Source organism: Variovorax sp. 10L426 (assembly GCF_056395305.1).
In genome coordinates, this window is the sequence record NZ_JBFTJF010000005.1 from 1 (window position 1) to 55307 (window position 55307).

The window sequence follows — 55307 nt, forward strand, 5'->3', positions numbered from 1 at the left end:
GGCACGACAACCCGAAGGGAAGGTATGCCAGGACGGGCCACTCGGCGTTGCGCTCCTTGCATGTGCCAACGCACATGCGGCGTCGCGCGCCTTGATTGGCCCGTCCTGGCATACCTTCGCGACCCCGGAAGTAGTGTGAACAGGCCCTAGTCAACGAACGATCTTGTCGAGATTAGCCGCGCGGTCGAGTCCCTTGGCTTCGGCGAAACCCTTGACGTTGCGAAACACCGTCGCATCCAGATCGGCCTCGGTGAAATCGGCGCCGGTCACGTCGGCGTCCGTGAGGTCGGCGCCTCCGAGCTTGACGCGAAAGAAATTCGCGCCGCGGAGATTGCTGCCCTTGAGGTTGCAAAAAGTCATCAACGATCGGTTGAAGTCGGCGCCCGCCAGTGTCGCGCCGGCCAGGTTGGCGCTGGCGAGATCGGTTCGCATCTGTCCCATCCCCTGGTTCTTGATGTTGACGCCGACGACGGCATTGCTGAAGTTGGCCCCGGAGAGGTCCGCCCCAGGCAGGTCCGCGATCATCCGGACCCCGGTCATGTTGGCGCCCTTGAAGATCGGCATCTTCTTGACCTCGCCACCCAGGATGACCACCGAAAGCAGGCTCGCGCGGGTCAGGTTGGCCCCCGTGAAATCCGTGCCCATCAGCCAGGCACCGTTCAGGTTGGCGCCTTCCAATGCTGCGCCGCGGAAGTCGGACAGCACGAGCTTGCTGCCGAAGAAACTAGTGCCCCGCAAGTTGGCGTTGCGAAAGTCGAGCTTGCTCAGGTCGAGGTCCGAGAGGTCCTTGCCCGAAAGGTCCGCCGCCGTGGTTGGCGATGCGTTCTTCAGCGCGGCCCTGACTTGATCCACCGAAAGGTCCGCCGCCGCGGCGTTCATGGCGCCGGCCACAGCCAGCAACGTGGTCACGGTGGCGCTCGCGAAACCTGGGATGCGGCTCATTGGGACTCCTCTCTCGCCATCGCGGCTATCCACGGGTCAACGTACGCAGTGGTCCATGGCGCCATAGCATTCAATCATTGCCACTTTGAAAGAGACCGACATGACCAAATGGCGCAAGCAGTCCGCTTCCGAGGTGTTCACGCCCGAAGAAACCGTCGCACGGCTCGCCGAGGAGCTGCCGAAGTGGTACTTCGAGGACGGGTGGATTCGTCGCAAGTTCAAGACCAGCGGTTGGAAAGGCACGCTGATGGTGGTCAACACCGTGGGCCACCTCGCGGAAGCCGCCTGGCACCATCCGGATCTCACGGTGTCATACGCCTTCGTCACGGTGAAGCTGATGAACCATGCGGCCAAGGGCATCACCGAGAAGGACTTCGAACTCGCCAGGAAGATCGAGGAAGTCGTGATGTGGCAACCCGGCGCCGTGGAAGGCGCGGTGCTCGAGGGCACGCCGGACGATCCGCGTTTCAAGTACCTGAAGTACGACTGACCTGCGCGCGGGGACGTTGCGTGGTGACACAGTGTCCTCAACTCGATACAAGTCAGCGCGCGCTAGCGAAGACCGCGTATGAGGTCCCGCGAGAGAAGGTCAGCGGAACAGAGCTTGCTTTGCAAGCCTTGAACAACCATTGAACTTCATTACACCGAAAGCGCGATGGATCGCCCTCGAAACATTCCCGAAGCGAGCTTTGCCGACCGCCCGACGACCGTCGCGCTGCGTGCGCCCGGGCGTTTGCATCTCGGATTTCTCGACCCTGCCGCATCGCTGGGCCGGCGCTTTGGCAGCGTCGGGCTGATGATCAACGGCTTCGAAACAGAGGTCGAGATCAGCGCGTCGCCCCTCGACCAGATCACGGCGAGGGGGCCCGCGGAGCATGCCGAGATCGAGCGCGCGGCCGCGTGCCTGGGCCTGCTGCGAGCACACAGCGGTCGTGGCGAACCGCTGCACCTCCGCTTGCTGCAGGTCTTGCCCGCGCATGCTGGATTCGGCTCGGGGACGCAGTTGGCACTGGCGATCGGCCGGGCGTTCGCGCTGTGGCACGGCCTGAGCGTCCCCACGGCCGCGCTGGCGCAATGGCTGGGTCGTGGGCTGCGGTCGGGCATCGGCATTGCAGGATTCGACCATGGCGGGCTGATCGTCGACGGCGGCCCTGGTGCGAACGGCGCGCCTGCGGCTGTGTTGTCGCGTATTCCGCTGCCCGAAGCCTGGCGCGTGCTGATCGTGCAGGACAGCGCACAGAAGGGCTTGTCGGGCGACGACGAAAGACGGCGCATCGCCAGCTTGCCGCCATTGCCCCGAGCGCTCGCCGCCGACATCTGCCACCAGGTGCTGATGCGCGTGCTGCCGGGCGCCGCCACGGGCGACTTCGCGCCCTTCGCGGCAGGCGTCACGCGCGTCCAGCAGGTGCTGGGCGAGCATTTCGCGCCCGCGCAGGGTGGCCGTGTTTTCGCAAGTGAAGCAGTGGGTCGACTGCTCGGATGGGCGTTGCAGGCCGAGCACGTGGCCGCCATCGGCCAGAGCTCCTGGGGTCCGACCGGCTTCGCGATCCTCCCATCGCAGGCGCGCGCGGAAGCCGCGGTCGATGCCATGCTGTCGGCCAACCTCATCGCCCCATCGCTGACGCTGCGCGTTGTTTCCGGTCGCAACACCGGGGCCACGCTGCTCGATCGGCGTCTCGAAGTGCCCATGTCCTGAGTTCAACGCAGAGTCGTCTTCATGGAACGCCCCTACATCCTCCACATGTTCACACCGGGCCGGCAGATGAGCCCGTTCGACATCAACATGGCGGCCGACGCCGGCTACCAGATCGTCGTGCCGTACTGCGAGGTCGGCACCGACGGCGTTGCCGGGCTCACGCAGGACGCCATCTTCTCTCGCAGTCCGAAGGGCCTGCTGCGAACCGGCATCTTCATCGGCGGGCGCGACGTGCTGCAGGCCGCCGACATGCTCGATCGTGCGAAGGCGGCCATGTTCAAGCCCTTCGTCGTGTCGCTGATGGCGGACCCCAGCGGCGCCTACACGACCGCGGCTGCGATGGTGGCCTGCGTCGAGGCTGCGCTTGCCGGCCAGCATGCACAAGGCGCACAGGGCGCACAGGGCCTGGACGGCCGGCGCGTGGTCATCCTCGGTGGCACGGGGCCGGTGGGCCGCATTGCCGGTGTGATCGCGGCACAGTCGGGCGCGCAGGTATTTCTCTCCAGCCGCGGTGGCACCGATGCGGCCGAAGCGGCTGCGGGCGAGACCGGCAAGCGCTTCGGCGTCAGCCTGCGCGGCGTCGCGGGCGGCGATCAGGCCGCCGTGCGCGCATCGATCGCCGACGCCGACGTTCTGCTCGCCTGTGCGCCGGCAGGCGTCCAGGTTGTTTCGGCCGAGACGCTGACCTTCGCGAAGCAGCTCAAGGTCGCGGCCGATGTGAACGCGGTGCCGCCCGAGGGCATTGCCGGCGTCGGCGTGATGGACAACGCCAAGCCTTTGCCCGGCGCCGCGGCGGTGGGTGTCGGTGCATTGGCGATCGGCAACGTCAAATACCAGACGCAGCAACGGCTTCTGGTGCAGATGCATGAGGCCGAATCGCCCGTGGTGTTGAGTTTCAAGGAGGCATTTGCCACCGCTCGTGCCTTCATTGCCGAAAAGGCGGCTTGATTGATCCGACCGCCCGCCATGACAGCGCTGGCCGTGGTCTCCATCTCCGCGCGGATGCTGGCCGAAGCGGCCGTCGATGACGGCTTCGAGGTCGTGGCGCTCGATCTGTTCGGAGACGCGGACACCCGTCGTGCCTGCGCCGAGTGGCATTCGATCGGTGATCCGGCCAGCTTGAGCATCGATGGCGAACGGCTGCTGTCCGTGCTCGAAGGGCTCGCGCAGAGGGGTCGTGTCGCCGGCTGGATCGCCGGCTCAGGCTTCGAGGGCCGGCCCGATCTGCTGGAAACTGGCGCGGCGCTGTTGCCGCTGATCGGAACGCAGGCCGACGCCATGCGGCGCGTGCGGGACCCGCAGGCCTTCTTCGGATTCCTCGACGCGCGAGGGATCGCCCATCCGGCAGTGCGGGTGACTGCGCCCGAGGACGCAGTGGGCTGGCTCGTGAAGGATGCGCATGGCTGCGGCGGCTGGCACATTCGCCGGGCCACATCGCCCGACGTCTTGAGCGTCCATCAGTACTTCCAGCGCGAGAGCGCAGGCAGGCCCATGTCGGCGACATTCGTCGCGAATGGGCGCGATGCCTCGGTGCTCGGCTTCAATCAACTTATCGTGCGCCCCCTGGCGGGGCGGCCCTTCGTATATTGCGGTTCGGTGGGCCCGGTGCCATTGCCCCCAATCGCGGCGGACCAGGTCACCGCGGCGCTGCGCGCGCTGGTGTCGGCCTTCTCGCTGCGCGGTCTGGGCAGTGTGGACTTCATGCTCGATGGCGAAGCCGTCGACGTGCTCGAAGTCAATCCGCGTCCGCCGGCCAGCATGGCGCTCTACGGTCCTGGCATGGTGGCTGCGCATGTGCGTGCCTGTGTGCAGGGCGAGTTGCCGGAAAGTCCTGCGCAGGCGAACGGCCTCGTTCGCGGCACCGAAGTCGTCTTCGCACCGCGTCGGCTTTGGCTGGACGAGCCCGCCACGCAGCGTCTTGCGGCGCGCCCCGGCTGCCATGACCTGCCGATCGCCGCAACGGCCTTCGAAGCCGGCGATCCCTTGTGCAGCGTGAGTGCGAGCGGTGCGAACGCCGAGCACGTGCGCGAGTTGCTGCAGCGCGGCTGCGAGGCCGTGCATCAATCCCTGGAGATCTCCGCATGACGGACGCAACGGCGACACCACCCCTGGCCGCATGCAAGCTCAGCGTGAACGCGCTCGCCCGACCGCTCGTCGAGCGGCTGCTTGCCAATGCCGATGCGCTCGGCGTGCGAGTGCGCCGCGACGAGGGTGGTCCCTTCATCGTCGACGCGGGCATTGCAGCGGGCGGAAGCGTCGCGGCGGGCCTGCGGGTGGGCGAGATCTGCATGGGCGGCCTCGGCCAGATCGTCCTGCGCCCCGATGGACTGGAAGGCTGGCCCACCTGGATCGAAGTGCACAGCGCGCAACCGGTGCTGGCCTGCCTGGGCAGCCAGTACGCCGGGTGGAGCCTCGCGGCCAGCAAGGAGGAAACGGGGGGCAAGAAGTTCTTCTCGCTCGGTTCCGGCCCGGCGCGCGCGCTGGCGGCCAAGGAAACGCTCTTCGATGAACTCGGCTATCGCGATCATGCGGATGCGGGCGTGCTCGTGATGGAGGTCGACCGGCCGCCGCCGCAGGTGATCATCGACAAGCTGCTGCGCGACTGCCATTTGAGCGCGGAGCGGCTGACCCTGATCCTCACGCCGACGACCAGCCTCGCCGGCACCACGCAGGTGGTGACGCGCGTGCTGGAGGTCGCGCTGCACAAGGCGCACCAGCTGGGCTTCGACCTCGGCAGCATCGTGGGCGGCGCGGGCTCGGCGCCATTGCCGGCGCCCAGCCCCGACGGCGTCGAGGCCATGGGACGCACCAACGACGCGATCCTCTACGGGGGGCGCGTCCACCTCACCGTGCGTGGCGACGATGCAGCGGCGCGTGAGCTTGCCAGGCAGTTGCCCTCGCGCAACTCGAGCGACCACGGTCGTTCGTTCGCCGACATCTTCAAGGCAGCGGAATACGACTTCTACAAGATCGACGGCGCCTTGTTCGCGCCGGCCGAGGTGTGGGTCAGCAATCTCGACAGCGGCCACACCTGGCACGCCGGCGGCCTGGACATGCCGTTGCTGCTCGGCCTGTGGCGGCAGGAGGCGTGATGGCCTTCACGGTGGCCATCATGACGGACGAGACCGGCTGGCACACGCGCCGGCTCCAGGCGGCGCTGCGGGCGCGAGGCTGCGTCGGTCGCTGCGTCGATCTGGCGGACTGCCGGATCGACACGACGGCCGCCTGGCACGGCCTGGTCATCCCCGGCTTCGGTCGCGATCTGCCCGACGCGGCGCTCGTGCGCGGCATCGCGAGCGGAACCTTCGAGCAGGTCACGAAGCGGCTCGGCGTGCTGCATGCGCTGCGCGAACTCGGCGTGCCCGTCTACAACGACGCCCGGGCGATCGAACGCAGCGTCGACAAGTCGATGACCAGTCTGCTGCTGCACGCCGCGCGCATCGCATCGCCGCCGACCTGGGCGACCGAATCGCTCGCACACGCGCAGCGCATCGCGATCCGCGAAGGCGCGGCCGGCCACGCGCTGGTGCTCAAGCCGCTGTTCGGTTCGCAGGGCAAGGGCCTGCAGTTGGTGGGCCAGGTGGATGGCGTTCATCACCCGCTGCCGAATATCGAGGCCACGTACGGATCGCTTGCCTACTTGCAGCGCTTCATTCCGGCGCTGACGACGCCCGGCTTCGATTGGCGGGTGCTGGTGGTCGGAGGCAGGGCGGTCACCGCGATGCGGCGGGTGAGCAGTCACTGGATCCACAACGTCGCGCAGGGCGCGCGCTGCGAACCGGCTGAACTTTCGCCAGAACTCGCTGAACCGGCTGAAGGTGCTGCGCTGGCGCTGGGCATGGACTACGCCGGCGTGGACCTGATGCCGTCGAGGCGCGGCATCCAGGTGATCGAAGTCAACGGCGTCGCCGCCTGGCAGGGCCTGCAGCGCGTGACCCACTTCGACATCGCCCGCAGCATCGTCGACGACCTGCTCGATCGCAAGCTGGCCAGCGCCCGGGCCGGCGCGCGGTCGACGATGCCGCGCCAAGCATGAACACGATCGACCGAGCCAGGGCGTGCTTCCTGCGCGCCTGCGAGCTCGATGTGGCTGTGCGCAAGCCGGGCAACGTCAGCCGCGCATCTGCCGGGCATGGCATGACAGCCGAGAGCTTTATCGCCAGCGCGAAGGCCGCGGCCGGGCCGCTGTTCGAGCCCGGGGCATCGGTGGGCGAGCGGATCGAGGCTGCGGTGGATGCGACATGGGCGGTCGCCGGCTGCAACACCAACCTGGGCATCGTGCTGCTGTGCGCGCCCATCGCACGGGCTGTGGATCTGCGGCCCGACGCCACGGCGCCGACAGCCTTGCGAGAGGCCATCGAATCCGTGCTGGGCGCACTCGACTTGTCCGATGCACAGGCGGCCTTCCGCGCCATCGCCCGCGCCCGCCCGGGCGGCCTGGGCACGGCGCCGGACGAAGACGTCAGGCGCGCGCCCAGTGTCGACCTGCGCGCGGCCATGGCGCTCGCGGCACACCGGGACAGCATCGCGCGCCAGTACCGCGACGGCTACGGCATGCTGTTCGACCTGGGGTTGCCGACGCTCGGAACCGGGTTCTCGCTGATGGCGCCGTCGGCCAACGGCGCGCCGGATGCCGGCACCGTCGCTGCGGTCCAGCGGCTCTATCTGGCGCTGCTGGGCAGCGTTGCCGATTCACACATTGTTCGAATTCATGGCGAGGCGGTGGCACACATTGTCATGACTGCGGCGCAGGGATGGCGGGTGCGCGCGCGCTGCGAGGGGGGGCTCGATGGCGATCCTCAATTCGCAGCCTGGGACGCCTCGCTCAAGGCAGACGGGATCAACCCGGGAACCACGGCCGATTTGACGGTCGCCGCGTTGCTGATCGCGGGTCTGACAGGCTCGCAGTGACTTGCCGTCGCGCAGGCCGGGACGGGTGGCACGGAACGTGATATCTGATGGATTGCGCCGGCCGGCAGGCCGGCGTCCCTTTGGCCCAGAACGCAATCCAGGAGACTAAAAACCATGGCAAAAATTGATCGCATGATGGTCGGCGAGTCACTCGTCGGTGAGGGCAATGAAGTGGCTCACATCGATCTGATCATCGGGCCGCGCGGCAGCCCTGCCGAAACAGCGTTCGCGAATGCACTGACCAACCAGAAGGACGGTTTCACCTGTCTGCTGGCCGTCGTTGCACCGAACCTGCTGACCAAGCCCGCGACCGTGCTCTTCAACAAGGTCACGATCAAGGGCGCCAAGCAGGCCGTGCAGATGTTCGGTCCGGCCCAGCGTGCCGTGGCCATGGCCGTGGCCGACTGTGTCGAAGACGGCACCATCCCTGCCGCCGAAGCCGACAACCTGTTCATCTGCTGCGGCGTCTTCATCCACTGGCTGGCCGACGACGACACGAAGATCCAGGACTACAACTACCAGGCCGTGAAGGAATCGATCCAGCGCGCCGTCGCCGGTTCGCCCACGGCCGCCGAAGTCGTCGCCAAGAAGGGCAGCGTAGCCCACCCATTCGCAGCGCATACTTGACTCGCCCCCAGGTTGCCCGCACTTCGTGTCGGGCGCCCACCCCCTGCCGGGGGCAACACCAGCGGCCCGGCGGAGCCGGTTCCGCGGTGTTTCTGGCATGGCGGCGGGGTTGTCGGTGCTTTATCTAGGTACCATGCCGGCGCCGATCAAACGCAGGACTGCGCCTGCGCGGGAGGGGTGTTCCTTGGGTAGCGGCGCCCGGCGCTCGATCTGCACGCCGACGGCGGCCACATCGCTGAACTTCTTCGGCTTGACGACCTTGACGCGGACCCAGATCGCGCCGAATTCGTGGATCACGATGTCAGCGATCGCTTCGGCAAAGGCCTCGAGCAACTTCAGTTCGTGCTCGGCCAACAGGCGGCGCAGTCGCGCGCAGACGGCCGCGTAGTCGATGGTGTCCGCAATGCGGTCGGTGTCGCAGGCCCGCGAGCGGGCCAGTCCCGCATGCACGTCGATGACCAGAGGCTGTGTGCGGTGCAACTCGCTCTCATGAATGCCAATGACGGTATGGCCGACGAAGCCTTCGATGAAGATCACGTCCATGGCGCTCAGATCCGCCAATGGGGGCTGCGCAACCACGGGCGCGGAACTTGCCGGATGCTGCTCGGAAGTCAAAGTGCTCCTTCGCGTGTGGGGTCCATGCTGTCGCAAAAAGTATCTTTGCGCACTGTGAACTCACGCTGCAAAATGCGGGCCATACAGACAGTGCGTTTCAGGCACCGCGCATCCGGTGGGCCGGTCGCACATGGAGACAATCGATGGCGCTGACTCTTCGAAAGAGCGCGAAGCCGGCAGATCCCCACGCGGATCGTGTGCTGGGCATCGTGCGCGGCGGATTCCAGGACCAGACCACCGACGTGGTGATGCGCTCCTGGATCCGTTGTCTGGACCAGTACCACCTGCGGCCGGACAAGCCGCACGACCCGAACGTGATCGGGCGCGCGCCACTCGAGGAGCGGCGCACGCGTCACGCAGGCGTGATCGAGTGCGCGCGGTACGAGATGACCACGCTCTACCAGCAGCTGGCCGACAGCGAGATCGCAGTGTTGTTGACCGACACCGACGGCGTGATCCTGCACATGGTGGCGTCGCCCGAGTTCGCTGCCGAAGTCGGGCCGCTGGGCTTGCGTGCCGGTGGCGTCTGGAGCGAAACCGAGGCAGGCACCAATGGCATGGGAACCTGCCTGGCTGCGGCCGGCCCGGTGACCGTGTGCCGCGACGATCACTTCTTCACGCAGTTCACGCAGCTCACCTGTTCGGCCGTCCCGGTGTTCGACCCATTGGGCAACATCGTCGCGGCGCTCGACGTGACGAGCCGTTCCAGCCTGATGCAGCAGCATCTGCTGGTCCTGTTGTCCATGACGGCGCGGATGATCGAGAACCGGCTGATCGATCGAGAGTTCCGCAACGCCCATCCGCTGCATTTCCACAGCCGCCCGGAGTTTGTCTACACACTGCACGAAGGCAAGCTCGCGGTGGACGACGACGGGCGCATTCTTGCCGCCAATCGCAGCGCCATGTTCCAACTCGGCTTGCAGACGATGGACCAGATCCGATCGCGACGCATCGAAGACCTGTTCCAGACGTCCCTCGCCGACATGCTGCAGCGAAGCGCCTCGTCATCGTTCCACCCGGTCGTGACCTACGGGACCGACGCGGCGCTGCGTTTCTTCGCGGTGGCGCGACGCCCGGCCTCGGTCGCGGACGCGGTGGCGGCCTCGTTGCCATCTTCGTCATCGTCGTCATCGCCGTCACCGGGCGACTTGTCGATTCCAACGATCTCTCGCGTCAAGGCGCGGCCGACGCCGGTGCTGCGCAGCGTGTCGACCGAGTGCACCTTCGAAGACCCGCGCCTTGCCGAACAACTGGCCATCGGCCGGCGGGTGATCGCCCGCGGTACGCCGGTGCTGGTGTGCGGCGAAACCGGTTCGGGCAAGGAGGTCTTCGCCCACGCGCTGCATGACGGCAGCCCGCGGGCGGGAGGGCCGTTCGTGGCGATCAATTGCGCGAGCCTGCCCGAGGCGCTCATCGAATCCGAGCTCTTCGGCTATTGCGCCGGTGCGTTCACCGGCGCACAGCGCTCCGGGCGCCGCGGCAAGGTCCTGCAGGCGGACGGCGGCACGCTGTTCCTCGACGAAATCGCCGACATGCCGCTCGAACTGCAATCGCGGCTCCTGCGCGTGCTCGACGAGCGTCGTGTCACGCCGCTGGGCACCGAAGAAAGCCATGCGGTCGACTTCCAGTTGATCAGCGCCAGCCATCGTCACCTGCCGGGCATGGTGCGTGAAGGCCGGTTCCGGGAAGACCTCTACTACCGGCTCGCAGGCGTCGAAGTGCAATTGCCGGCGTTGCGCGAGCGCAGCGACAAGCTCGAACTGATTCGCGCGCTGCTGACTGCCGAAGGCGGTCCCGACGCATCGCTGAGTGCCGAGGCCGAGCGGCTGTTGATGGCGCACCAGTGGCCCGGCAACATCCGTCAGTTGAGGCACGTCCTGCGCACCGCGGCGGCGCTGGCCGATGGAAGGCCGGTCACCCGCATCCACCTTCCTGCGATGGCGGTCAACCTCCAATCGACACGTGACGGTGAGCCGTTGCTCGGGATGAATACCGAGCGGGTCGACATGTCGGTGCCTGCCGCGACATCAGCCGCCGTGCCGGGCTCGGCGCGCGAGGTGCACGGCGACAGCGCGCCCGGCAGCGCCAAGCTCAACCTCATCCAGGCCAACGAGCGGCAGTTGCTGCTGCAGATGCTCGAGCAGTACCGCTGGAATGTGAGCAACGTCGCCAAGGCGCTGGATGTCAGCCGGAACACGCTCTACCGCAAGATCCACAAGCTCCAGATCGAGGTCTCCCATCCCGAGCAAGAATCCTGATGCGCCCGACGACGCGGCGCCGGCCGAGCATGCCGAGCCGCGTTCCCGTTTCGCCTGGTGCGTGACCGGGTCCGGCCACTTTCTCGACGAGGCGATGGCGCTTGCTGCGCGACTGCCGAACGTCGACCTGTTTCTCTCCGCTGCCGGCGAGGAAGTCCTGGAGATCTACCGGCTGCACCTCGATGATCTGAAGTTGCGCTTTCGCATCTTTCGCGACAAGACGGCCAGCGGCGTGCCCGTGGGCATGCTGTACGAGGACATCTATCACACCGTTGTCGTCGCGCCGGCCACCAGCAACACCGTGGCCAAGTGCGCCTACGGCATCAGCGATTCGCTGCCGACCAACATGTTCGCGCAGGCCGGCAAGCGGGGCATACCGGGCATCGTGTTTGCATGCGACACCGAGCCGGTGGTCGTGACCCGCTCGCCGCACGATTGGGTCACGCTGCGGCCGAGGCGGATCGAACTGGACAACGTGGAGCGCCTGCGCGGGATCGATTTCTGCCGGGTCGTCACCTCGCCGGCCGAACTTGAAGCCGCTCTCGACGTCCGACTGAAGGAAATCTCTCGCGCATGGAACACATCCTCTTCCTGACCGGACACCTCGCGCAGCCGAGTCTGGAGCGGGTGCTGGCCGGCATCGATGCCGCCCCGTTCACGTGGGAAGTGCGAGACCTCGGTTTGCAGGTTGCCGGGCTGATGACGGCGGACATGATCCGCCGCCGGGTGCCGCTGCAGGAGGGCGTCGATCGCATCGTCGTGCCGGGGCGCTGTCGTGGCGACATGGAGGCGTTGTCTCGACACTTCGGCGTTCCGGTGCAGCGCGGTCCCGAGGAGGTGAAGGACCTGCCGCTTTTCTTCGATCGCGCCGCCAAGGCCATCATGGTGGACGAATACGAGGTCGCGATCTTTGCCGAGATCGTCGATGCGCCGCGACTGACCGTGCCGGAGATCGTCGCGCGCGCCGGGCGCCTGAGGGCCGATGGCGCCAACGTCATCGACCTGGGCTGCCTGCCTGAGACGCCATTCGATCGCCTTGAGGAAGCCGTCCAGGCGCTGAAAGCCGGGGGGTTCCAGGTCAGCGTCGATTCGGTCGACACCGCCGAGCTGCTGCGCGGCGGCCGCGCGGGCGCCGACTACCTGCTCAGCCTGACGCTGGACACCTTGTGGGTGGCAGAGGAGGTCGCATCCACCCCGATCCTGATCCCTCGCGTCCCCAGCGACGAGGCCTCGCTGCACGAGGCGGTCGAAGCCATGCAGCGGCGGGGCAGGGCGTTCCTCGCCGATTCGATCCTCGACCCGATCCCGTTCGGCCTGACGAAATCGATCGTGCGTTATCACCGGCTGCGCGAGCGCTTTCCCGAGGTGCCGATCATGATGGGCGTGGGCAACCTGACCGAATTGACGGAGGCGGACACCAGCGGCATCAACGCCTTGCTGTTCGGAATCTGCGCCGAGCTCGACGTCGCTGCCGTGTTGACCACGCAAGTCAGCAACCACGCCCGTCGCGCGGTGAAGGAGGCCGACTGGGCGCGCCGCATCATGTACGCGGCGCGCCACCACGGCACGCTGCCCAAGGGCTTGAGCGATGCGCTGATGACGGTGCATGCCAAACGCCCGTTTCTCGATACGCCCGAAGAGATCGCGGCCACTGCGGCGCAAGTGCGCGATCCGAACTTCCGCGTGCAGGTGTCTGCGAGCGGCCTGCATGTCTACAACCGCGACGGGTTGCGCAGGGGGCTGGGCGCGTTCGAGCTGTGGCCGCAACTCGGCCTCGAAGCCGACGCGGCGCACGCCTTCTACATGGGCGTGGAACTGGCACACGCCGAGATCGCCCACAAGCTCGGCAAGCGCTATGTGCAGGATCAGCCATTGGACTGGGGGTGCGCCGTGGATCGCAACGCCGAAGACCTCGATGCATGGTGCGCGCCGGGCACGACGAGGGCCCCTCGCAAGACGACCGAAGAGCCCTTCAAATGAACGACGTCATCTTCGAAACCGTCGTGACCACCGTTGCACCCAACGGAAAGCCGCATGTCGCGCCGATGGGCGTGCGCTACCGCGGCGAGCATGTGGTGCTGATGCCGTTCAAGCCTTCGACCACCTACGACAACATCTGCGCGACCGGTTGTGCGGTGCTCAACATCGTGACGGACACCCGCGTCTTCGCCGGCTGCGTGACCGGCCGCCGCGATTGGCCGACGCAGCCGGCAGAGAAGATCGCAGGTGTTCGCCTGGGCAGCGCCTTGAGCCACGTCGAATTGAGGTTGGCCGAACGGATCGACGACGTGGAGCGTCCGGTGCTGCACATGATGCGGGTGCACGAGGTCATCCATTCGAGCTTCGCCGGCTTCAACCGCGCGCAGGCGGCCGTGATCGAGGGGGCTGTGCTGGTGAGCCGTCTGCACATGCTGCCGCCGCAGAAGGTGGACAGTGAAATGGCCTATCTGAAGATTGCCATCGATAAGACGGCCGGCCCCAATGAGCGTGAAGCATGGCGCTGGCTGGTCGACGCAGTGCAAAGCCATCGCGCCCGGGCCGCCGATGTCATGCAGGGACCATCGTCATGAAACTGCTCGTCAGCGTTCGAAGCGTCGAAGAAGCCTTGCTGGCTGCGGAAGGGGGAGCCGACTTCATCGATCTCAAGGAACCAGGCCATGGTGCGTTGGGCGGCCTGCCGATCGCCACCATTCGCGAGATCGTGGGTGCACTGCGCGGGCACGCCAGCGGCCTGGCGATCAGCGCCACCATCGGCGACGTGGCGATGCACGAGGCTGAACGTATTGCCGCATGCGTCGATGCGGTCGGTGCGTGCGGCGTCGACTATGTGAAGGTTGGGATCGAGCGCGTGCCGCAGGCGCATACAGTACTCGGCGCGCTCGCCGCCAGCGACTGGCCCATCGTGCCGGTGTTCATCGCCGACAAGGGATTGGAGTTCGCCGATGTCGCACATTCCTGCGCCTTGGGGTTTCCGGGCGTGATGGCCGACACCTTCGACAAACGTGCCGGCAGCCTGTTCGACGCGGTGCCGATGGACGATTTGCGCCGCTTCATCGCCGCGGTGCGCGCGACCGGGACGATGGTCGGCCTGGCGGGCGCGCTGCGCGCGACGCATGAACCCTTGTTGCGCGCGCTCGCGCCCGACTTCGCAGGCTTCCGCACGGCCGTGTGCGCGGGCGACCGAAGCTCGGCGCTCGACCCTCAGCGCTTGCATTCATTGGTCGCACTGATGCACAACCGTGAGCCGCCGAAGCAGCCGGCCCATCCCATCATTCATCGTCGAACCTGACCTGACCCAGGAGCAATGCACGAACGCGCGCCACCTCGTTGCAGTGAACGACGTCGATCGGAAAGGCCGCACCGTCCGACAGTTCCCCGAAAGACCGATCGACCACGCCCGCCTCGCCCAACTGGATCAGGCTCAACCTCGGGTCGATCTCGCACGACTTGACCAGCACGAGGCGCTCCGCATTGAGGCGATGGGCGAGATCGAGCGCAATGCTGTCGGAGGTGAACTCCCAGTTCGTCTGGGCGGTCGACCGGCTGCGTTGCAGTTCGAGGGGCAGCCAGAGTGCCGTGTGTCCCTTGTGCAGCACACGGTGGATGTCCGACCGGGTGCGCGTGAGCTGCAATGCGGGATTCAGGCCGTGCATCAGGTAGGCGGTCTGCGCCATCGCGAGGATCGCCATGTTGTGCGCGCTGAGGTCGCTGAAGCGCCAATGCGCCTGGGCGCGCCTCACTTCGTCGCCGAAGGCGCCGCCACCGCAGACGACGATCACGCGACCCCCGCCGCATTCGGCCAGCAGGTCCAGCCATGCCGGCAGCAGCGGATTTGCGTTCAGGCTTCCGCCGATCTTCACGATCCACATACGGTGGGGTCCATGTCGAAGAGCGTTGCGACGGCGACGCACGGCGCGCACACCTGGGCCCACGCCTGCACTGCGGCGCGGCCGGTGCCGGTGTCCGCCCTTGCACGTGCGACGTCGCGACCGTACGCGACGTGACGGTGCGCGGGCCATGGCTCGGCCGTGCCCGCCCATGCGCTTGCCACCACATCGCTCACCAGGAAGTCGCCGCATCCGGCGCTGACGATCACCGCGTCCTGCGGCAGCTCGTGCGCTTCCATCACGCGGCGCATCTCACCGCCCAGAACGCCAACCTGCAGTGCTCGCCAGGACAGCGCAAAGTGCAGCCAATCGTCGGGCGAGGCATCTCGCCGATCGAGGCCGATCATCCGGGCCAGCCGCTGCCGGGTGGCGTCCAGGTCCTTGCTGGCGTTGTCGGCGCTCGGGTGCAGATCATGGGCAGGGTTCAGTTCACCGGTCAGGCGGTAGACGTCGGCGCTGGTCGCGAAAAACTCGTTCATCACGTTGTGCGGCGTCCCACGCCAATCGATGCGCTGCGCCACTGCGCAAAGCGGCGTGCGCACCACGCCGTGGTAGACCAGCTCGCCACTGGCCAGGCGCTGCGCGTCGGTGCGGTTGGCGGTGAGGATGCGGCTGTCCTTGAACGCGATCAGGTCGGATGTCGTGCTGCCGATGTCCACCAGCAAGCCGGTGCCGATGCTCAGTGCGGCGTGGCGTGCTGTCGCGAGCCAGTTGGCCGACGCGATGGCGTTCCAGAGGTCTGGCACCTCGGCATCGCGGCACCAGCCGGCGTCCCCGGCGAAGAATTGCGGCGCCGGCAGTGCACGCGCCAGCTCCGACGCGATCCTTCGCACGCCATCTTCACGGTCGGCGAACAGGTCGACCATCTCGCCGGTCATCGTCACGGCGTGCTGCGCCGCCGCCAGCCCATCCCATCGCTGGCGCGCCGAATGGAGCACGGCATCGAGCCGGTCCATGCCCAGCCACAGGGGGCAGGGCCATTGCGCCACGTCGAGCACTTCGCCGCCTTGCAGAAGGCAGGCCTTTGCGTGCGCACCGCCGATGTCCCAGCCGATCACGGTGCGTTCAGACATGCGCATGCACCGCCTTTGAAACCCGCTCGCCATTGCGGGTGGCGATCACCTCGGCAGCCAGGTTGCGCCCCAGCGCGCGCGACAGGTCAACGTAGGCGCTGGTCACGCGCGGGTTGATCTCGATCACCACGGGGCCGCGTCGTTCATGCCACACGAGGTCGATGCCGACGAAGCCGCGCAGACCAGGAACGGCCCGGTGCACGCGCGCGGCCAGGGCGCCGAGCTTCGCGGCGCGTGGATCGGTGAGCGGCATTGCATTCACGTCGACGCTGCGAAACGACAGGAGGCCCTGCGCATCGATGTCCAGGTGCTGGCGGTTGATGCTCAGCAGTTCGTATCCCTTCGGGCCGCACAGCAGCGACAGGCTGAGTGCGACGCCCTCGACCCACGGCTCGATCGCCATGGCGCGGCCGGCACGCGAGCGCGTCGACCAGTCTTCCATCGCCAATTCCTGATCGTGATGCAGGCGGGTTTCGACGGCCCCGGCACCGTCGTCCGGCTTGACCACCCAGCGCGTGGTTTCCGGCTCATGCTCGAAGGCCAAGGGCGTGGCAATGCCCGCTTCGGCCAGCGTCGTCAATGTCATGCGCTTGCGCGTCGCGAGTTCGATCGCCGGGGCATCGCAGCCCAGCCAGCGTTCCGGATCGACGCATTGCTGCAAGCGCGCCAGCAGTCCGTCGGTTTCGGGCGCGACCACCCACGAGAGATCGTGCGTGTTGGCTTGGCGCCGGACGAATTCGAAGGCTGGTTCGCCGTTGCGCGGCGTGACCGGCCGGGCGGGTTCCGGCACGCGCGACGCCGCCGTGCAGGTCGCGACCGACAGGTCAAGGTTTCCAAGGCGAAGCAAGTCGGCCATGATGGCATTGCGCATGGACTGGCCCATCGCCAGAAGTTCGCCGGGGGCCATCTCCCCGCCGCCGCTCAGGTACTCGTACACAAAGATCCGTTTCATCGCTCCACCTGTCTCCCCCTTTTTGTTCGCTCGACATGAACCTCATTCCCGTCATCGACCTCATGCAGGGTCAAGTGGTGCGTGCCGTGCGCGGCAACCGCCAGTCGTATCGGCCCATCGAGTCGCGGCTGTGCAACAGCAGCGATCCGGTGACGGTGGCGAAGATCCTGTGCGAGCACTGCGCCACGCGGCAGCTGTACGTGGCCGACCTTGACGCCTTGCTCGGACGCCCCGGCCAGTCTGCGGTCTTGCGCACGCTGCTGCAAGCCATGCCCGGGCTCGAACTGTGGCTCGATGCCGGCTTTGCCAACGCACACGCGGCTGATGCGCTCCGGCTGGAACTCGGCGCCGCGAGCGAACAGGTCGTCCCGGTCTTCGGCAGCGAATCGCTGGCGTCGCGCGAAGAGCTCGAGCGCTGCTTCGACGGTGAAGGGGACGGCGTGCTGTCGCTGGATCGCCGCGATGGCCAGCATCTGGACGTCGCGGGTTGCTGGGACGCGCCCGCCCTGTGGCCCCGGCGCGTGATCGTCATGACGCTCGAACGCGTCGGCGCGGGTGCGGGCCCCGACCTGGAGACGCTGGCCGATGTGCGTCGCAAATCGCCCACGACCTTCGTCGTCGGGGCCGGCGGCATCCGCAACCAGAGTGACCTGCAGGCAGCCAGCGACGCCGGCGCCGGTGCCTGGCTGGTGGCCAGCGCGCTGCATGACGGCGGGCTGCCCCGCGTGGGCGGCTGAGCCAAACCAGAGTGGGTTCGCATCATGGATGTTGCCGCATCACGTTTCGTGCCAACGCGATACTGTTGCGCCGCGGGCCTGCGAGCGTGCGCTCAGGCCAGAACTGCAACACGGCGCGCCACACAGTGTTTCACTTCTGAAGGACGTCCGTTCGCACCGGGGAGGGCATCGGCGTGGCGTGCAGTGGCACATCGCTTGCGTGAAGCAGCGCGATGACCGAATCTTTGCTGGCGACGGAAGGCGGTGCGGTGCGCTGGACCTGCCCTTTCTGTCTGTTGCTTTGCGACAACCTGAGCGTCCGGGCCAGCGCAACCACAACGCTGGAACTGGCCGATGGCGAGTGCGCCAGCGCGCGCATCGGCCTGGCGCAGTTTTCGGGCACGCCCTCTGCGGCAACACCCATGGTCGACGGGCAAGCTGTCGATCTGGCCGATGCGGTCGCTGCCGCTTCCCGCATCCTGGCGGCGAGCCGGCAACCGCTCTTCGGCGGCCTGGGTACCGATGTGGCGGGCGGGCGCGCCGTCTACCGTCTGGCCTGCGAGACGGGCGCGATCTGCGACCCCGCAGGCGGCGAGGCGCTGATGCATGCCGTGCGATCGCTGCAGGATCGCGGCGCCTTCACCACCACGCTGGCCGAAGTGCGAACCCGCGCCGACCTCATCGTTTGCCTCGGCGAACTGCCTGGCGGCGAAGCTGCCGAATTCTTTGCGCGTTGCGGTTTGGGGGAGGAAGGCCTGGTGCCGCAGCGACACGTGGTGCTATTGGGGGATGAGGCATCCGACCCGGCGGCCTTGGCGGCCTTGGCGGCCTTGGCGGCGCTCGCCAGTCACGGTGGCGTCACGACCGAGTCGGTCCCCCTGCACGGCGACCTGTTCTCGACCGTGGCATTGCTGTCGGCGCTTCTGGCCCGACGTGCCGTGCGCGACGTCCCTTCGCTGCTCGCTGCATTGGCCGAGCGCTTGCTCGCCGCACGCTACGCGGTGATCGTCGGCCAAACGGGCCAGCTACCGGCGCAAGGCGCGTTGATCATCGAAGGCGTCCATCGGATCGTCGGTACGCTGAACACCACCACGCGCGCGGCTGCGATGTGGCTCGGTGGCGGCAACGGCGCGGGCACGGTGAACCAGGTATTCACCTGGCTCTCGGGGTTGCCCTTGCGCTCGCGTGCCGGCCCGGTGGGGCTGGAGCACGAACCGCTGTGCTTCGATGCCGTGCGCCTCCTGGCCGACGCGGCTGTGGACAGTTTGCTGTGGATTTCGAGCTTCGACGCCACATGTGCGCCGCCCGCGACACAGGCGCCGCTCGTTGTGCTGGGGCACCCCGCCCTTGGTCCCTCGGCCGCGCGCGTCGGGAGCGTCTTCATTCCGGTATCGACACCGGGTATCGGATCGGCCGGCCATCTCTTTCGGGCCGACGGCGGCGCGGTGCTGCCGCTGGTCCCGGTCTATCGCGACACCTTGCCGACGGTGGCCGACGTGCTCGGCAGCATCGCGCAGGGCGTCTCGGCGTTGCGCGTGAAAGCCAGCCCATGAGCAGCCTGCGCCTTCGCGGCGGTCGGCTCATCGATCCGACCCAAGCCACCGACACCGTGCGCGACCTGTGCGTGCTGGATGGCCGCATTGCAACGCTCGACACGCGCGATCCGGTCGATGCCGAGATCGACGCAAGCGGCTGCGTCGTGATGGCGGGCGGCATCGACATGCACACGCACATCGGCGGCGGCAAGATCAACCTCGCGCGCCTGCTGATGCCCGAGGACCATCGGGCCAACGGCAATCCGATCGCACTCCCGGGCAATTCGCTCGAACTGGCGTCGTGCGGCGGCTGTGCGCCCGGCACGCTGGCCACGGGCTACCGCTATGTGGAGATGGGCTACACCGCGGCCTTCGAGCCGGCCATGATCGCGAGCAATGCACGCCAGGCGCACATGGAGATGGGCGACACGCCGATCCTCGACCACGGCGCCTACGTGATGCTCGGCAATGACGAGCTGTTTCTCGAACTGCTTTCCAAGGGCGGCGAGGCCGGGCATACGTTCGAGGCCATCCGCGACTACATGGGCTGGACGATGCACGCCACCAAGGCAATGGGCGTCAAGGTGGTCAATCCTGCAGGCATTTCCGCCTTCAAGTTCAACCAGCGCAAGCTGGACGTCGACGAGCGCCATGTCCACTGGCAGGTCACGCCGCGTCAGGTGGTTCATACGTTGGCGCGGGCTCTCCGCGAACTCGGCGTGCCGCACCCGCTGCACATCCACGGCAGCAATCTGGGCGTGGCCGGCAACATTGAATCGACGCTCCAGACCATCCAGGCGCTGGAGGGCTTGCCCGCGCACCTGACGCATGTCCAGTTCCACGCCTACGGCACGGAAGGGCCGAAGAAGTTTTCATCCGCGGCACTGCAACTCGCCGAGGCCGTCAATGCCAACCCGAACGTCAGCATCGATGTCGGACAGATCATGTTCGGCCAGACCGTCACGGCCTCGGCCGACTCGATGCGCCAGCATGCCCAATCCGGACTCGCCAGCCCGCGCAAGTGGGTCGGCAGCGACATCGAGTGCGAGGCCGGTTGCGGTGTCGTTCCGTTCAAGTACCGCGAGCAGAGCTATGTGAACGCATTGCAGTGGGTCATCGGGCTGGAGATCTTCCTGCTCGTCAAAGACCCGTGGCGGGTGGTGCTGACCACCGACCATCCCAACGGCGGACCGTTCACCAGCTACCCGCACCTGATCCGCCTGCTGATGGATCGCACCTTCCGCGAGGAACAACTGGCCAGGCTGCATCCGGACGTGGCGGCGAATTGCGCGTTGCGCTCGATCACGCGCGAGCTGACGCTGCGCGAGATCGCCATCATGACCCGCGCCGCGCCGGCAAGGCTGCTGGGTCTGCGCGACCGCGGCCACCTGGGCGTGGGGGCGGCCGCGGACATCGCGGTGTACCGCGAGCAGGCCGACCGCGAAGCCATGTTCTCCGCGCCCGAGTACGTCTTCAAGGACGGTGCGCTCGTGGCACGGGGAGGGCGCGTCACCGCGGTGCCGGTCGGCGGCACCCACTTCGTCGAGCCGGACTTTGACCGCGGCATCGAGAAGACCTTGCGCCGGCATCTCGCGGCGCGCGGCTCGGTGAACTTCGACCACATCGCGATCGGCCACGACGAGCTGTGCCGTTGCTGCAACGGCGGGCGCCTGCTGCCGGCGGCGTGTTTCAAGGGTGTGTCATGAGCGCCGCGCCGGACCGCTCCAAGCAAGCTCGCACCGCAGTGCGTCGCACGGAGGTTATCCAGTGAGCGATGCCCTGATCCGCAACGGCGTACAGATCGACGATGGCTTCGCCGAAGCCTTTCCGATGAAGGCGACGCGCATCATCATCACCGCGCACAACACCGACTGGGCGCGTCACGCGGCGGTGTCGGCGACCGGCTTGGCCACCTCGGTGATTGCCTGTGGGTGCGAGGCCGGCATCGAGCGTGAACTCGGCCCCGAAGAGACGCCCGACGGACGCCCCGGCCTCAGCGTGCTGATCTTCTCGATGTCGGGCAAGGAGTTGGCCAAGCAGGTCGAGCGGCGTGTCGGCCAATGCGTGCTGACCTGCCCGACGACGGCGGTCTACGCCGGCATCGCCGAAGGGGAAGCGATCGCGCTCGGGCAGAACCTGCGCTTCTTCGGCGACGGCTGGCAGATTTCCAAGGTGATCGATGGCATCCGCTATTGGCGGGTGCCGGTGATGGACGGCGAGTTCGTTGCGCAGGAAAGCACGGCGGTGGTGAAGGGCGTGGGCGGCGGCAACCTGCTGCTTTTGTGCAGCGACACCGACAGCGCGCTGGCCGTCGCAGAGGCCGCCGTGCTCGCGATGAAGGCGCTTCCCAATGTGATCATGCCCTTCCCCGGCGGGGTGGTGCGCTCCGGCTCCAAAGTGGGCAGCAAGTATGCGGCGCTCAACGCGTCGACCAACGATGCGTTCTGCCCCAGCCTCTACGGCCTGGTGCCGCGCAGCGAACTGACGCCGCAGACACGCTGCGTGATGGAGATCGTGATCGATGGGCTGACCGAAGCCGATGTCGGCGAAGCGATGCGCGTGGGCATGCAGGCAGGTATCGCATGCGGTGCAGCGAAGGGGCTGCTGCGGATTTCTGCGGGCAACTACGGCGGCAAGCTCGGTCCGTTCCATTTCCATCTGCACAAGCTGCTGGGGGAGGGCGGGCCATGAGCGGCTGGCGATTGACGCTCAAGGCATCGCCTGCGCTTCGGGTGGACCTGCGCGGCGTGACGCCGACAGCGCTGGCGGGCCTGTCGGCGGCCGAGGTCGAGCGCCTGCACTTAGGATATGGCAATGCACGGATCCCCTTGGCCGAATTCTTCCGGATCGAGCCGCACGAGCACAACGATTCGCTCATCTTCGACGGCGACCTGTCGCGCTTCGATCGCGTGGGCTGGCAGTTGGCGGGAGGCCGCATCCATGTCGACGGCAACGTCGGGCACCATGCCGGCGGCTGCATGACGGCAGGCGAACTCGTCGTCGAAGGCCGCGCCGGCCTGCTGGCCGCATGCGAAATGGCGGGCGGCACCTTCACCGTGCAGGGCGATGTGGACGATTTCGCGGCCAGCACCCTGCCGGGCAGCATGGACGGGATGAGCGGCGGCACCTTCGTCGTCAAGGGCCATGCCGGCGCCCGATTCGGGGATCGCATGCGGCGCGGCAGCGCTATCGTCCATGGCAATGCCGGCGACTTCCTGGCGTCGCGCCTGGTGGCCGGCACCATTGCCGTCGGCGGGCGCGCCGGGGCGCATGCGGGCTGGGGCATGCGGCGCGGCAGCGTCGTTTTCGCCAACGAGCCAGAGGCCTCGGGCATTCCCGCCACCTTCGTTCCCGCGCTCGGAGGGGCGGACGTCTTCTGGCAACTGCTGGCGCGCGACCTTGCACGCCACGGCGGACCCTTCGCGGCGCTGGCTGCGAGGCGCATCGAAAGGCACCTGGGGGACTTGGCAGTGGACGGCAGGGGGGAGATCATCATTGCCCGATAGCGGACGGAACCGCACCGTGAAAACCTCGACCACCGACTGTTTCGCGCTGCTCGACGACCGGGACGCAAGCCCCGCGCAGCCGACGAGCAGGCTATACCGCGGATTCGTGCGCGAGCACCACTGCACCGACCCCGCCGGACTTGCCGCGATGTGGGCGCCGGTGGATGCCGACCTGCGCGCAGGGTTGCATGCGGTCCTGCTCATCGACTACGAATGGGGCGCCAAGCTCTTGAAGGCGGGCCACGAGCGACTCGGCGATGACGACGCGTCCGCACTCCGCGTGCTGATGTTCCGTGACCTGTCGCGACTCTCGGCCGCCGAGGTGAGCGATTGGCTTGCGAGCCTCGAGCCGGAGCCGGCGTCCGCAACCGGCGTGATGGACTTGAGTCCGAGCGTGGACGAGCCGGCTTTCAAGCAGGCCATCGCGCGCATCCACGAGGCCATCGCCGCAGGCGAGACCTACCAGGTCAACTACACCTTCCGGCTGCAGGGACAGGCCTACGGATCGCCGGTGGCGCTGTACCGGCGGCTGCGCGACCGCCAGCCGGTGTCCTATGGCGCACTGATCACCTTGCCGGCGCGATGCGGATCCGTCGATGCAGTGACGCACGTGCTGTCCTGTTCGCCCGAACTCTTCCTGCGCAACGAGCAAGGCCTGCTCACGGCCCGGCCCATGAAAGGCACGGCCTGCCGCGTGCAAGGCGCGGAAGGCGACAGCGAGACCGCGCGCATGCTGTCGATCGACGTCAAGAACCGGGCCGAGAACGTGATGATCGTCGACCTGCTGCGCAATGACCTGGGCCGCCTCGCGCAAATCGGCAGCGTGACGGTGTCGAAGCTGTTCGCGATCGAGCCTTACAACACGCTGTTCCAGATGACGTCCACCGTGCAGGCCCGGCTGAGGCCGGAAATCGGGTTTCCGGACGTGTTGCGTGCCGCGTTCCCATGCGGCTCGATCACCGGCGCGCCCAAGCACCACACGATGCAGTTGATCGCCGGGTTGGAGACCACGCCCCGCGGTCTCTATTGCGGCGCCATCGGCTGGATGGATGCGCCGCAGGGCGATGCGCGCGTGGGCGACTTCTGCCTGTCGGTGGCGATCCGGACTCTTTCCCTGGGGCATGAAGTACGCGGCTTGCGGCCCGCCCGCCTGGGTATCGGCGCCGGCATCGTGGCCGACAGCCGGGCCGACGACGAGTTCGACGAGAGTCATCTGAAGGCACGCTTCCTGACCGGCATGGACCCGGGCTTCGCGTTGTTCGAGACGATGCTCGCGATGCCGGAGCAGGGCGCCCGGACCGCGATTCGCCATCTCGATCGCCATCTGGCGCGGATGGCGCACAGCGCTCGTGTGCTGGGCTTCAGGTTCGACCGGGCTGAAGCGTTGGATGCTCTGTCGCGGCTCGCCCAGACCCTGGCGTCCGATGGACGCTGGCGCGTGCGGCTGGCCCTGTCCCATGACGGAAGCCTGCAACTCCAGCACGTGCCCCTTGCGCCTCTCGAGCGCGAAACGGTCATGCTGGTGGTGGCCGAGGAACGCCTGCCCGACTTCAACCCGCTGGCCGCCCACAAGACCACGCTGCGGCAGGTGTACGACGAAGGCGTGCGCGCCGCCGAGCGTGCCGGCGCCTTCGACAGCCTGTTCTTCACAAGCGATGGCCGGCTCGTCGAAGGCGGTCGCACGTCGGTGTTCCTGAAGATCGATGACCGCTGGGTCACGCCGCCGCTGGCCGACGGCGCACTGCCGGGCGTGATGCGCGCGTGCCTGTTGGAAGACCCGTCGTGGGGCGCCATCGAGCGCAGCCTGAGTCGGGACGATCTTCAACGCGCCGAGGCCATCGTCGTCTGCAATGCGCTGCGCGGTGCGTTGCCGGCGCGCATGCTGCAGCCCGTGCCTGCTTCGGGCGGCGAGTGACATGGCTTCCGACAGGCTCGCGCTGTTCGATCTGGATCTCACGCTGATCCCCTTCGACAGCGGCATGGCCTGGACGCAATTTCTCATCCGGAAAGGCATCCTGCCGGCCGAGGCCGAAGCGCGCTACCTGGCCTACTGTCACGAATACATTGCCGGCACGCTCGACATCCATGCGATGCACCGCGCCAACATGCGGCCGCTGCTGCAGGTTCCGCGCGAGACGCTCGCGCAATGGCAACAGGAATTCGAAACCGAGATGGCGCCGCGCATGCCGACATCGACCCTGGCGCTGGTGAAGCGTCATCGGGACAACGGTGACCTGTGCGCCATCGTCACGGCGACGACGGAACTGATTTCGGCGCCGATCGCCCGTCTGTTCGGCATCGATCAACTGGTGGCCACGCGCCCGGCCACGGTGGATGGTGTGGAGGGTGCCCCATTCACCGGGGAGATCGATGGCGAGCCCTGCTATCGGCAACACAAGGTCACGCGCGTCAATGATTGGCTCGCCATGCAGCCACCGGGATCGAGGCGCAGCCTGGCCGAATTCGGGCAGTCGTGGTTCTATTCGGACGCCATGGGGGATCTGCCGTTGCTCAGTGCCGTTTCGCACCCGGTGGTGGTTTGCCCGGACGAACGCCTGCGCGCGCACGCCTTGCAGTCCGGGTGGCCGATCCTCGATCTTTGACCCGTTCCTTCAGGCCTGGATCAGCCCCCATCGCAGCGCGACCAGCGTCAGCTCCGACTGGTTGTTCGCTCCCAGCTTCTGCTTGACGTGGTACAGGTGCGTGCCCACCGTGCTCGGAGACAGGTTCAGGGTCTCGGCGATCTGCGCCACGCTCTGGCCGCGGGCCAACTGGATGAAGACCGAGAACTCGCGCTCGCTCAGCGTATCGGCCGGGCTGGTGTCGCCTTCGAGCTGCGTCAGCGCCAGGGCTTGTGCCGTCTGGGCATCGACATAGCGCTCGCCGCGCGCCACGGCGGTGACTGCGGCGATCAGCGCATCGGGCGCGCTGCGTTTGGTCAGGTAGCCGAGCGCCCCGGCGCGCAGCACGCGTCGCGGATGGGCAGTGTCCTCATGGGCCGAAAGGGCCAGCACGCGTGCCTTCGGATCTTGTGCCAGCAAGCGCCGGACCGCCTCCAGGCCGCCCATGCCGGGCATCGAGAGGTCCATCACCACCACGTCCGGCTTGACGCGTGGATAGTCGATGCAGGCCTGTTCGCCGCTTTCGGCCTCTCCCACCACTTCGACCTGCGCATCGGCCAGGAGCATGCGAAAGCCCACGCGGACCAGTTTGTGGTCATCGACCAGCAGCACGCGGATCATGCGGTCTCCTTGTGCGTCGACAGGGGCAAGCGCACCCGCAGGCGCACGCCATGCGGCACCGCGCGCTCGATCTCCAAGGTGCCACCCAGCCCCTCCACGCGTTCGGCAAGCCAGCGCAGCCCGTAATGGCCGCCGCGTTGCTGGTCTTCGGGCGGCATGCCGGTGCCGTCGTCGACCAGTTCCAGCGTCACGTCGCCGGCCTGCTCCTGCAGGCTGAGTTGCAGATGGCGGGCCTTGCCGTGGCGCAGGGCGTTGGTGATTCCCTCCTGCGCCGCCCGATACAAGGCGAGCGACACGTCGGCACACGGCATGCCGTCGGCCAGCTCGACATTCACGTCGATCTGCACATCCGTATGTATGCGTTGCGTGCGCTCGGCAAGATCATTCAATGCCTCGGCCAGCCCGAAGTTGTCCAAGACCAGCGGGGTCAGGCGCGGGATGATGCCGTGCATCGCGTCGTACAAGCGCGAGGACTCGTCGGCGATCAGGCGCGCAGCCTGCTCGGCCTGTGGGTCGAACGAGTGCACACGCGTGGCGATCGACAGCGCCATGCTGCGCATCGCCGTCACCGACTGGCCGAGCTCGTCGTGCAGCTCTCGCGCGATCATGCGGCGCTCCGCTTCGATGTGCTTGTCGATCCACTGCGTGAGATCGCGGCTGTCGGAGAGCTGCAGTTCGGCCCGCACCGCGCGGCGTTCGGTTTCGATGTGCCCCTGCAACTCGCCGACCATGCGGTTGAAGGCCGCGCCGATCGCTGCGGCCTCGGTCCCTGCCAGCGGCGGCAGCGCCGCGTCGAAGCGCCCGGCCTGCAGCTGGTTCAGCGCCTGGACGATCTGGCCGAAGGGCCGCACCGCGCGCCCGACCAGCCAGAACACCATGGCGTTGACCACGATCAGGAATCCCAGCGCACCGAGGGCGAGGGTCACCACGTAATCCCATGCATCGACTTCGGCACGCGTGGCGTTCGCCCGCACGACCAGCTTGCCGTCGGGGAACTCGATGGATTGCACTGACGGTGGCGGCGCGATCAGTGCGCCGAACCAGTCGGGCGCGTCGCGGCCGGCCTTGTAGGTGGGCGGCGGTGAGCGGTAGAGCTCGTTGCCTTGCGCGTCGAACAGCGTGAGGTCGTTGGAGCGAATCCGCCCGATGCTCTGGAGGAAGGCCAGCATCGCCGGCGTGCCCTGCGCCGCGTAGCGCAAGGCGGTGCCCTGCAGCAGCAGCGCGGCGACGCGATTGGCCGCCACCGTTTCCTCATGCACGGACTCGCGCATGCTGCGCATCTCCAGCGCAAGCACGGTCGCTGCGAAGAGAACAGTCAGCGCAAGGACGATGAGGTTGATCTTCAGCCGAAGGCTCATGAGCGGGGGCCCGGGTTGGTACGGACACGCGGGTCATGGTAGCGGCTCACCGGGCCGGGCGGCGTCGATTCATGAAAATCATGAGCCCGGAATCATGATCCGGCGGCTGTGCCGATGGTGCGCCAAGGGCGACCATGGGTCACGGGAATGAGCAATCCCCGCGGCACCACACGGCGTCCGTGTCATTTTCATAGGAGAGACCTTTATGCAATGGACGACCCCTACTGCGACTGACTTGCGTCTCGGCTTCGAAATCACGATGTACATCGCCGCCCGCTGACCCGGGTTACGGCACGCTCGACGCTCCGCAGGCCTGGCCTTCGGAGTGTCGGCTTGTCCGTCACGGGTTGGGCGTCCGACGCCACCGATGCGCATCACCGTCCTGGGTTCGGCTGCCGGTGGTGGCTTTCCGCAGTGGAACTGCAATTGCCGCAACTGCGCCGGCCTGCGCGCAGGCACATTGAACGCCAAGGCACGCACGCAATCGTCGATCTTCGTGCAGCCTGACGACGGTGTGGACGGCGTGCTGTTCAACGCATCCCCCGACATCCTCGAACAGATCCGCAGCAAGCCGGCGTTGCAGCCGGCGCGTTCGTTGCGCGATACGGCCATTGCCGGCGTGGTGCTGATGGATGGCCAGATCGATCATGCGACCGGGCTTTTCATGCTCCGCGAACGCAAAGGTGCCCTGCCGTTGTGGTGCACCGATCCGGTCGAAGAGGACCTGAGTCAGGGTAATCCCGTGCTGCGCGTCCTGGGCCACTACTGCGGCGTGGACCGGCATCGCATCGCGCTGGACGGCAGCGCCTTCGCCGTGCCCGGCGTTGCGGACCTGAGCTTCCGCGCGTTGCCGCTGTCGAGCAAGGCCGCGCCTTACTCCCCGCACCGCGACAGTCCGGTGGAAGGGGACAACATCGGCATGCTGATCTCCGACGAACGCAGCGGCAAGCGGGCGTTCTACGCGCCCGGACTCGGGCAGATCACGCCCGCGGTGTTCGACGCCATGGCGGGTGCCGATGGCGTGCTGGTCGACGGCACCTTCTGGACCGATGACGAAATGCCCCGCCTCGGCCTCGGCGCCAAGACGGCCCGCGACATCGGCCACCTGCCGCAGTCGGGCCCGGGCGGCATGCTGGAGTGGATGGCCAAGCTGCCGCAGCGCACGCGGCGCATGCTCATCCACATCAACAACACCAATCCAATCCTCGACGAAGACTCTCCCGAACGCGCGACGCTGACGCGCGCCGGCATCGAGGTCTGCGAGGACGACATGCAGATCTGCATATGACTGACACCACCCAGGCATGGTCGCGGGACGAATTCGAGGCAAAGCTGCGCGAGCGCGGCCGTGCGTATCACATCCACCACCCATTCAATGTCATGCTCAACAGCGGTCGTGCGACGCGGGAGCAGGTGCGCGGCTGGGTGGCGAACCGCTTCTACTACCAGATCGCGATCCCGATCAAGGATGCGGCGGTGCTGTCCAACTGCCCCGACCGCGAGGTCCGGCGGGGCTGGGTGCAACGCATCCTCGACCATGATGGGTTCGAGTTGAACGGCGTCCGCGACGAGGGTGGCATCGAGGCCTGGCTGCGACTCGCCACGGCCGTGGGCCTCACGCGCGAGGAAGTGCTCGACCTGCGCCATGTGGCACCGGCGATGCGCTTTGCGGTCGATGCCTACGTGAACTTCGCGCGGCGCGCGCCGTGGCAGGAGGCGGTGTGCTCGTCGCTGACCGAACTCTTCGCCCCCGAGATCCACAAGCAACGTCTGGCGAATTGGCCCGAACACTACCCCTGGATCGACCCTGAAGGGATGGCGTACTTCCGCGACCGGGTGAGCCAGGCGCGGCGCGATGTGGAGCAGGGGCTGGCGATCACGCTTGCGCACTTCACGACCCGGCCCTTGCAGGAACGGGCGCTGGAGGTGCTGCAGCTCAAGCTCGACATCCTGTGGGCCATGAACGATGCGATGGCGCAGAAATACGGGGTGACTTCATGACGCCGCCCGGCATCGCCACCCGGCCTCGCGTCGGCACGGGCTTCCGCCTGCAGTGGGAGCCTGCGCAGAACGCCCATGTGCTGCTCTACCCGGAGGGCATGGTGAAGCTGAACCAGAGCGGCGGCGAGATCATGAAGCGCTGCGACGGCGAGCGCAGCGTGGCGGCCATCGTCAGCGAGCTGGAACAGGCTTTCTCGACCGGCGGGCTGAGCGGCGATGTGCTGGCGTTCATCGAACTGGCGGGCAAGCAACGGTGGCTGGCATGGGACTGATGCAACACACACCGCCCACACGACCCGCGACGCCCGGGCCGCCACTCTGGCTGCTGGCCGAGCTGACCTACCGCTGCCCGCTGCATTGCGTGTTTTGCTACAACCCGATCGACTTTGCGCGGCAGGAAGAAGAACTCACCACCGACGACTGGCTGCGGGTGTTGCGGCAGGGGCGCGAACTCGGCGCCGTGCAACTCGGCCTGTCGGGCGGCGAACCGCTCGTGCGCGACGACCTCGAGATGATCACGGCCGAAGCGCATCGGCTGGGCTACTACACCAACCTGCTCACCTCCGGCGTCGGCCTGACCGCGGCGCGCGCTGAGGCGCTGAAGGCCGCAGGACTCGATCACGTTCAACTCTCCTTCCAGGATTCCACGAAGGAGATGAACGACTTTCTTTCGCACACCAAGACCTTCGAGCTGAAGAGCCGGGTCGCGAAGATCATCAAGGACCAGGGATGGCCGATGGTGATGAACGTGGTGATCCACCGCATGAACATCGACCACGTCGACCGCATCATCGGCATGGCGGCCGAACTCGGCGCCGAGTACCTGGAACTCGCGAACACGCAGTACTACTCGTGGGCGTTCCTCAATCGCGACCAGTTGCTGCCGACGCATGAGCAGCTGAAGCAGGCCGAGCGCACGACCGACGCCTGGCGGGCCAGGATGGGCGATCGCATGCGCATCTTCTTCGTTGCACCCGACTACCACGAAGGAACGCCCAAGCGCTGCGTCAATGGTTGGGGCAGCACCTTCCTGAACGTGACGCCCGACGGCACGGCCTTGCCTTGCCACACCGCGAAGATGCTGCCGGGCCTGAGCTTTCCGAACGTTCGCGAGCACGGCCTGCGCGAGATCTGGTTCGAATCCGAGGGATTCAACCGGTATCGCGGCACCGGCTGGATGAAGGAGCCGTGTTCGAGTTGCGAATTCCGCGAGCAGGATCTGGGCGGATGCCGTTGCCAGGCCTACATGCTGGCCAACGATCCGGCCGTCGCCGACCCGGCGTGCGTGAAGAGCCCGCACCACCATCTGGTGCTGGAAGCCGTCGAGCGCGCCGGCGGCATGACCCCGGCGCAGGCCATGGAGCATCCGTTGGTGTTTCGCGAACCGGCCAACTCGCGCCGGCTCAGCCGTGCAACACCCACCCTGATTGAGTGAGACACTGTTTCCTGCGTGTCGTCGCGTCAGACCGCTGATCCAAAAATCCTGCGATCTATCAACCGAAAGGAGCCTGGTACGGCAAGATGGCCACCGGGACGGATCGCGCACCCGCATCAGGAGGACAACGTGATCGATTTACCGCGCGCTGATAGGCACCGGCTCAGCCAGAGACCTGGCTAGCGGCGGCGCCATGCGAACCTGGTTTTTCACGTCGCTGCGCGGCTATCGGATCGGAGGGTTGCCGGGCGATCTCGTCGCTGGACTGATGCTGGCGGCGATCGCCATCCCCGGGCAACTCGCCACTGCCCGGCTCGCGGGGATGCCGCCGCAGACGGGGCTCTATGCGTTTGCCGCCGGCTCCATCGCATTCGCCGCATTCGGCGCCAACCGCTTCATGTCGGTCGCAGCGGACTCGACGATTGCGCCGATCTTTGCCGGCGGCCTGGCCTCGATCGCAGCTGTCAGCGCCGTCCCATATCCGCAGCTGGCTGCGTTGCTCGCCCTGATGGTCGGCTTCGTTCTCGTTGCCGTGGGCCTGCTCAAGGCCGGCTGGCTTGCGACGCTCCTGTCGATCCCGGTGACGACGGGTTTCCTGGCCGGCATCTCGGTCCACATCATCGTCGGCGAGTTGCCTACCCTGTTGGGCGTTCCTGGCGAGAAGGGGCATCTGCTCGCGCGCCTCGTCGACGTCCTGGGCCGGTTCGGGGAGGCCAATCCCTATGCGCTCGGATTGGGCGCTGGGGTCCTGATCGTGACGCTGGTCGCGTCGCGCATCAGCCCTCGTATTCCGGGCGCCCTGATCGGACTGGTCGCCGCGGGCACCGCCGTGGCCTGGTTTCACCTTGGCTCCCGCGGCGTCAGCCTGCTCGGCGCCTTGTCGGTGCCGCTGCCGCACGTTGCCTTGCCGACGCTGCCGGATGTCGAGGCGTTCGGCCGCATGGTGCAGCTGGCGCTGGTGGTGGCCGTGGTCTGCATCATGCAGACGGCAGCGGTGGCCAGCACGTTCCCATCCGATGAGGGGAAGCCGGACGATGTCAGCCGCGACTTCGGGGCTGTCGGCGCGGGCAGCATCGTGGCCGGTCTGATCGGCGCCTTCGCGGTTGACGCAAGCCCGCCGAGCACCGCGATCGTGCGCGAGTCCGGAGGGCGATCGCAGATCGCGTCGCTGACGGCCGTCGGCCTGATGATCGCTCTGGCGGCGCTGGCGTCGGGTCTGATGGCCTATGTGCCCCACGCGGCGCTCTCCGGCATCCTGGTCTACATCGCCCTGCGCATTTTCCGTGTCGACCAGATGATCCGGATCTATCGCCGCGGCGGCCTCGAGATCCTGTTGGTGGCAGCAAGCGCCGGGCTTGTCATCGCCCTGCCGATCGAGACCGGCATGCTGCTCGCCATCGTGATGTCCTTCGTGCACAGCCTGTACATCGTCGCGCGGCCCTACTGTGTCGAACTGGCCCGCGTTCCGGGAAGCACCGTGTGGTGGCCTCCTGCCCCGGGCGCGCCGTTCGAGCGGGAGGCCGGGGTTCTCGTTTTCGCTCCCGGCGCGCCGCTCAACTTCAGCAATGCCGAGCGCATCTGCGCCGATCTGAAATCTGCCATCGCCAGGCAACGCCTGCCCGTGAAGCTGGTGATCATCGAGGCCAACGGCATCATCGACATCGACTACACGGGGTCGCAGGTCCTGCTGCGGGCGATCACCGACCTTGCGGCTGCTGACATCGTCGTCGCCATCGCCAGGCTGTCGGTCGGGCGGGCGCAGGCACAGGCTCGACGAACGGGCTTGATCGAAGTGATCGGTCCAGACCGCGTGTTCATGTCGGTCGAGGAGGCAGTGCGCAAGCTGGCTCGGCGTTCTGCGGGCAGCAGCCTCGGGTGAAGAGACGTGGAGCCATATCCTGATCAGGACGAGAGCAGGGCGAGCACACTGGTCCTCGCGCTGCTGTCGCTGCTCGTGGGATGTGTCACCGGGTTGGTCTGCGCCATGTTCCGGATCCTGCTCCGACGGGCCGATACCCTGCGAGGTGAGTTCATCGCGTTTGCGCATCAGCAGGGGCTCCTGGGCCTTCTGCTCGTCGTCGCCAGCGCCGCTGCTGCGACCGCCGCTGCAGCAGCCCTGGTGAGCAGGATCTCCCCGAACGCCGCGGGCAGCGGCATACCCGAGGTCGAGGCTGCGATCAGCGGTGGCGATCCGGGCAGGCCCGTGCGCACTGCCGCCGTCAAGTTCTTCGGCGGACTGCTCGCCATCGGATCCGGCCTGGCCCTCGGGCGCGAAGGACCCAGTGTGCAGATGGGGCATTCGATCGCCGACGTTATCGGCAGGCTGTTCCGGCGCAACCAACTCGACGCCCGGGTGCTGTTCGCCGCGGGCGCGGGTGCGGGACTCGCGACGGCCTTCAACGCACCGATCGCCGGCGCGGTGTTCGTCCTGGAGGAACTGCTGCGGCGCTTCGACACGCGCACCGCGGCTGCCGCGCTGGGCGCCTCGGCGGGGGCCATCGCAGTGGCTCGCGTATTTCTTGGCGTCGAACCGGATTTCACCGTGCCGGCACAGCCCTTTCCGGGCTTCGCGACGGTGCCGGTCCACATCGTCCTGGGTGTCATTGCGGCGCTGGCGGCTGCCGCCTATGCGCGAGCCGTCATGGGCGCGCTGGCGGTGGCCGATCGAGCGACCGGCCTTCCGGTGACGGCCCGGGCGGCATTGATCGGCGGCGGGGTCGGTCTCGTGGCTTGGCTGGCGCCGCAATGGGTCGGCGGAGGCGACGCGATCACTCAGGAGACGTTGCTCAATGCGGGATCGCTGTCCACCATCGGCCTGATATTCGCAGTCCGCTTCGCGCTCGGTCCGCTGTCGTATGCGGCCGGCACGCCCGGGGGCCTGTTCGCACCGATGCTGGTGCTCGGCGCGCAGATCGGGCTCGTGTTCGGTCGACTGTACGACCAGTGGTTTCCAGGCGGCGGGTCCCCGACCGCCTACGCAGTGGTCGGCCTGACGGCATTTTTCACGGCAGTGGTCCGTGCGCCGCTTACTGGCATCTGCCTGGCGGTCGAGATGACGGGCAGCGCCAACCTGCTGCTGTCGATGATCGCCGCCTGCTTCGGGACCATGGTCGTGATGAATCTGCTTGGCATCCCGCCGATCTACGACCTGTTGCGTGATCGGGCCGAACGCAAACTCGGGCAGACTTCAACGGATGTCCGTGCTTGATTTGGACAACGGCCAGGCGCCAAATGAGAAGCCGCGTCCTGGCGCCGGGTGCCAGGTGAGAACGCATGCCTGAAGGGGAAGCCGTCATGAAGCGCCGAGACTTCATCACCACCACACTTGCAGCGCCAAATCTGCTGCTTGCTTCTTGCGCCAGCCCGCCGCCGCCCAGCGCCAGCCGACCCACCAAGGCGCAAATCACGGTGCTCTACGATGCCTTCGGCCGTGATCCGGCGCTGCAGAAGGACTGGGGCTATGCCGCGTTCGTGGAGGTCGGCGGCAAGCGCATCTTGTTCGATACCGGTAACAACGCCGAGGTGCTGGCGAAGAACGCGGCGGCCCTGAGAGTAGACCTCGCGACGCTCGACTTCGTCGTGATGTCGCATCGACACGGCGACCATATGGGAGGCATGAGCCACCTGCTCAGCGTCAACCCGAAGGTCAAGATCTACGCGCCCAAGGAAGGCTTCGGTGTCTATGGCTCCGACCTCCCGAGCACGTTCTATCGCAAGGACGAGTCCTTGCCAGCCGAGCAGCGCTACTTCGGCGGCAAGCCGCCCGACGTGATGCGCTTCGGCAGTGCATGGCCGCAAGCCAACATCGCGCTGGTCGACAAGCCCGTGGTGATCGCACCGGGGATCCACCTGATTTCACTGGTGTCCGACAAGCCCGGCACGCTCGAGTTGCGCGAACTCTCGTTGGCGATGGAGACGCCCGACGGCATGGCGATCGTGGTCGGCTGCTCGCACACGGGCATTGACAACATCGTCAAGTCGGCTGCGGCGATCCAGCCGAAGATCCAGTTCGTCGTTGGGGGCCTCCATCTCGTTGTCGCCAAGGACCCGGAGATCGAGACCATCATCACGACGCTGCGCGACACGTACAAGGTCGCCTACGTCGCCCCAGGTCATTGCACCGGCGAACCGACGTTCACGGCGCTACGGAAGGCCTTCGGTGAACGCTGCCTCTACGCGGGGCTGGGCAGCACGATCACGCTGGGTGTCCCGCCCCGTGCGGCCGACGAAAGCGGGCTCACGGTGCCATCGGTGCTCGCCGATGACGATCTGAAGAGCTACCAGGCGCTGTTCACGGCGAGCGCCGAACGCCGACGTGGACTGTTCGCCGACCTGCAACGCATGCCAACGCCGGATGGCGCCTATCTCGGGCAATGGCGGCGCAGCATGGCGGGCTGTTGTTGAGAGTGGCGCGCCTCGCTCCTCATTCTTCCAATTGCGCGCGTTGCAGGCGCAAGAACAGGGTCGACGCATTGCGCCGGTGAAGGCTCCCGTACTGGTCCCAGTGCGCGAACTCCGGCAGCGCAGCCGCGTCGGGCACCGCGCTCAGGGCGGTGCCGGCGCGCAGCAATTCCCGCACGCGCGCCTGCAACTGGGCAAGGTAGCGGACCTGCGCGTCGATGTCCTCGGGCGATGCCGCGGGCCCGTGCCCGGGCACGATCACCCTGACCGGCAGTGCTCGCAGGGCCTGCAGCGCGCGCAGCCAGCCTTCGAGGTCGCCGTCCTGCAGGTCCGGGATGCGCCCATGGCCGAGCAGGCCGCCTGCGAACAGAACGCCGGAAGCCGCATCGAGCACTGCGACGTCGCCCGGTCCGCTGGAGTGCCCGAAATACATCAACCGGATCGGCCGGCCGATCACATCGAGAGTCTGCGTGGTGTCGAATTGCTGGTCCGGCGTGAACATCACGGTGCCGCGCATCTCCTCCTCGCCGAGCGTCTCCTTGAGCATCTTCAGGCAGCGTTCGCAGCGCGACGCCATCAGCGCCGCGGCCTGGCGATGCATGAGGATCGGAATTCCGTGCTCGCGATAGGCGGCACCGCCGAAGAGGAAGTCCTTTTGCGCATGGGTGATCAAGACCAGCCGCACCGGCTTGTCCGTCACGCTGCGGATCGCAGCCAGCAGCTGTTCGCCTTGGCGATAGGAGGTGCCGGTGTCGATGGCCAGCACGCCGGTGTCGCCGACGATGAAGCCGGCATTGCCGACACGGCCCAGGTTGCGGGTGTCGACCCCACCGGGCGCGCCCTGCACCATGTAGACGCCGGCAGCGAGCGCGACTGGCTTTCCGATGGCGGGTGCCTGTGGCGGACCGGACGCCGCACAGGCTGCGAGCAGGATTGCGGCGGCTGCGGCGGCGGCGATCCATGCGGTCAGCCGCATGCGCACACACCTCACGGTCATTGCGCGCGCCGGTATTTCAGCGTGCTCTCGAATCGCAGGTCGTGCGAGTCGATCACCTCGGCCTTGAGCTCGCCGTCGCCCTTCGGCAGGAAGTAGAAGCGAAAGTTCGGGTTCTCGCTGATCGAGAAGTCGACGTCGGCCGACATCACCAGCACGCCCGCGTAGCTGACGTTCACCTGCCGCACGAAGTACGCCGGCGTGTACAGGCGCGAGACCTGGTCGAGTGCCAGGCCGGAGTTGTTGGGATGGCTGATCATGAGTTGCGCGAGCTGCGGCTGGTTGTCCTCAGCCTGGCCTTCGATGCTCAGTCTCATGCGACCGAGGGTCGCGAGCGCTGCCTGCGCATCCTTGCCCGGCGGCGCCGAACAGCCGCCGGAGGCCTTGACGAAGGCCGTGGCCATGTGCAGCCGGCCGTCGTTGGTTTCGGCGATCGCGCGCACGTGGGTGTACTCGTCGACGCGCACCCGCGTCTCGATATCCGCTCGCCCGCTTTGCGGTGTGAACTGGAAGATCGCCGAGATGGGCGAAGGATTGTTGTCGATGATCAGGTAGACCTTGTCGATATAGCGCGCCGGCGTCTGCAGCAGGCGGGTGTGGATGGCGATCGGTACGATGGCTGCGTCTTCGGCCCGCGCCGGCACGACGAGCGAGATCACCTCGTCGCTGGCAGCGGCGATCGGCCGCGACTGGAACAGGCTGGCGCGTACCTTCTGCCACACGGGGTTGGCGTCCGGGTTGTCGGCTGTCTTGATCTCGGCCCAGGCGACGGTGCAGAGCAGGCCGATAACGACCAGCGCGCAGCTCGCAGCGATGCGCGCCAGGAAACGTTGGACGGACAGGCTTTTCATGGCCTCGACTTCCGAGGGCCGGAAGGCAACTGGACCGGCGGTGGTGCCACCGGCATGGGCGCAACATCTTCCCATTCCAGTTCAGCGTAGGCCGCGGTGACGTTGCGTCGATGGAAGCGTTCGCCGAGCAGCCAGTGGGAACCGGCAGGGACGCCGATACTGTCGACGGCTTGCTGGATCGTCCGATGGTCATGAAGGGCCGAGCGGGTGTCACGCGCCAACGCCTCCAGGTAGCTTGCCTGGGTGGCGAAGGCGGCTGACCCGTTGGTGCTGACGGGTCCGTGACCCGGCACCACGGTGTCAGCCGGTATCCGCCCGAGCTCGGCCATGACCGCCAGCCAGCCGCGCAGGCTGCCGTCGATCACGGGCAGGTGCTGCACGAACAGCAAGTCGGAAGTGAAGAGCGTGCGTGTGCGCTGGTCGTAGACCGTGAGGTCGTTGTCGGTGTGTGCCGTGGGCCAGGCCCGCAGCGTCAGGACGCGTTCGCCGAGATCCAGTTCCAGCGATGTGTCCACCACGGTGTCCGGGTAGACGATCGACGCGTGGGTCAGGCGGATGCCGAAGTCGCGTTCCAGCGCGTTCAGGTAGTAGGCCTCTCGCGCCGCCAGCGCGCGGGTGAAGCGCGCATGGGCCACGAAACGCGGCGCCGGCGAGCCTGCGTCGACGAACGCCGCATTGCCGAGCACATGGTCGGGGTGGGCATGCGTGTTGATGACCCAGCAGATGGGCAGCGGCGTGGTGCGTTCGATCGAGGCGCGCAACGCACGGCCGATCGCCGGCGTGCCCCCGGTGTCGATCACAGCGACGCAACGGCGTCCGACGATGAAGCCGAGGTTCGCCACGTCGCCCCCGTTGGCCGGCCCCCAGTCCTCGATCTTGCCGGCATGCACGAACACGCCAGGCTTGACTTCGGTGATTGCCAGCGCGGTCGCACCATCGGATGCGGGGGCGGCCGCGCAGGCAACGCCCAGCACCATCCCGGCGAGCAGGATCGGCATCGAAGGGAGGATGCCCGGCATCATGGGGCTGCTCGAGGCTATTTGGGGCCGGCGCCGATGAAGCATCCTTTCTCGGCCTTGGCCTGGAGTTCGCGCAAGCGCTTGATCTCGGGCTCGTAGGACGGGACGTCGCGGATCGCGCCGCCACGTTCGCCGCCAATGGACAAGGCCTTGGTGATCGTGCTCATCGTCACGTAATCCTTGTACTTCACGCTGCTGGCGAGTGCGTCGAGCGCGCATGAACACTTGGAGGTCATCTCGAAGGTCGGCCCGGGGTGCGCGCGCATGCACTCCTGCACGTACTGCACGCGGTCCAGCGTCGGGAAGTCGTTCACTGGGGCTGGGGTCGCGGCCATCGGCAGGGTGCACCAGCCCAGCAGGGCGATTGTGGTGATCGATCGTTTCATGGGGTTCCGTCAGGGTTGGCGCCCGGCGCCTTCGAGAAGCATCTCCTCGACCATCAATGGTGCTGCGCCCGCGGATTCGCCGTCAACCCGGGTGCGAATACCGTAGACGCTGCCCGGCACGGCGTCCGACAGCAGGAAGACGTAGGTCTTGGTGGCCAGCTGTTCGAAGCGCGCACGGTTCGGATCGTCGAGGTAGGGCGAGACGCTGATCTCCCGCACCGCCACCGGTTGTCCGCGATAGGGCAGGGTGACGTTGCGCACCGTGGCGCCCTGGTACACCGCCATGCGGATGCGCTTGCGAAAGTAGGTGGGCTGGCCCTTGGTCAGGCGTTGCATCTCGCGAATGTCGCGTTCGAGGAAGTAGAGGATGGCCGGGTTGCCTCGGGCGCTTTCCACCTCGGGCTTCTGCACCGCGCGCGCGCCGCTGAAGAACTCCACGCGAGCGGCGCAGCACTTGCCGTCCGGGTCCGCGGTCAGCAGCAGGTCCACCTTGTCGTCGAAGGGCTCTTCCAGCGTTCCGGTCTTGTGGAAGACGTAGTGCAAGGTGAGCGGCGGGTGCAGCTTGCCCAGGTGGTCGTCCATGAAAATCGCCTGCTCGGCGACCGAGAAATCAGTCGCTGCGAAGGCCAGCCAGGGCATCCCCACGATCAACGCGAGCGCCAGTCTCAGGACGGGGATTGCGTTCATCGGGAGGCTGGGAGCGCTATTGCTTCGGGGCCACGTAAGAGTAAGAGGCATCGACGATCGGTACGCCGTACTCCTTCAGGATCGCCTGGATCTGCGATCGGTTGGATTCGATCAGGCCTTCGACCTGCTGTTTCCATTCGCGCTCTCCGTAGCGCACGCCCATGGCGATCTGGTAGTCGAACTGGACGCCGGGCTCCGATTTCAGCGGGACCACCGCCAGCGCGGGCGTCTTGACGCGCTGTGCGTAGTAGCCGGCGATGGGGCCCCAGACAATGGCGACGTCGATCTTGCCCGCCGCGAGGTCCTTCTCGATGATCTCGCCGGGGTATTGATCAGGGTCGGCGTTCATCACGGGGTAGGGCACACCCTGCTCGACGAGCTTGTGCTTGGCGAGCCAGGTCGATGCGGGCGAACGGTCGTAGACGCCGATGCGCAGCTTGCTCAGCTTCGCAGGATCGACCTTCAGGAAGTCCTCGCCGGATGCCACTTGATCCAGGTCTTTGCCCTTCGGGAAAACCAGCGCGTAGGTCGAACGGTAGTACGGCTTGGTGGCCGACACCTGGTCATATTCCGCGGGAACGCCGATCACGATGTCGCAAGGGTATTCCTGGCCCGGCAGCTTGAACTTCAATGTGTTCCGGATGAAGGCCAGGCGCTGCGGAAAGGAGTAATAGACCACCGGAAGGCCCAGCGACTTTCCGAACGTTTCGGCGATCTTGTTCTCGATGCCCTCGCCCTTGACGTTCGAGAACGGCAGGTTGTTCGGGTCCTGGCAGACGCGCAGCGCGGTGCGTGCCGCGGGCGGGTCCTGCGCCGCCGCGCTGGCCGCCAGCGCAGCCAGCGCGATGCCGATGGCCGCGAGCATGCGTTGATGTGAGCCGGCGTGGGTCATTTGATCTCTTCGACTTTCGCGCGCGTGATCGCGCCGTCGGACCTTCCCTTGAGATAGGCGTAGAGCTGATTGATGTTCTGCATGACCACCGGGCTGTTGCCGAAGCTCTGCATTCCCTTGTCCAACCGGCCGTTGGTCACGGTCTTGATGAAGTCTTCCTTCGACAGCGTCTTCAGGCTGACCACGAGCGACGGCCCGACCAGTCCTTCCTGGTTGGCGCCGTGGCAGCGGTCGCAAGCGGCCGCTCGCCAAGCCCGGAAGCCTTTCATCGTCTCGGCGTCCACCTTGTAGCCATCGACCACCTTGTACAGAGGCGGTTTGTCGTCTGAGTGAGCAGCGCCCGCCAAGATCAGCAGTGCGCCGGCGATAAGCAAGGCCTTCCTTGAACTCATATTGCGAGATCCTTGTTTTCGTCGGATTGAAGAGATGGCAACCCTTCGGCTGCCATCTCCGGATCTGGCCCCAAAGAGGGCCTTGCGCTTCAGTTGCCGCCTGGCAGCGCGAACACGGTCAGGGAACCGCCGAGTTCGGTGTACTGGTTGAGTTCCCTGTAGCCACCCACGGCGCCCAGGCCATCCTGGTCCTTCTCGAGCCCCGCGGCCATGCCGATGCCGGCCCAGCCACCGATGCCGGAGAACACGCCGATGTACTGCTTGCCCTTGTGCTCGTAGGTGAACACGTTGCCGATGATGCCGGAGGGCGTCTTGAACTTGAACAGTTCCTTGTTGATGTTCTTCTTGTCGACGCACTTCATGTAGCCCTCGAGCGTGCCGTAGCAGGAGAGGCCGCCCGCCGTGTTGAGCGCGCCGCTCCAGACCGAGAACTTCTCGGGATGGCTCTGCACGATCTTGCCGGTACCGGCGTTCCAGGTGATGTAGTTGCCCATGCCGCCATGGCTGCCCGGGGCCGGGTACATGGAGAGCGTGGCGCCGACGTATGGCTGGCCCGCCGTGTATTCGACCTTGAACGGCTCATAGTCCATGCAGACGTGATTGGTCGGCACGTAGAAGAGCTTGGTTTCCGGGTCGAAGGAAGCCGGCTGCTGGTCCTTGGAACCCAGTGCTGCCGGGCAGATGCCCTTGCTGTTGACGTCCGGCCCGTTCTGCGCCGTGGAGTACCTGGACACCACTTGAGGACGGCCGGTCTTCATGTCGACCTTCGTGGCCCAGTTCACTTGCGGGTCGTACTTTTCGGCCACGAGCAATTCGCCGGTCACACGGTTCAGCGTGTAGCCGAAGCCGTTGCGGTCGAAGTGCACGAGCGCCTTGGTGGGTTTGCCCTTGACGTCGATGTCGGCCAGGATCATCTCGTTGATGCCGTCGAAGTCCCATTCGTCGAACGGTGTCATCTGGTAGGCCCACTTGGCCATGCCGGTGTCGACGTCACGCGCGAAGATGGTCATGGACCACTTGTTGTCGCCGGGGCGTTGCGAGGGGTTCCAGGTCGACGGGTTGCCGGTGCCGTAGTAGAGCGTGTTGAGCGCCTTGTCGTAGCTGTACCAACCCCAGGTGGTGCCGCCGCCGAGCTTCCACTGATCGCCTTGCCAGGTCTTCAGCGAAGAGTCCTTGCCGACGGGCGCCATCTTGCCGTCGGTCCAGGTCATGGTCTTGTCCGGGTCCATGAGCATTTCGGCGTCCGGGCCCGTGCTGTAGGCCTTCCAGACCTGCTTGCCGGTGTTGATGTCGTAGGCCGCCAGGAAGCCCCGCACGCCCCACTCGCCGCCGCTGATGCCGGTGATGACCTTGTCCTTGAAGACGTGCGGCGCGTTGGTGTTGACGGCGCCCAGCTTCGGATCCCCGTTCTTCACGGTCCAGACGACCTTGCCGGTCTTGGCATCGAGCGCGACGAGATTGCTGTCGGCCTGCTGGAGGAAGACCTTGCCCTCGGCATATGCGACGCCGCGGTTGACCGTGTCGCAGCACATCTGCGGGATCACCGCCGGGTCCTGCTTGGGTTCGTACTTCCACACGATCTTCTGCGTATCGAGATCGATCGCGAAGACCTTGTTGGGGAAGGGCGAGTGCAGGAACATCATGTTGTCGATGACCAGCGGCGAACCTTCATGCCCGCGCAGCACGCCGGTGGAGAAGGTCCACGCGACCTGCATCTTGCCGACATTGCCGGTGTTGATCTGCTTGAGCGTGCTGTAGCGATGGTTGTACATGTCCCCAGCCTGCATCGCCCAGTTCTTCGAGTTGGCGATGTTTTTCTCGACATCGGCATTCGCAAATGCCAAGGCTGGCAATGCGAGTAGCGCCACCGCCAAATAGCGCCAAGGGCGCCCGTGGAAATGCCCGGAAATTCGCATCGAAGTCTCCTTGTTCTGTTTCACCAGAGCCCCCCCGAACGGAACCTCCGACAGGGCGCCTGCCGCACAACGCAATGAAGTCGGCGACGGCACTAAATGCAAGATGCGCGCCCGCTCGAACACGCCTGATTCGCCGGTCCGGCGGGGGTGCCTCCGCGGTTGGCTCGGCCCCTCCGAGCGAGCCATTTCGTTAAGGGGAAACCCTATCGATGGCATGCATTGAAGAAGCGAGTTCCGAAGTTGACACTGCGTGTTTGCAATGGCGTCTCGCTCCCGCTGTCGGAGCGGCGAGAACCGAAGTATTCCGCCAGGCCCGCTGCGCCGAAATTGTGGCAACCACTTTCGACACAGAGTGTTTCACCGCCAGACGACGCATTCCCCACCCATGTCCTTTGCAGGGCGCAACCCGCTTGCGCCGATGGGCGCGCGTATTGCATGCTCGAAGTTATTCATGCCACAGACGCTCCCATCGACGACCATGCTCCGGACCACCGGCCTGACCAAGCGCTACGGGGCGCGGGCGGCATTGAAGGGTCTTTCGCTGACCATGTCGTCAGGTCAGTTCGTGGCCTTGCTCGGGCCCAATGGCGCAGGCAAGTCGACGCTGTTCCAGGTGCTCACCGGGCTGTTTGCAGCCGACGAAGGCGAGGTCGAAGTAGCCGGTCACTCGCTGCGCCGATCCGCGACCGCGGCATTGCGCCACATCGGCGTGGTGTTTCAGCAGATATCGCTCGATCTGGATCTGAGCATCCGCCGGAACCTGCTGTTCCAGGCCGACCTGCACGGCCTGCCGCGGCGGCTGGCGGCATCCCGCATCGAGGCGGGCTGTGCCCAACTCGGCATCGACGCGGACCTCGATCGCAAGGTGCGCGAACTGTCCGGCGGCAATCGGCGCAAGGTGGAACTTGTGCGTGCATTGCTGCATCGACCCTCCGTGCTGCTGATGGATGAAGCCACGGTGGGCCTGGACCCGAAGTCACGCCAGGACCTGATGCGTGCGCTCCATGCGAACGTGCAGGAGCGCGGAGTCTGCGTCCTGTGGGCAACGCACCGGGTGGAGGAGGCCGAAGGTGCCGACCGCGTGCTGGTGTTGCACAAGGGCGAGCTGCTGGCCGACGGCACGCCGGCCGAGGTGACGCAAGCGCTTGGAGAGCCGACGCTTGAAGCGGGGTTCATCGCGCGCACGAGTTGATCGCCATCGATTCACATCAGGAGAGACGTCGACATGAATGAAGTTGCCCAGGTCTGGAAGCGTGTGGCCCGTTCGGTCGTGGCGCTGTCGTGCGTGTGCCTCGGCACGGCCGCGCTGGCACAAGGCACCGCCTATGTGTCGAGCGAGAAGGACCAGGCCATCACGCTGATCGACCTGGCGACCCTCAGCGTCAAGGGCACCATCCCGACCTGCAATCGGGGGCGGCACATCCAGCTCACCGCGGATCACCTGATCATGGTCGCCTGCAGCGATTCGAACGTTGCCGACGTGATCGACCCGGCAACCGGCAAGTCGGTGCGCCGCATTCCGCTGGGCGACGAGCCCGAGGCCTTCGACGTATCGCCGGACGGCAAGACCATCTATTCATCCAACGAGGACGAAGGGGCGGTCAGCTTCATCGATGCCTTGAGCGGCAAGGTGCTCAAGACGATCAAGGTCGGCAAGGAGCCCGAAGGCGTGAAGGTTAGCGCGGACGGCAAGACGCTGTATGTGACCTCCGAAGTCGCAAGCCTCGTGCACGTGATCGACGTCGCCAGCGGCACCATCGTCAAGAACGTGAAAGTCGGCAAGCGGCCACGTCGCATGGCCTTCACCCCCGACGGCAAGGAACTGTGGGTCACCAACGAACTCGACGCGAGCGTCAGCATCATCGATACGGCCACACGCAATGTGATCGGCAACGTGAAGTTCGAAGTCAAGGGCGCGCGCAGCGAAGACATCACGCCGGTAGGCATCCAGATTTCGCGCGACGGCAAACGCGCCTTCGTGGCGCTGGGCCGTGCCAACCACGTCGCGTTCGTCGACGTGCCGCAGCGCAAGGTCACGAACCTCGTACTGGTCGGCAAGCGCGCATGGAACGTCACGCTCGACAAGGCCGAAGCCCGGCTGTACGTGGTGAACGGCTTGAGTGATGACGTGACCGTCGTCGATGTCGCCGCGGCCAAGCCGATCAAGAGCATCCCCGTCGGCCGCGTGCCTTATGGGCTGGTGGTGGTCGAATGAAGTGGATCGCCTGCTCTGTCGGCCTTTCGTCGCTGCTGGGGCTGCTGCTGGCGGCGCCGGCGTCGATCGGACAAACGAAGGGCGCCATCACCCCGTTGAAGGCGACGCTGATCTCGCCGAACCCTGACACGCGGCTCGAACGGTCGCGCGTCGAGCGCCACTTTCTGGGCCACCCTGACGGCCCCGCGAGTGACGGCTTGCAGGTCGCGTTGGACGAAGGCCAGTTCGAACTGGAGGCCGTCGATGCGGCGGTCACGCTGGCGAAGCAGTCCGCCGACTCGCGGGAGGCCGCACGCGCCGCAGCGCAAGCGGCCGAAAAATCGGGCGCCGCCGTGATCGTGACGGATCTTCCCGCCGATTGGACGCTGGCCGTGGTCGATGCCGTGAAGCTGCCGGTGATCAACGTCGGCGATGCCGAAGATCGTCTGCGCGAGCAGGACTGCAGGGCGCGCCTGTTCCACATTCTTCCGAGCGAGCGCATGCGGGCCGACGCGCTGGCGCAAACGCTCGTGTCGCGCAAATGGAGCAAGGTGTTGCTGCTCGTCGGCCCGAGCGCGCAGGACCAGGTGCGCGCCGCCGCGGCGCAGGCTTCGATCAAGCGCTACGGCTTGCAGGTGGTTGCGACCAAGCCTTTCAAGCTCTCGGGCGACCCGCGCGAGCGCGACCTGGCCAATCCGCTGCTGCTGACGGCCGGCACCACTTACGACGCCGTCTGGGTGGTCGACAGCGACGGCGAATTCGCACGCGGCCTGCCGTACCGGATCGTGTTGCCTCGCCCGGTGGTGGGTGATGCGGGGCTGGTGGCGTTGGCCTGGCATGCGCAGTTCGAGCGCTACGGCGCGCCGCAGGTGTCGCGCCGTTTTGCCAAGGCGGTTGGCCGGCCCATGACTGACAGCGACTGGTCGGCGTGGATGGCGGGCAAGGCGCTGGTCGCGGCCGCCATCGCGGCGCCGAAGGGGCCCGCCGCAGCCTGGGCGCAGGCGCTCGCCAAGACGCCGATCGATGGCTCCAAAGGCACGAACCTGACCTTCCGTCCGTGGGATGGGCAGTTGCGCCAGACCGTGCTTCTCACCGACGGCCAGGGCGTGATTTCGCAGGCGCCGGTCGAAGGCCTGCTGCATCCGACCAACGTGCTGGACACACTGGGCGCGGACGCCCCGGAGAAGCGATGCAAGACGACGCCATGATTCCCGTCGAATCCGGCGAGGCGGAACTCGCGGCGCACCGCGGGGTCGCGCATGCGCTGCAGGCCATGCAGGCGATCGTCATGCGCGAACTGCTCAAGTTCTCGCAGCAGACCGGCCGGCTGGTGTCGGCGCTGGTGCGCCCGCTGCTGTGGCTGGCGGTGTTCGCCGCGGGTTTTCGCAACGTGTTCGGCGTCGCGATCGTCGAGCCGTACGACACCTATATCCCCTATGACGTCTACATCGTGCCGGGCCTGGTGGGCATGGTGCTGTTGTTCAACGGGATGCAGTCGTCCCTCGCGATGGTCTACGACCGTGAGATGGGCCTGATGCGGCTGCTGCTCACCGCACCGTTGCCGCGCGCATGGCTGCTGTTCTGCAAGCTCTGCGCGACGGCGCTGCTGTCGGTGTTGCAGGCGCTTGCCTTCGTGATCGTCGCCTTGCTGATCGGCACCGATCTGCCGATCTTCTCGCTGGGCGGTCTGAATGCCTTGGTCGCACTGGTCTGCGGGGCGCTGATGCTGGGCGCGCTCGGCCTGCTGCTGTCGGTGCACATCAAGCAGCTCGAGAACTTCGCCGGCACGATGAACTTCGTGATCTTCCCGATGTACTTCATGTCGACCGCGCTCTACCCGCTGTGGAAGCTGCAGGAGTCGGGCGCCGAGTGGGTCTATCAGCTCGCGCGCTTCAACCCGTTCACGCACGCCGTCGAATGGATCCGGTTTGCGCTGTACGGCAAGGACCCGGGCGCGGCACCCTGGATCGTGCTGGGTTGCCTGACGGTGTTCTTCGTGTTCGCCTGCTGGGGCTACGACCCGCAGCGCGGTTTCGGCGGATTGACGAAGCGCGGCGGAGGACCGCCATGAACACCGCCATGAACACCGGCCGCCGCCGCTGGCTGCGCAGTGCGGCCGCGTTCGCGTTGGCTGCGGGGCCCATGGTGCACGCGCTGGCCGCCGACACCTTTCCGTCCCGGCCGATCACGATGTGGGTGCCGTGGGCGGCTGGCGGCGCGACCGATCTGTCGTTGCGCCTCCTGGCCGAACTCGCTGGGCAGGCGCTCGGCCAACCCGTGGTGGTCGCCAACCGGGCCGGTGCCGGCGGCACGATGGCGATGCCGATCCTGTTCCAGGCCGAACCCAACGGCTACACCATTGCGCAGATGCCGCAGCCGGTCTTTCGCATGCCCTTCATGCAGCAGGTGATCTGGGATCCGGTGCGCGACGTCACGCCCATCATCCAGATTTCGGGCGTGACTTTCGGGGTGCTGGTGCGCGCTTCCAGCCCGATGCGCTCGCTCGAGCAACTGTTCGACTTCGCGCGCAAGCGGCCCGGTGAGTTGAGCATCGCCACCAACGGCATCGGCACGACGCCGCACCTCGTGCTCGAAGCACTCTTCACCGATCGGGGGCTGAGCTACATCCATGTGCCCTACAAGGGCACGGCCGAGTTGACCCTGGCAGTGTCGTCGGGGCAGGTGATGGCGGGCGTCAATTCCTCGGGCTTCGCGCCGGAAGTCGATGCGGGTCGCCTGCGATTGCTCGCGACCATGGGGGCGAAGCGCTCGCCGCGCTGGCCGCAGGTGCCGACCTTGCGCGAACTGGGCTTCGACATCGTGGCGATGTCGCCCTACGGGCTGGCCGGCCCGCGCGGATTGCCGCCTGACGTGCTTGCCGTTCTGCATGACGGCTTCAAGAAGGCGCTGTTCGACCCGCGGTTCGCCGAAGACCTGGCAAGGTACGACCAGGAGATCGCCTATCTCGGGCCGGAGGACTACGCGCGGGCCTGCCGCGAAGAGTACGCCAAGGAGCGTGCGATGGCCGAGCGCTTGAAGAGCCCGCGCGGCCCGGGTGGCTGAGAACGAACGTGGAGGACCGCGAATGGACCGAGACGATGGGGTGATGAGCGACTGGCGGCAGCGGGCGCTGATGCTCGAAGCCGAGGTCGCCAAGGCGGTGATCGGCCAGGCGCGGGCGATCCGCCTCATCAATACGGCCGTCTTCGCGCGCGGCCACGTGTTGTTGCAGGGCGATGTCGGGGTCGGCAAGACGACGCTGCTGCGGGCCTTCGCGCAGGCGCTGGGCGGCGGGTTCGCGCGCATCGAAGGGACCATCGACCTGATGCCCAACGACCTGATCTACTACACCTACATCAGCGCCGAGGGCAGGCCCGCGGTCGAGCACGGGCCGTTGATCACGCACGGCGAAAGCCTCGCGATCTTCTTCTTCAACGAGATCAACCGGGCGCGCCCGCAGGTGCATTCGCTGCTGCTGCGCGTGATGGCCGAGCGCAGCGTGGCGGCCTTCAATCGCGAGTTCCGTTTTCCGCATCTCCTGGTGTTTGCCGACCGCAACCGGGTGGAGCGCGAAGAGACCTTCGAGATCTCGGCCGCGGCGCGCGACCGCTTCATGCTGGAAGTGACCGTCGATGCGCCCGCGTCCGATGCTGAAAGGCGTCAGCTGATGGGCGATCCACGCTTCCACGACACCGATCGGCTCGTCGGCGCGCTGGCCGGCGGGCTGGTCGCTTACCAGGAACTGAACCAGGTCTCCGAGTTGATTCAGCGCTGCGTGCAGGTCTCCGAGGCATTGCAGGCCTATGCGCTCGATCTGTGGCGCGCGACGGCGGCGCCCGCCGACTGCGGCGTGCGGCTGTCGGACGTGGACACGGCCCACCTGATGCTCGCGGGCGCCAGTCCGCGCGGCATGAGCCTGCTGCTGCGCGCCGCCCGCGTCGCGGCCTGGCTCGACGGGCGCGACTACGTCACGCCCAAGGACGTGCAGGCGGTCTTCGTCGAGACCATCGCGCACCGGCTTTGCTATCACCCGGTGTACGAGATGCGTCGACAGGAGATCTCGGGTCGCCTGATGAGCGGCATCCTCTCAAGCGTGGCTGCACCTTGAGTGACACGGGGCGATGAGATGACACAGCCGTCAACCTTGCAGGAACTGCATTACCGGATCGGGGCGCCGGCGCTGGGCCACTTCCCCGGGCATCACCGAAGTTCGCGCGGTGACAGCGGCTTCGAGTTTCGTGGCCATGCGGCGCTGCTCGACGCACCGGACCCGCGCCGGCTCGATCTGCACGCGAGCCTGCGCGACCCTTTCGGCAACTGGATCGTGCGGGTCTACAGCCAGCGCAAGGCGATTCCGGTGGTGATGGTGGCGGACTTGTCGGCTTCCATGAGTTTCATCGGCACACACCGCAAGCTCGATGTGCTGGCCGACTTCGTCGACAGCCTGGCCTGGTCGGCCTGGCGCACCGGCGACAGCTTCGGCTTCGTCGGTTGCGACAGTTCGGTCCGCGAGGATGTGCTGTTGCCGCCGACGCGCTCGCGCGGCATGGGTGGCGCGCTGGCCGGGACGCTTCGCACCCTGCATCTTCAAGGTCGGTCGGCGCGCGCGCTGGTGCTGGCGCATCGCTTCCTCGGACGGCAGCGTTCGCTGGTATTTCTCGTCTCGGACTTTCATCTGCCGCTGCCCGAAGTCGAAGCCGTGATGGCCTCGATGGCCCACCACGATCTGGTGCCGGTGGTGCTGTGGGACCCGCTGGAGTTCGGCCTGACGCCGCGACAGGGCCTGGCGCAGGTGACCGACCCGGAAACCGGCGTCACGAAACTGCTGTGGTGGCGTCCGGCCTTGCGCGAAAGGTGGCTGGCGGCCCACCGGCAGCGCCGCGATGCGCTGTTGCGGATCTTTCGGGTGCAGCAGCTCAAGCCGCTGTTCATCGAGGGCGCCTTCGATGCCAACGCAGTCACGCGGCACTTCCACGCGTGAACCACGCGTGAACCCCCTGTGAGCAAGGCATGACGACGATCTGGTGGATGCATCCGGCCCTGCGCGGACTTTGCGCCGCGATGCTCGGGTGGCTTGCATCGGCGGCTTGTGCAGAGGTGCTGCCGGGACAGCTGAATGCCACCTCGAGCGAGCCGCGAGCCTTCGGCTACCAGATCGGCGACACGGTGTCGCGCACTGTCACGGTCGACGCTTCGGACGGCCTGGTGCTCGACGAGTCCAGCGTGCCGCAGGCCGGTGCGCGCGGCAATGCCCTGGAGTTGCGCAGCATCGAGCGACGCAGCAGTGCCGAGCCCGGCGGGCGGCGCCACGAGCTGACGCTGGCCTACCAGGTGTTCCTTTCGCCGCCGGAGCCGCGCACCCTCGAGATGCCGGGGTTCGTCTTGCGCTTCCAGGGCCAGCCGCGGGCGCAGGAGGTCCGTGTCGAAGCCTGGCCGGTGACCGTGTCGCCGCTCGTGCCGGTGGAGGTCTCGCCCCGGCGCGGACTCGGTGAACTGCAGCCCGATGCGCCCCCGCCCCTGATCGACACCCGCTTCGCGCGCTGGCGCCTCACCGCTTACGGCGTCGTGTCGCTGTTGCTGCTGGCGTACCTTGCCCATGTGTACATCGGCTTGCCGTGGTGGACGCGCGCGCACCGGCCGTTCACGTTGGCATGGCGCGCGATGCATGGCCTCACGCCGACGAGTCCCGATCCGCAATGGCGCGAGGCGTTCAAGCAGCTTCATGAGGCCTTGAACCGGACGATGGGGGAGGTGGTCTTCGAGGAGGGCATCGGTCGCTTCGTCAAGGCCCAACCGCACTTCGCGCATCTGCGCGACGACCTCGCCACATTCTTCCGGCAGTCGCGACTCGAGTTCTTCGGCAAGCAGGCTGAGAAGGGGCAACAAGTCCCTGCGCATGCAGATCGACGCTGGCTGATCGAGTTCTGCCGGCGTTGCCGCGATGCCGAGAGGGGCTCCCCATGAGCTTCGACCATCCCTGGCTGCTATGGCTGTTGCCGCTGTCCGTACTGCCGCTGCTGGCGCGGTCGGGCGGCGTGCTCGACAACACCTGGGCGACCCTCATGCCCCGGGACCGGGCGTCCGAACTGCTGGGATGGGCGCTGCGCATCGTCGGCGTCCTCGCGCTCGCTGCGCTCGGCATCGGCATGGCCGGCCCGTACTGGCCGGAGTACGACGTCGAGCGCATCGGCAAGGGTGCCGAGATCGTGCTGGTGCTCGATCGCAGCCGCAGCATGGACCAGGGCTTTGGCGGCGCGCGCCCCCCGGGCGCGGCGGCGAAAGGCACCGGCCCGGAAGCGATCGACTACTACATGACCCAGGTCAGGACGCGCGAGTCCAAGGGCAAGGTTGCGCGGCAATTGCTGTCCGAGTTCATCGCCAAGCGCCAGGAAGACCGGTTCGGCATGATCGTCTTCAGCACCTTGCCGATCAGGGTGCTGGAGTTCACGCAGAAGAACGAAGCGATCCAGGCCGCCATCGTGGCCGGCGACGTGGGCCGCGGCCTTTCGGAGACCAACATCGGCCTCGTGATGCAATCGGCGCTGTCGTCCTTCGTCGATCGGCCCTACACCGGCTCGCGCATCGTCATGCTGGTGTCCGACGGCGGTGACCGGCTCGACCCGCCTTCCCGTGAGCGCATCGCCTATCTGGCGCGCAAGCACCGCGTCGCGATCTACTGGATCTACCTTCGCTCCGCCAACAGTCCGGGGCTGGTCCTGGAAAAAGGCGAAGCGGCGGAGAACGTCGACGCTGTGCCCGAATACGCGCTGCATCGCTTCTTCGAGTCTCTCGGAACGTCGTACCGCGCCTACGAGGCCAGCGACCCCGAAGCGCTGAAGAAGGCCATCGAGGCGGTCAATCTTCTCGAGAACCTGCCGATCACCTACCTCGACACCGTGCCCCGGCGCGACCTGTCCGGAGCGGTGTTCGCTGTTGCCTTCGGCTGCCTCCTGCTGCTGCTCGCGGCGAACCTGGCGGAGGTCCGGCGATGGGCATGAACCCGCAGCGACGCACGCGCGCAGTGCTGGGCCTGCTCGCGGTCATTGCCGTCATGGCGGCGATCGACGGCGCGTTGACGTGGCGCCAGCATCTGTGGAACGAATCGATCGTGTCGGGCCCGTTGCCGGCCGAGACCCAGGACGTCCCACCGCAAGTGCGGTTCGCGCAGGCCTTTGCGCAGGCCGAAAGCGGCGCCGACGAAGCGGCCCTGCATCTCTATCGCAGCCTCGAAGACGATTCGGCGCTCGGCCTGGCCGCGCACTACAACAGCGCCAACCTGCTGATGCGCCAGGCGGTGGTGGTGCAAGCCGGCACCGAACCCGGCAAGGCGATCGCGCTGATCGAGTTGGCCAAGGAGGGCTACCGCGACGTGTTGCGCGTCGATCCGCGGCACTGGGACGCGCGCTACAACCTGGAGCGCGCCCAGCGGCTGCTCCCCGATCCCGACGAGATGGACGCTGCGCCACCGGAAAACCGGCGCGACTCCGAACGCGCGGCCACCACGGTGCGCGGCCATTCGCCCGGCCTGCCATGACGCCCTGGCACCGCTTGCGCGCCTCGTGGCGGCACAGCACCGACCGTTGGCTGCTTTCGCTGGCGGCGCTGGCGCTGGCTGCCAGCCTGCTCGATCCGGCTGTGGTGATGGAGCGTTCGTTGTTCGATCACGTGGTCGTGCTCGACGTGACCCAGAGCATGAATGTCACGGACGCGGACATCGACGGCCGACCCGCTTCACGACTCGACGCTGCCAAGCACGCCTTGCGTCAATCGCTGCTGCGATTGCCGTGCGGCTCGAAGGTGGGCTGGGCGATCTTCACCGAATACCGTTCACTGTTGCTGCTCGCACCGATCGAGGTGTGCGCCAACCTGAGCGAGTTGCGTTCGACCCTGGCGCAGATCGACTCGCGCATGGCCTGGTCGGGCAACAGCGAGATCGCCAAGGGATTGCACAGTGCGATCGACATCGCAAGGCACTTGCCGGACAAGCCATCGCTGGTGTTCATCACCGACGGGCAGGAGGCGCCGCCGCTGAACCCGCACTACCGCCCGTCTTTCGACGACAAGCCAGGCGACGTGCAAGGGCTGATCGTGGGCGTCGGTGACCTGCTGCCGTCGCCGATCCCGAAGACCGATCCGGAGGGCCGGCCGCTCGGCTTCTGGCGCGCCGATGAAGTGGCGCAGACCGATCTGCGCAGCCAGGGGCGCGGCGCGAGCGTGCGTGGCGAGGTGCTGGTGGACGAGTCGGCGGGTTCGGCCGCGCCCATGCTTGGCGCCACGCCGGGATTGGAGCACCTGTCGTCATTGCGCGAAAGCTATCTGCGCTTGCTTGCGGGCGAGCAGGGCCTGGCGTTTGTTCGCCTGCAATCGCGCGAACGGCTGGCGGAAGCATTGATGTCGCCCGCGCTCGCCAGGCCGGCGCCTGTTCGTACCGGTGGGCGCGTCCTCCTGGCGGGACTGGCGTTCTGTCTGCTGCTGGTGCGCTATGCGGTCCCGTGGTTGCGGAAGACCAAGGTGTTGAAGAAATAGAACTCGGCGTCCAACGCCCACTGGATGTTCGAAGACTGGCGAAACCCGTGCTGCTCGCCCGCGAAGAGCACGTACTGCGCGGTGATCCCTTTCCGGCGCAGCGCCGTGACCATCAACTCGGTCTGGCTGGGCGGGACGATCTTGTCTTCGGCACCCTGAAAGAACGCGACCGGCGCCGACAGCCGGTCGGCGTTGCGAACCGGCGAACGGTCGAGATAGGCCTTGCGATCCGTGTACGGCGCGATCAGCCAATCCAGATAGCGGGATTCGAACTTGTGCGTGTCGCGGGCCAGCGCGTCCGGATCGCTGACCCCGTAGTGACTTCCGCCCGCCCTGAACATGCCGCGAACCGCGGGATCCGCGCAGGTCAGGCAAGTCAGGGTCGTGAATCCGCCGGCACTGCTGCCGGTAATGACCGTTCGCGTCGCATCGACCCATTGCCTGTCGATCAAGTACCGGGCGGCGGCGGCGCAGTCGTCGGCATCCACGATGCCCCACATCCCCTGCAAGCGTTCGCGGTAGGCGCGTCCGTAACCGGTGCTGCCGCCGTAGTCGACATCGACGACCGCGATGCCCCGGCTGGTCCAGAACTGCGTGCGCAAGTCGAGCGTGCGCGAGGCCGACGAAGTGGGTCCGCCATGGCACTTGACCAGGAGCGGCGGCAGTTTTCCGTCGGGTGCGATGTGGTCGGCGTTCATCGGAGGGTAGAACAACCCGAACGCCGTCTGTCCGCCGGGTGTCGGAAACTCGACCGGCTGAGGGATGGAGAAATGCCTGTTCGTTGCGGGGTCGTCTGCGACGGTCGTGGACTTCCGGATCGTGGTGATCTTTCCGCTGTGCGCGTCCAGCACAACGATCGAACCCGGAATGGTTGGCCCCCCAGCCTTGAAGGCCACCTTCGAGCCTTGCGCCCGCACCGACGAGAATTCGGTGAAAGGCAGGTTCACTTCCGTCAGCTTGCCGCTTGCGAGTTCAAGCAGAGCAAGCTTGCCAACTCCGCCTTCGATGTATGTGCATATCGCCTCGCTCGCCGACAGGAAGGCGTATGTCGACATCCCGAAATTCCATTGCGCCCGACCGAACTCCGCCGCCCTCGGGCAGACATTGACGGAGACGCCGTGGGCTTCCGATCGATGGATGTTCCACCAGCCTGAGCGATCGGACACGAAATGGAGCACGCCATCCGGTGCCCATTCCGGTTGGAACACGGACTCTGTCGGACCGCCTGCGATCCTGATCGGGTTCTCCACGCCAACCCCGGTGAAGTCCGCGACCCATAGTTCGGTTCCCACCCAGGGCATGTGGGGGTGGTTCCACGACAGCCAGGCCAGGCGCCGGCCATCCGGACTGAGCCGTGGCGACGCGTAGAAGTCATTTCCCTCTACCAGTACGGTCCCGGCTCCGCCTGAATGCAGGTCCAGGACCACGAGGGTGTTGGCGGCCTCCTTGCCTGGAATCCGATGATCCTCTCGGACACCGATCCAGAGATGGCGGGAGGCGTTGATCTGGCCGTCAGCGTATCGAAGTCCTGCGTCTGGTTGGCCCGGGGCAGGGGCTGGGGTCAGCGGTACAGGGCTGCCGTCGTTGCCTCCGAGTCGATACAGCCGCTGGTCCTTGAAGTTGCTGAAGTAGCTGACCCCTCCGGAAACAACGACCCCGGCACCGCCGTACTCGTGCACCCGCGTGCGCGCGGAAAAAGGCTCCGGCGTGACATCCATGGTCGTCCCGTCGGCGCTGTGTCGAACCAGCACACGGCGTCCGGCCTCTTGCGGCCGGCCTTCGACCCAGTACACATCGCTGCCGTCGAGCAGCACATCGACGAGGTCGATCATGGCCGTCGCGACGAGTTCGGACGTGATGGGGGATGTCCAGTTGCCGAAGGGCGTTGTCGTCGGGCGGGGCATGGGACACCTCAGGTGCGCGAACGACGGGTCGGCCCGAAGTCGACCGGCAGGCTTCCTTCGGTCTTCACTTCCCGCAGCACGATCGCCGAGCGCACGTGGGTGACGCCGGCCTGTTCGAACAAGGTGGTGTGCAGGAATTTCTCGTAGTGCTTGATGTCGGGCACCAGCACCGTGAGGATGTAGTCGGCCGGGCCGGTGGCCGACACGCAGCGCACGATCTCGGGGCTCACTTCCACCGCCTTCTCGAAGTCGCGCACCTTCGACTCGTTGTGTCGGTCGAGATTCACTTCCGTCACCGCTGCGATATTGAGACCCACCTTCTCGCGGTCGACCACGACGGTGTAGCCGCGGATCACGCCCGCGGTTTCCATCTCCTTGATGCGGCGCCAGC

Annotated in this window: 56 protein-coding genes (1 of these 56 running past the window's edge); 39 read left to right on the plus strand and 17 right to left on the minus strand. The window is 66.8% G+C overall.

The window, feature by feature from the left end:
* Window positions 1-150: 150 nt before the first annotated feature.
* Window positions 151-942 carry a pentapeptide repeat-containing protein gene (locus tag AC1DHL_RS08490; protein ID WP_478161707.1) on the minus strand — a complete coding sequence of 264 codons (792 nt, stop codon included), beginning with the start codon at window positions 940-942 and terminating at the stop codon, window positions 151-153.
* 100 nt (window positions 943-1042) lie between these two features.
* Here AC1DHL_RS08490 and AC1DHL_RS08495 point away from each other — a divergent pair, with 100 nt between their 5' ends.
* From AC1DHL_RS08495 to fae, 8 genes are all read left to right on the plus strand, one after another.
* On the plus strand, window positions 1043-1432 hold the full coding sequence (locus tag AC1DHL_RS08495) for a 4a-hydroxytetrahydrobiopterin dehydratase (RefSeq protein ID WP_478103983.1): 390 nt from the start codon (window positions 1043-1045) through the stop codon (window positions 1430-1432).
* A 165-nt stretch (window positions 1433-1597) separates the two neighbouring features.
* Window positions 1598-2638, plus strand: a complete 1041-nt coding sequence (locus AC1DHL_RS08500; RefSeq protein ID WP_478161708.1) for a beta-ribofuranosylaminobenzene 5'-phosphate synthase family protein — start codon at window positions 1598-1600, stop codon at window positions 2636-2638.
* Between the two features lie 21 nt (window positions 2639-2659).
* Window positions 2660-3586, plus strand: coding sequence for an NAD(P)-dependent methylenetetrahydromethanopterin dehydrogenase (locus AC1DHL_RS08505; RefSeq protein ID WP_478161709.1), 927 nt, complete (start codon window positions 2660-2662; stop codon window positions 3584-3586).
* Window positions 3587-4723, plus strand: coding sequence for an ATP-grasp domain-containing protein (locus AC1DHL_RS08510; RefSeq protein ID WP_478161710.1), 1137 nt, complete (start codon window positions 3587-3589; stop codon window positions 4721-4723). It begins immediately after the preceding gene.
* The gene (mch, locus tag AC1DHL_RS08515) at window positions 4720-5730 is read left to right on the plus strand and encodes a methenyltetrahydromethanopterin cyclohydrolase (protein WP_478161711.1); all 1011 of its coding nucleotides are present in this window, start codon (window positions 4720-4722) and stop codon (window positions 5728-5730) included. Before AC1DHL_RS08510 ends, mch begins: the two co-directional genes overlap by 4 nt.
* Window positions 5730-6674 (plus strand): ATP-grasp domain-containing protein, encoded by a 945-nt coding sequence (locus AC1DHL_RS08520; protein WP_478161712.1) that lies wholly within the window; start codon window positions 5730-5732, stop codon window positions 6672-6674. The genes mch and AC1DHL_RS08520 overlap by 1 nt, the downstream gene beginning before the upstream one ends.
* Window positions 6671-7549, plus strand: a complete 879-nt coding sequence (locus AC1DHL_RS08525) for a triphosphoribosyl-dephospho-CoA synthase (protein WP_478161713.1) — start codon at window positions 6671-6673, stop codon at window positions 7547-7549. The genes AC1DHL_RS08520 and AC1DHL_RS08525 overlap by 4 nt, the downstream gene beginning before the upstream one ends.
* A 114-nt stretch (window positions 7550-7663) precedes the next feature.
* Window positions 7664-8176 carry a formaldehyde-activating enzyme gene (gene fae, locus AC1DHL_RS08530; protein ID WP_478161714.1) on the plus strand — a complete coding sequence of 171 codons (513 nt, stop codon included), beginning with the start codon at window positions 7664-7666 and terminating at the stop codon, window positions 8174-8176.
* A gap of 120 nt (window positions 8177-8296) precedes the next feature.
* On the opposite strand, the gene AC1DHL_RS08535 is transcribed toward fae, so the two are convergent.
* On the minus strand, window positions 8297-8719 hold the full coding sequence (locus AC1DHL_RS08535) for a dihydroneopterin aldolase (protein WP_478161715.1): 423 nt from the start codon (window positions 8717-8719) through the stop codon (window positions 8297-8299).
* A 215-nt stretch (window positions 8720-8934) separates the two neighbouring features.
* Between AC1DHL_RS08535 and AC1DHL_RS08540 the strand changes: the two genes are divergently transcribed.
* Genes AC1DHL_RS08540 through AC1DHL_RS08560 form a run of 5 tightly spaced genes read left to right on the plus strand, consistent with a single transcriptional unit; the run spans window position 8935 to window position 14338 of the window.
* Complete coding sequence (locus tag AC1DHL_RS08540) at window positions 8935-11049, plus strand: sigma-54-dependent Fis family transcriptional regulator (RefSeq protein WP_478161716.1); 2115 nt, start codon at window positions 8935-8937, stop codon at window positions 11047-11049.
* A complete protein-coding gene (locus AC1DHL_RS08545) occupies window positions 10973-11644 on the plus strand; it encodes a flavoprotein (RefSeq protein ID WP_478103996.1) in 672 nt (223 codons plus the stop codon). The genes AC1DHL_RS08540 and AC1DHL_RS08545 overlap by 77 nt, the downstream gene beginning before the upstream one ends.
* Window positions 11623-13029: a DUF6513 domain-containing protein gene (locus AC1DHL_RS08550; protein ID WP_478161717.1), complete on the plus strand. Its 1407-nt coding sequence runs from the start codon at window positions 11623-11625 to the stop codon at window positions 13027-13029. The genes AC1DHL_RS08545 and AC1DHL_RS08550 overlap by 22 nt, the downstream gene beginning before the upstream one ends.
* Window positions 13026-13619 carry a DUF447 domain-containing protein gene (locus tag AC1DHL_RS08555; RefSeq protein ID WP_478161718.1) on the plus strand — a complete coding sequence of 198 codons (594 nt, stop codon included), beginning with the start codon at window positions 13026-13028 and terminating at the stop codon, window positions 13617-13619. Before AC1DHL_RS08550 ends, AC1DHL_RS08555 begins: the two co-directional genes overlap by 4 nt.
* On the plus strand, window positions 13616-14338 hold the full coding sequence (locus AC1DHL_RS08560) for a (5-formylfuran-3-yl)methyl phosphate synthase (RefSeq protein WP_478161719.1): 723 nt from the start codon (window positions 13616-13618) through the stop codon (window positions 14336-14338). The genes AC1DHL_RS08555 and AC1DHL_RS08560 overlap by 4 nt, the downstream gene beginning before the upstream one ends.
* On the opposite strand, the gene AC1DHL_RS08565 is transcribed toward AC1DHL_RS08560, so the two are convergent.
* The 3 genes from AC1DHL_RS08565 to AC1DHL_RS08575 are packed head-to-tail and all read right to left on the minus strand — an operon-like array spanning window position 14319 to window position 16961.
* Window positions 14319-14918: an amino acid kinase family protein gene (locus tag AC1DHL_RS08565; RefSeq protein WP_478161720.1), complete on the minus strand. Its 600-nt coding sequence runs from the start codon at window positions 14916-14918 to the stop codon at window positions 14319-14321. The genes AC1DHL_RS08560 and AC1DHL_RS08565 overlap by 20 nt on opposite strands.
* Window positions 14906-16015, minus strand: a complete 1110-nt coding sequence (locus AC1DHL_RS08570) for a hydantoinase/oxoprolinase family protein (protein ID WP_478161721.1) — start codon at window positions 16013-16015, stop codon at window positions 14906-14908. The genes AC1DHL_RS08565 and AC1DHL_RS08570 overlap by 13 nt, the downstream gene beginning before the upstream one ends.
* A complete protein-coding gene (locus AC1DHL_RS08575) occupies window positions 16002-16961 on the minus strand; it encodes an ATP-grasp domain-containing protein (RefSeq protein ID WP_478161722.1) in 960 nt (319 codons plus the stop codon). Before AC1DHL_RS08575 ends, AC1DHL_RS08570 begins: the two co-directional genes overlap by 14 nt.
* A 35-nt stretch (window positions 16962-16996) precedes the next feature.
* On the opposite strand from AC1DHL_RS08575, the gene AC1DHL_RS08580 reads away from it, so the two are divergent.
* The 7 genes from AC1DHL_RS08580 (at window position 16997) to AC1DHL_RS08610 (ending at window position 25321) form a co-directional block, all read left to right on the plus strand.
* A complete protein-coding gene (locus AC1DHL_RS08580) occupies window positions 16997-17698 on the plus strand; it encodes a HisA/HisF-related TIM barrel protein (RefSeq protein ID WP_478161723.1) in 702 nt (233 codons plus the stop codon).
* Window positions 17699-17910: 212 nt separating this feature from the next.
* Entirely contained in the window at window positions 17911-19230 is a 1320-nt protein-coding gene (locus tag AC1DHL_RS08585; protein ID WP_478161724.1) for a molybdopterin-binding domain-containing protein, read from the plus strand.
* Window positions 19227-20918, plus strand: a complete 1692-nt coding sequence (locus AC1DHL_RS08590) for a formylmethanofuran dehydrogenase subunit A (protein WP_478161725.1) — start codon at window positions 19227-19229, stop codon at window positions 20916-20918. The genes AC1DHL_RS08585 and AC1DHL_RS08590 overlap by 4 nt, the downstream gene beginning before the upstream one ends.
* A gap of 61 nt (window positions 20919-20979) precedes the next feature.
* Entirely contained in the window at window positions 20980-21903 is a 924-nt protein-coding gene (fhcD, locus tag AC1DHL_RS08595; protein ID WP_478161726.1) for a formylmethanofuran--tetrahydromethanopterin N-formyltransferase, read from the plus strand.
* Window positions 21900-22718, plus strand: a complete 819-nt coding sequence (locus AC1DHL_RS08600; protein ID WP_478161727.1) for a formylmethanofuran dehydrogenase subunit C — start codon at window positions 21900-21902, stop codon at window positions 22716-22718. Before fhcD ends, AC1DHL_RS08600 begins: the two co-directional genes overlap by 4 nt.
* Window positions 22719-22734: 16 nt before the next feature.
* On the plus strand, window positions 22735-24633 hold the full coding sequence (locus AC1DHL_RS08605; protein WP_478161728.1) for a chorismate-binding protein: 1899 nt from the start codon (window positions 22735-22737) through the stop codon (window positions 24631-24633).
* Window position 24634: 1 nt separating this feature from the next.
* Complete coding sequence (locus tag AC1DHL_RS08610; RefSeq protein ID WP_478161729.1) at window positions 24635-25321, plus strand: HAD family hydrolase; 687 nt, start codon at window positions 24635-24637, stop codon at window positions 25319-25321.
* 9 nt (window positions 25322-25330) lie between these two features.
* On the opposite strand, the gene AC1DHL_RS08615 is transcribed toward AC1DHL_RS08610, so the two are convergent.
* Window positions 25331-25960, minus strand: a complete 630-nt coding sequence (locus tag AC1DHL_RS08615) for a response regulator (RefSeq protein WP_478104013.1) — start codon at window positions 25958-25960, stop codon at window positions 25331-25333.
* Complete coding sequence (locus tag AC1DHL_RS08620) at window positions 25957-27318, minus strand: ATP-binding protein (protein WP_478161730.1); 1362 nt, start codon at window positions 27316-27318, stop codon at window positions 25957-25959. The genes AC1DHL_RS08615 and AC1DHL_RS08620 overlap by 4 nt, the downstream gene beginning before the upstream one ends.
* Window positions 27319-27523: 205 nt before the next feature.
* On the opposite strand from AC1DHL_RS08620, the gene pqqA reads away from it, so the two are divergent.
* From pqqA to AC1DHL_RS08660, 8 genes are all read left to right on the plus strand, one after another.
* Entirely contained in the window at window positions 27524-27598 is a 75-nt protein-coding gene (gene pqqA, locus AC1DHL_RS08625) for a pyrroloquinoline quinone precursor peptide PqqA (RefSeq protein ID WP_478104087.1), read from the plus strand.
* Between the two features lie 87 nt (window positions 27599-27685).
* Window positions 27686-28606 (plus strand): pyrroloquinoline quinone biosynthesis protein PqqB, encoded by a 921-nt coding sequence (pqqB, locus tag AC1DHL_RS08630; protein WP_478104016.1) that lies wholly within the window; start codon window positions 27686-27688, stop codon window positions 28604-28606.
* On the plus strand, window positions 28603-29319 hold the full coding sequence (gene pqqC, locus AC1DHL_RS08635) for a pyrroloquinoline-quinone synthase PqqC (protein ID WP_478104017.1): 717 nt from the start codon (window positions 28603-28605) through the stop codon (window positions 29317-29319). Before pqqB ends, pqqC begins: the two co-directional genes overlap by 4 nt.
* A complete protein-coding gene (pqqD, locus tag AC1DHL_RS08640) occupies window positions 29316-29591 on the plus strand; it encodes a pyrroloquinoline quinone biosynthesis peptide chaperone PqqD (RefSeq protein WP_478104018.1) in 276 nt (91 codons plus the stop codon). Before pqqC ends, pqqD begins: the two co-directional genes overlap by 4 nt.
* Complete coding sequence (pqqE, locus tag AC1DHL_RS08645) at window positions 29582-30754, plus strand: pyrroloquinoline quinone biosynthesis protein PqqE (RefSeq protein WP_478161731.1); 1173 nt, start codon at window positions 29582-29584, stop codon at window positions 30752-30754. Before pqqD ends, pqqE begins: the two co-directional genes overlap by 10 nt.
* Window positions 30755-30947: 193 nt before the next feature.
* Window positions 30948-32633 (plus strand): SulP family inorganic anion transporter, encoded by a 1686-nt coding sequence (locus AC1DHL_RS08650; protein ID WP_478161732.1) that lies wholly within the window; start codon window positions 30948-30950, stop codon window positions 32631-32633.
* Between the two features lie 6 nt (window positions 32634-32639).
* Entirely contained in the window at window positions 32640-33962 is a 1323-nt protein-coding gene (locus AC1DHL_RS08655; protein ID WP_478161733.1) for a ClC family H(+)/Cl(-) exchange transporter, read from the plus strand.
* 86 nt (window positions 33963-34048) lie between these two features.
* Window positions 34049-35158, plus strand: a complete 1110-nt coding sequence (locus AC1DHL_RS08660) for an MBL fold metallo-hydrolase (protein ID WP_478161734.1) — start codon at window positions 34049-34051, stop codon at window positions 35156-35158.
* Window positions 35159-35177: 19 nt separating this feature from the next.
* Here AC1DHL_RS08660 and AC1DHL_RS08665 read toward each other — a convergent pair whose 3' ends face one another.
* The 8 genes from AC1DHL_RS08665 to AC1DHL_RS08700 form a co-directional block, all read right to left on the minus strand.
* Window positions 35178-36131: an MBL fold metallo-hydrolase gene (locus tag AC1DHL_RS08665; protein ID WP_478161735.1), complete on the minus strand. Its 954-nt coding sequence runs from the start codon at window positions 36129-36131 to the stop codon at window positions 35178-35180.
* A 17-nt stretch (window positions 36132-36148) separates the two neighbouring features.
* Window positions 36149-37000, minus strand: coding sequence for a quinoprotein dehydrogenase-associated SoxYZ-like carrier (locus tag AC1DHL_RS08670; protein WP_478104026.1), 852 nt, complete (start codon window positions 36998-37000; stop codon window positions 36149-36151).
* Window positions 36997-38022, minus strand: coding sequence for a quinoprotein relay system zinc metallohydrolase 2 (locus tag AC1DHL_RS08675; RefSeq protein ID WP_478161736.1), 1026 nt, complete (start codon window positions 38020-38022; stop codon window positions 36997-36999). The genes AC1DHL_RS08670 and AC1DHL_RS08675 overlap by 4 nt, the downstream gene beginning before the upstream one ends.
* A 14-nt stretch (window positions 38023-38036) precedes the next feature.
* On the minus strand, window positions 38037-38405 hold the full coding sequence (locus AC1DHL_RS08680) for a hypothetical protein (protein WP_478104029.1): 369 nt from the start codon (window positions 38403-38405) through the stop codon (window positions 38037-38039).
* Between the two features lie 9 nt (window positions 38406-38414).
* The gene (locus AC1DHL_RS08685; RefSeq protein WP_478161737.1) at window positions 38415-39092 is read right to left on the minus strand and encodes a hypothetical protein; all 678 of its coding nucleotides are present in this window, start codon (window positions 39090-39092) and stop codon (window positions 38415-38417) included.
* 16 nt (window positions 39093-39108) lie between these two features.
* Complete coding sequence (locus tag AC1DHL_RS08690; RefSeq protein WP_478104088.1) at window positions 39109-39957, minus strand: substrate-binding domain-containing protein; 849 nt, start codon at window positions 39955-39957, stop codon at window positions 39109-39111.
* Window positions 39958-39980: 23 nt separating this feature from the next.
* Entirely contained in the window at window positions 39981-40376 is a 396-nt protein-coding gene (locus tag AC1DHL_RS08695) for a c-type cytochrome (protein WP_478104031.1), read from the minus strand.
* 89 nt (window positions 40377-40465) lie between these two features.
* Window positions 40466-42292, minus strand: a complete 1827-nt coding sequence (locus tag AC1DHL_RS08700) for a methanol/ethanol family PQQ-dependent dehydrogenase (protein WP_478161738.1) — start codon at window positions 42290-42292, stop codon at window positions 40466-40468.
* 478 nt (window positions 42293-42770) lie between these two features.
* On the opposite strand from AC1DHL_RS08700, the gene AC1DHL_RS08705 reads away from it, so the two are divergent.
* Genes AC1DHL_RS08705 through AC1DHL_RS08755 form a run of 11 tightly spaced genes read left to right on the plus strand, consistent with a single transcriptional unit; the run spans window position 42771 to window position 53012 of the window.
* Window positions 42771-43484 (plus strand): ABC transporter ATP-binding protein, encoded by a 714-nt coding sequence (locus tag AC1DHL_RS08705; RefSeq protein WP_478104089.1) that lies wholly within the window; start codon window positions 42771-42773, stop codon window positions 43482-43484.
* A gap of 33 nt (window positions 43485-43517) precedes the next feature.
* Window positions 43518-44507 carry a PQQ-dependent catabolism-associated beta-propeller protein gene (locus AC1DHL_RS08710; RefSeq protein WP_478161739.1) on the plus strand — a complete coding sequence of 330 codons (990 nt, stop codon included), beginning with the start codon at window positions 43518-43520 and terminating at the stop codon, window positions 44505-44507.
* Window positions 44504-45694 (plus strand): ABC transporter substrate-binding protein, encoded by a 1191-nt coding sequence (locus tag AC1DHL_RS08715; protein WP_478104035.1) that lies wholly within the window; start codon window positions 44504-44506, stop codon window positions 45692-45694. Before AC1DHL_RS08710 ends, AC1DHL_RS08715 begins: the two co-directional genes overlap by 4 nt.
* Window positions 45691-46557, plus strand: a complete 867-nt coding sequence (locus AC1DHL_RS08720) for an ABC transporter permease (protein WP_478161933.1) — start codon at window positions 45691-45693, stop codon at window positions 46555-46557. Before AC1DHL_RS08715 ends, AC1DHL_RS08720 begins: the two co-directional genes overlap by 4 nt.
* Window positions 46554-47549 (plus strand): tripartite tricarboxylate transporter substrate binding protein, encoded by a 996-nt coding sequence (locus AC1DHL_RS08725; protein ID WP_478161740.1) that lies wholly within the window; start codon window positions 46554-46556, stop codon window positions 47547-47549. The genes AC1DHL_RS08720 and AC1DHL_RS08725 overlap by 4 nt, the downstream gene beginning before the upstream one ends.
* Window positions 47550-47571: 22 nt before the next feature.
* Window positions 47572-48594, plus strand: a complete 1023-nt coding sequence (locus tag AC1DHL_RS08730) for an AAA family ATPase (protein WP_478161741.1) — start codon at window positions 47572-47574, stop codon at window positions 48592-48594.
* Window positions 48595-48612: 18 nt separating this feature from the next.
* Window positions 48613-49467: a DUF58 domain-containing protein gene (locus tag AC1DHL_RS08735; RefSeq protein WP_478161742.1), complete on the plus strand. Its 855-nt coding sequence runs from the start codon at window positions 48613-48615 to the stop codon at window positions 49465-49467.
* A 29-nt stretch (window positions 49468-49496) separates the two neighbouring features.
* Entirely contained in the window at window positions 49497-50450 is a 954-nt protein-coding gene (locus AC1DHL_RS08740; protein WP_478161743.1) for a hypothetical protein, read from the plus strand.
* Entirely contained in the window at window positions 50447-51484 is a 1038-nt protein-coding gene (locus tag AC1DHL_RS08745) for a vWA domain-containing protein (protein ID WP_478161744.1), read from the plus strand. Before AC1DHL_RS08740 ends, AC1DHL_RS08745 begins: the two co-directional genes overlap by 4 nt.
* Window positions 51481-52020, plus strand: coding sequence for an MxaK protein (locus AC1DHL_RS08750; protein ID WP_478104043.1), 540 nt, complete (start codon window positions 51481-51483; stop codon window positions 52018-52020). The genes AC1DHL_RS08745 and AC1DHL_RS08750 overlap by 4 nt, the downstream gene beginning before the upstream one ends.
* Window positions 52017-53012 (plus strand): vWA domain-containing protein, encoded by a 996-nt coding sequence (locus AC1DHL_RS08755; protein WP_478104044.1) that lies wholly within the window; start codon window positions 52017-52019, stop codon window positions 53010-53012. The genes AC1DHL_RS08750 and AC1DHL_RS08755 overlap by 4 nt, the downstream gene beginning before the upstream one ends.
* Here AC1DHL_RS08755 and AC1DHL_RS08760 read toward each other — a convergent pair.
* Both AC1DHL_RS08760 and AC1DHL_RS08765 read right to left on the minus strand, forming a co-directional pair.
* Window positions 52967-54916, minus strand: coding sequence for a S9 family peptidase (locus AC1DHL_RS08760; RefSeq protein ID WP_478161745.1), 1950 nt, complete (start codon window positions 54914-54916; stop codon window positions 52967-52969). The genes AC1DHL_RS08755 and AC1DHL_RS08760 overlap by 46 nt on opposite strands.
* Window positions 54917-54924: 8 nt before the next feature.
* Window positions 54925-55307, minus strand: partial view of an Lrp/AsnC family transcriptional regulator gene (locus AC1DHL_RS08765; protein WP_478161746.1) — the 3' portion only. The gene runs 121 nt beyond the window's last position; the window shows 383 of its 504 coding nt (coding positions 122-504); its start codon lies off the right edge, out of view; the stop codon is at window positions 54925-54927.

Coding starts and splice junctions, on each gene's coding strand:
- AC1DHL_RS08490 (WP_478161707.1), bottom strand. CDS start 942: ATGAGCCGCATCCCAGGTTTCGCGAGCGCCACCGTGACCACGTTGCTG.
- AC1DHL_RS08495 (WP_478103983.1), top strand. CDS start 1,043: ATGACCAAATGGCGCAAGCAGTCCGCTTCCGAGGTGTTCACGCCCGAA.
- AC1DHL_RS08500 (WP_478161708.1), top strand. CDS start 1,598: ATGGATCGCCCTCGAAACATTCCCGAAGCGAGCTTTGCCGACCGCCCG.
- AC1DHL_RS08505 (WP_478161709.1), top strand. CDS start 2,660: ATGGAACGCCCCTACATCCTCCACATGTTCACACCGGGCCGGCAGATG.
- mch (WP_478161711.1), top strand. CDS start 4,720: ATGACGGACGCAACGGCGACACCACCCCTGGCCGCATGCAAGCTCAGC.
- AC1DHL_RS08520 (WP_478161712.1), top strand. CDS start 5,730: ATGGCCTTCACGGTGGCCATCATGACGGACGAGACCGGCTGGCACACG.
- AC1DHL_RS08525 (WP_478161713.1), top strand. CDS start 6,671: ATGAACACGATCGACCGAGCCAGGGCGTGCTTCCTGCGCGCCTGCGAG.
- fae (WP_478161714.1), top strand. CDS start 7,664: ATGGCAAAAATTGATCGCATGATGGTCGGCGAGTCACTCGTCGGTGAG.
- AC1DHL_RS08535 (WP_478161715.1), bottom strand. CDS start 8,719: ATGGACGTGATCTTCATCGAAGGCTTCGTCGGCCATACCGTCATTGGC.
- AC1DHL_RS08540 (WP_478161716.1), top strand. CDS start 8,935: ATGGCGCTGACTCTTCGAAAGAGCGCGAAGCCGGCAGATCCCCACGCG.
- AC1DHL_RS08545 (WP_478103996.1), top strand. CDS start 10,973: ATGTCAGCCGGAACACGCTCTACCGCAAGATCCACAAGCTCCAGATCG.
- AC1DHL_RS08550 (WP_478161717.1), top strand. CDS start 11,623: ATGGAACACATCCTCTTCCTGACCGGACACCTCGCGCAGCCGAGTCTG.
- AC1DHL_RS08555 (WP_478161718.1), top strand. CDS start 13,026: ATGAACGACGTCATCTTCGAAACCGTCGTGACCACCGTTGCACCCAAC.
- AC1DHL_RS08560 (WP_478161719.1), top strand. CDS start 13,616: ATGAAACTGCTCGTCAGCGTTCGAAGCGTCGAAGAAGCCTTGCTGGCT.
- AC1DHL_RS08565 (WP_478161720.1), bottom strand. CDS start 14,918: ATGTGGATCGTGAAGATCGGCGGAAGCCTGAACGCAAATCCGCTGCTG.
- AC1DHL_RS08570 (WP_478161721.1), bottom strand. CDS start 16,015: ATGCGCATGTCTGAACGCACCGTGATCGGCTGGGACATCGGCGGTGCG.
- AC1DHL_RS08575 (WP_478161722.1), bottom strand. CDS start 16,961: ATGAAACGGATCTTTGTGTACGAGTACCTGAGCGGCGGCGGGGAGATG.
- AC1DHL_RS08580 (WP_478161723.1), top strand. CDS start 16,997: ATGAACCTCATTCCCGTCATCGACCTCATGCAGGGTCAAGTGGTGCGT.
- AC1DHL_RS08585 (WP_478161724.1), top strand. CDS start 17,911: ATGACCGAATCTTTGCTGGCGACGGAAGGCGGTGCGGTGCGCTGGACC.
- AC1DHL_RS08590 (WP_478161725.1), top strand. CDS start 19,227: ATGAGCAGCCTGCGCCTTCGCGGCGGTCGGCTCATCGATCCGACCCAA.
- AC1DHL_RS08600 (WP_478161727.1), top strand. CDS start 21,900: ATGAGCGGCTGGCGATTGACGCTCAAGGCATCGCCTGCGCTTCGGGTG.
- AC1DHL_RS08610 (WP_478161729.1), top strand. CDS start 24,635: ATGGCTTCCGACAGGCTCGCGCTGTTCGATCTGGATCTCACGCTGATC.
- AC1DHL_RS08615 (WP_478104013.1), bottom strand. CDS start 25,960: ATGATCCGCGTGCTGCTGGTCGATGACCACAAACTGGTCCGCGTGGGC.
- AC1DHL_RS08620 (WP_478161730.1), bottom strand. CDS start 27,318: ATGAGCCTTCGGCTGAAGATCAACCTCATCGTCCTTGCGCTGACTGTT.
- pqqB (WP_478104016.1), top strand. CDS start 27,686: ATGCGCATCACCGTCCTGGGTTCGGCTGCCGGTGGTGGCTTTCCGCAG.
- pqqC (WP_478104017.1), top strand. CDS start 28,603: ATGACTGACACCACCCAGGCATGGTCGCGGGACGAATTCGAGGCAAAG.
- pqqD (WP_478104018.1), top strand. CDS start 29,316: ATGACGCCGCCCGGCATCGCCACCCGGCCTCGCGTCGGCACGGGCTTC.
- pqqE (WP_478161731.1), top strand. CDS start 29,582: ATGGGACTGATGCAACACACACCGCCCACACGACCCGCGACGCCCGGG.
- AC1DHL_RS08650 (WP_478161732.1), top strand. CDS start 30,948: ATGCGAACCTGGTTTTTCACGTCGCTGCGCGGCTATCGGATCGGAGGG.
- AC1DHL_RS08660 (WP_478161734.1), top strand. CDS start 34,049: ATGAAGCGCCGAGACTTCATCACCACCACACTTGCAGCGCCAAATCTG.
- AC1DHL_RS08665 (WP_478161735.1), bottom strand. CDS start 36,131: ATGCGGCTGACCGCATGGATCGCCGCCGCCGCAGCCGCCGCAATCCTG.
- AC1DHL_RS08670 (WP_478104026.1), bottom strand. CDS start 37,000: ATGAAAAGCCTGTCCGTCCAACGTTTCCTGGCGCGCATCGCTGCGAGC.
- AC1DHL_RS08675 (WP_478161736.1), bottom strand. CDS start 38,022: ATGATGCCGGGCATCCTCCCTTCGATGCCGATCCTGCTCGCCGGGATG.
- AC1DHL_RS08680 (WP_478104029.1), bottom strand. CDS start 38,405: ATGAAACGATCGATCACCACAATCGCCCTGCTGGGCTGGTGCACCCTG.
- AC1DHL_RS08685 (WP_478161737.1), bottom strand. CDS start 39,092: ATGAACGCAATCCCCGTCCTGAGACTGGCGCTCGCGTTGATCGTGGGG.
- AC1DHL_RS08690 (WP_478104088.1), bottom strand. CDS start 39,957: ATGCTCGCGGCCATCGGCATCGCGCTGGCTGCGCTGGCGGCCAGCGCG.
- AC1DHL_RS08695 (WP_478104031.1), bottom strand. CDS start 40,376: ATGAGTTCAAGGAAGGCCTTGCTTATCGCCGGCGCACTGCTGATCTTG.
- AC1DHL_RS08700 (WP_478161738.1), bottom strand. CDS start 42,292: ATGCGAATTTCCGGGCATTTCCACGGGCGCCCTTGGCGCTATTTGGCG.
- AC1DHL_RS08705 (WP_478104089.1), top strand. CDS start 42,771: ATGCTCCGGACCACCGGCCTGACCAAGCGCTACGGGGCGCGGGCGGCA.
- AC1DHL_RS08710 (WP_478161739.1), top strand. CDS start 43,518: ATGAATGAAGTTGCCCAGGTCTGGAAGCGTGTGGCCCGTTCGGTCGTG.
- AC1DHL_RS08715 (WP_478104035.1), top strand. CDS start 44,504: ATGAAGTGGATCGCCTGCTCTGTCGGCCTTTCGTCGCTGCTGGGGCTG.
- AC1DHL_RS08720 (WP_478161933.1), top strand. CDS start 45,691: ATGATTCCCGTCGAATCCGGCGAGGCGGAACTCGCGGCGCACCGCGGG.
- AC1DHL_RS08725 (WP_478161740.1), top strand. CDS start 46,554: ATGAACACCGCCATGAACACCGGCCGCCGCCGCTGGCTGCGCAGTGCG.
- AC1DHL_RS08730 (WP_478161741.1), top strand. CDS start 47,572: ATGGACCGAGACGATGGGGTGATGAGCGACTGGCGGCAGCGGGCGCTG.
- AC1DHL_RS08735 (WP_478161742.1), top strand. CDS start 48,613: ATGACACAGCCGTCAACCTTGCAGGAACTGCATTACCGGATCGGGGCG.
- AC1DHL_RS08740 (WP_478161743.1), top strand. CDS start 49,497: ATGACGACGATCTGGTGGATGCATCCGGCCCTGCGCGGACTTTGCGCC.
- AC1DHL_RS08745 (WP_478161744.1), top strand. CDS start 50,447: ATGAGCTTCGACCATCCCTGGCTGCTATGGCTGTTGCCGCTGTCCGTA.
- AC1DHL_RS08750 (WP_478104043.1), top strand. CDS start 51,481: ATGAACCCGCAGCGACGCACGCGCGCAGTGCTGGGCCTGCTCGCGGTC.
- AC1DHL_RS08755 (WP_478104044.1), top strand. CDS start 52,017: ATGACGCCCTGGCACCGCTTGCGCGCCTCGTGGCGGCACAGCACCGAC.
- AC1DHL_RS08760 (WP_478161745.1), bottom strand. CDS start 54,916: ATGCCCCGCCCGACGACAACGCCCTTCGGCAACTGGACATCCCCCATC.